General features: G+C 71.1%; 44 protein-coding genes (2 of these 44 only partly in view). 20 read left to right on the top strand and 24 right to left on the bottom strand.

Annotated features, from left to right (window positions below; genetic code table 11):
* Window positions 1-260, bottom strand: the beginning of a protein-coding gene (locus AC1XX3_RS11880; protein WP_483321355.1) for an alpha/beta fold hydrolase. The gene continues 592 nt to the left of window position 1, outside the view; only the first 260 of its 852 coding nucleotides appear in the window; the start codon lies at window positions 258-260; the stop codon falls past the left edge of the window.
* Window positions 261-294: 34 nt separating this feature from the next.
* Here AC1XX3_RS11880 and AC1XX3_RS11885 point away from each other — a divergent pair, with 34 nt between their 5' ends.
* The gene (locus AC1XX3_RS11885) at window positions 295-1,110 is read left to right on the top strand and encodes a ParA family protein (protein WP_483321356.1); all 816 of its coding nucleotides are present in this window, start codon (window positions 295-297) and stop codon (window positions 1,108-1,110) included.
* A gap of 127 nt (window positions 1,111-1,237) precedes the next feature.
* Here AC1XX3_RS11885 and AC1XX3_RS11890 read toward each other — a convergent pair whose 3' ends face one another.
* The gene (locus AC1XX3_RS11890; RefSeq protein ID WP_483322092.1) at window positions 1,238-2,788 is read right to left on the bottom strand and encodes a DEAD/DEAH box helicase; all 1,551 of its coding nucleotides are present in this window, start codon (window positions 2,786-2,788) and stop codon (window positions 1,238-1,240) included.
* Window positions 2,789-3,068: 280 nt separating this feature from the next.
* Between AC1XX3_RS11890 and AC1XX3_RS11895 the strand changes: the two genes are divergently transcribed.
* Window positions 3,069-3,782 (top strand): ferritin-like fold-containing protein, encoded by a 714-nt coding sequence (locus AC1XX3_RS11895; protein WP_483321357.1) that lies wholly within the window; start codon window positions 3,069-3,071, stop codon window positions 3,780-3,782.
* Window positions 3,783-3,842: 60 nt separating this feature from the next.
* Here AC1XX3_RS11895 and AC1XX3_RS11900 read toward each other — a convergent pair whose 3' ends face one another.
* From AC1XX3_RS11900 to AC1XX3_RS11910, 3 genes are all read right to left on the bottom strand, one after another.
* Window positions 3,843-4,067 carry a DUF3107 domain-containing protein gene (locus tag AC1XX3_RS11900; RefSeq protein ID WP_483321358.1) on the bottom strand — a complete coding sequence of 75 codons (225 nt, stop codon included), beginning with the start codon at window positions 4,065-4,067 and terminating at the stop codon, window positions 3,843-3,845.
* Window positions 4,068-4,223: 156 nt separating this feature from the next.
* Window positions 4,224-5,030, bottom strand: a complete 807-nt coding sequence (locus AC1XX3_RS11905) for an FHA domain-containing protein (protein ID WP_483321359.1) — start codon at window positions 5,028-5,030, stop codon at window positions 4,224-4,226.
* A 41-nt stretch (window positions 5,031-5,071) separates the two neighbouring features.
* Window positions 5,072-6,352, bottom strand: a complete 1,281-nt coding sequence (locus AC1XX3_RS11910) for a vWA domain-containing protein (protein ID WP_483321360.1) — start codon at window positions 6,350-6,352, stop codon at window positions 5,072-5,074.
* Window positions 6,353-6,527: 175 nt separating this feature from the next.
* Here AC1XX3_RS11910 and AC1XX3_RS11915 point away from each other — a divergent pair, with 175 nt between their 5' ends.
* The 5 genes from AC1XX3_RS11915 to AC1XX3_RS11935 all read left to right on the top strand — a co-directional run bounded on the left by AC1XX3_RS11915 (window position 6,528) and on the right by AC1XX3_RS11935 (window position 11,196).
* The gene (locus tag AC1XX3_RS11915) at window positions 6,528-7,067 is read left to right on the top strand and encodes a GyrI-like domain-containing protein (RefSeq protein WP_483321361.1); all 540 of its coding nucleotides are present in this window, start codon (window positions 6,528-6,530) and stop codon (window positions 7,065-7,067) included.
* A gap of 103 nt (window positions 7,068-7,170) precedes the next feature.
* Window positions 7,171-7,470 (top strand): metal-sensitive transcriptional regulator, encoded by a 300-nt coding sequence (locus tag AC1XX3_RS11920; protein WP_483321362.1) that lies wholly within the window; start codon window positions 7,171-7,173, stop codon window positions 7,468-7,470.
* 52 nt (window positions 7,471-7,522) lie between these two features.
* Window positions 7,523-7,735, top strand: coding sequence for a heavy-metal-associated domain-containing protein (locus AC1XX3_RS11925; RefSeq protein WP_483321363.1), 213 nt, complete (start codon window positions 7,523-7,525; stop codon window positions 7,733-7,735).
* 68 nt (window positions 7,736-7,803) lie between these two features.
* Window positions 7,804-8,814: a hypothetical protein gene (locus AC1XX3_RS11930; protein WP_483321364.1), complete on the top strand. Its 1,011-nt coding sequence runs from the start codon at window positions 7,804-7,806 to the stop codon at window positions 8,812-8,814.
* A gap of 99 nt (window positions 8,815-8,913) precedes the next feature.
* The gene (locus tag AC1XX3_RS11935) at window positions 8,914-11,196 is read left to right on the top strand and encodes a heavy metal translocating P-type ATPase (protein ID WP_483321365.1); all 2,283 of its coding nucleotides are present in this window, start codon (window positions 8,914-8,916) and stop codon (window positions 11,194-11,196) included.
* 35 nt (window positions 11,197-11,231) lie between these two features.
* On the opposite strand, the gene AC1XX3_RS11940 is transcribed toward AC1XX3_RS11935, so the two are convergent.
* The 12 genes from AC1XX3_RS11940 to AC1XX3_RS11995 form a co-directional block, all read right to left on the bottom strand.
* Window positions 11,232-11,639 (bottom strand): hypothetical protein, encoded by a 408-nt coding sequence (locus AC1XX3_RS11940; protein ID WP_483321366.1) that lies wholly within the window; start codon window positions 11,637-11,639, stop codon window positions 11,232-11,234.
* Window positions 11,640-11,685: 46 nt separating this feature from the next.
* Window positions 11,686-12,123, bottom strand: a complete 438-nt coding sequence (locus tag AC1XX3_RS11945) for a hypothetical protein (protein WP_483321367.1) — start codon at window positions 12,121-12,123, stop codon at window positions 11,686-11,688.
* An 86-nt stretch (window positions 12,124-12,209) separates the two neighbouring features.
* The gene (gene metH, locus AC1XX3_RS11950) at window positions 12,210-16,031 is read right to left on the bottom strand and encodes a methionine synthase (protein ID WP_483321368.1); all 3,822 of its coding nucleotides are present in this window, start codon (window positions 16,029-16,031) and stop codon (window positions 12,210-12,212) included.
* 128 nt (window positions 16,032-16,159) lie between these two features.
* Window positions 16,160-17,254 (bottom strand): PP2C family protein-serine/threonine phosphatase, encoded by a 1,095-nt coding sequence (locus AC1XX3_RS11955; RefSeq protein WP_483321369.1) that lies wholly within the window; start codon window positions 17,252-17,254, stop codon window positions 16,160-16,162.
* Window positions 17,251-19,704 (bottom strand): serine/threonine-protein kinase, encoded by a 2,454-nt coding sequence (locus AC1XX3_RS11960; RefSeq protein ID WP_483321370.1) that lies wholly within the window; start codon window positions 19,702-19,704, stop codon window positions 17,251-17,253. The genes AC1XX3_RS11955 and AC1XX3_RS11960 overlap by 4 nt, the downstream gene beginning before the upstream one ends.
* The gene (locus AC1XX3_RS11965) at window positions 19,701-20,909 is read right to left on the bottom strand and encodes a hypothetical protein (RefSeq protein ID WP_483321371.1); all 1,209 of its coding nucleotides are present in this window, start codon (window positions 20,907-20,909) and stop codon (window positions 19,701-19,703) included. Before AC1XX3_RS11965 ends, AC1XX3_RS11960 begins: the two co-directional genes overlap by 4 nt.
* Window positions 20,910-20,935: 26 nt before the next feature.
* The gene (locus tag AC1XX3_RS11970; protein ID WP_483321372.1) at window positions 20,936-21,913 is read right to left on the bottom strand and encodes a glutamate ABC transporter substrate-binding protein; all 978 of its coding nucleotides are present in this window, start codon (window positions 21,911-21,913) and stop codon (window positions 20,936-20,938) included.
* Entirely contained in the window at window positions 21,910-23,235 is a 1,326-nt protein-coding gene (locus AC1XX3_RS11975; RefSeq protein ID WP_483321373.1) for a hypothetical protein, read from the bottom strand. The genes AC1XX3_RS11970 and AC1XX3_RS11975 overlap by 4 nt, the downstream gene beginning before the upstream one ends.
* Complete coding sequence (locus AC1XX3_RS11980) at window positions 23,232-24,971, bottom strand: AAA family ATPase (RefSeq protein WP_483321374.1); 1,740 nt, start codon at window positions 24,969-24,971, stop codon at window positions 23,232-23,234. The genes AC1XX3_RS11975 and AC1XX3_RS11980 overlap by 4 nt, the downstream gene beginning before the upstream one ends.
* Complete coding sequence (locus AC1XX3_RS11985) at window positions 24,968-25,534, bottom strand: hypothetical protein (protein WP_483321375.1); 567 nt, start codon at window positions 25,532-25,534, stop codon at window positions 24,968-24,970. The genes AC1XX3_RS11980 and AC1XX3_RS11985 overlap by 4 nt, the downstream gene beginning before the upstream one ends.
* A 75-nt stretch (window positions 25,535-25,609) precedes the next feature.
* Window positions 25,610-26,860, bottom strand: a complete 1,251-nt coding sequence (locus AC1XX3_RS11990; protein WP_483321376.1) for a toxic anion resistance protein — start codon at window positions 26,858-26,860, stop codon at window positions 25,610-25,612.
* A 211-nt stretch (window positions 26,861-27,071) separates the two neighbouring features.
* Entirely contained in the window at window positions 27,072-27,707 is a 636-nt protein-coding gene (locus AC1XX3_RS11995) for a TetR/AcrR family transcriptional regulator (protein ID WP_483321377.1), read from the bottom strand.
* Window positions 27,708-27,893: 186 nt separating this feature from the next.
* Here AC1XX3_RS11995 and AC1XX3_RS12000 point away from each other — a divergent pair, with 186 nt between their 5' ends.
* Both AC1XX3_RS12000 and AC1XX3_RS12005 read left to right on the top strand, forming a co-directional pair.
* Window positions 27,894-28,301 (top strand): YciI family protein, encoded by a 408-nt coding sequence (locus AC1XX3_RS12000; protein ID WP_483321378.1) that lies wholly within the window; start codon window positions 27,894-27,896, stop codon window positions 28,299-28,301.
* Between the two features lie 6 nt (window positions 28,302-28,307).
* Window positions 28,308-29,486: an RNA polymerase sigma factor gene (locus AC1XX3_RS12005; protein ID WP_483321379.1), complete on the top strand. Its 1,179-nt coding sequence runs from the start codon at window positions 28,308-28,310 to the stop codon at window positions 29,484-29,486.
* Between the two features lie 21 nt (window positions 29,487-29,507).
* Here AC1XX3_RS12005 and rox read toward each other — a convergent pair whose 3' ends face one another.
* A complete protein-coding gene (gene rox, locus AC1XX3_RS12010; RefSeq protein ID WP_483321380.1) occupies window positions 29,508-30,935 on the bottom strand; it encodes a rifampin monooxygenase in 1,428 nt (475 codons plus the stop codon).
* A 225-nt stretch (window positions 30,936-31,160) separates the two neighbouring features.
* Between rox and AC1XX3_RS12015 the strand changes: the two genes are divergently transcribed.
* Window positions 31,161-32,087: an aminoglycoside phosphotransferase family protein gene (locus tag AC1XX3_RS12015; RefSeq protein WP_483321381.1), complete on the top strand. Its 927-nt coding sequence runs from the start codon at window positions 31,161-31,163 to the stop codon at window positions 32,085-32,087.
* A 103-nt stretch (window positions 32,088-32,190) separates the two neighbouring features.
* Window positions 32,191-33,363 carry an adenylyltransferase/sulfurtransferase MoeZ gene (gene moeZ / locus AC1XX3_RS12020; protein ID WP_483321382.1) on the top strand — a complete coding sequence of 391 codons (1,173 nt, stop codon included), beginning with the start codon at window positions 32,191-32,193 and terminating at the stop codon, window positions 33,361-33,363.
* A gap of 78 nt (window positions 33,364-33,441) precedes the next feature.
* Here the strand turns inward: moeZ and AC1XX3_RS12025 are convergent, their stop codons facing one another.
* From AC1XX3_RS12025 to AC1XX3_RS12035, 3 genes are all read right to left on the bottom strand, one after another.
* Complete coding sequence (locus AC1XX3_RS12025) at window positions 33,442-33,645, bottom strand: cold-shock protein (protein WP_483321383.1); 204 nt, start codon at window positions 33,643-33,645, stop codon at window positions 33,442-33,444.
* 158 nt (window positions 33,646-33,803) lie between these two features.
* Entirely contained in the window at window positions 33,804-34,139 is a 336-nt protein-coding gene (locus AC1XX3_RS12030) for an MGMT family protein (RefSeq protein WP_483321384.1), read from the bottom strand.
* Between the two features lie 6 nt (window positions 34,140-34,145).
* The gene (locus tag AC1XX3_RS12035) at window positions 34,146-34,640 is read right to left on the bottom strand and encodes a DUF427 domain-containing protein (RefSeq protein ID WP_483322093.1); all 495 of its coding nucleotides are present in this window, start codon (window positions 34,638-34,640) and stop codon (window positions 34,146-34,148) included.
* Window positions 34,641-34,677: 37 nt separating this feature from the next.
* Between AC1XX3_RS12035 and AC1XX3_RS12040 the strand changes: the two genes are divergently transcribed.
* From AC1XX3_RS12040 to nudC, 9 genes are all read left to right on the top strand, one after another.
* On the top strand, window positions 34,678-35,418 hold the full coding sequence (locus AC1XX3_RS12040; protein WP_483321385.1) for a pirin family protein: 741 nt from the start codon (window positions 34,678-34,680) through the stop codon (window positions 35,416-35,418).
* Window positions 35,415-36,644: a phosphoserine phosphatase SerB gene (gene serB / locus AC1XX3_RS12045; RefSeq protein ID WP_483321386.1), complete on the top strand. Its 1,230-nt coding sequence runs from the start codon at window positions 35,415-35,417 to the stop codon at window positions 36,642-36,644. Before AC1XX3_RS12040 ends, serB begins: the two co-directional genes overlap by 4 nt.
* A gap of 90 nt (window positions 36,645-36,734) precedes the next feature.
* A complete protein-coding gene (locus AC1XX3_RS12050; protein WP_483321387.1) occupies window positions 36,735-37,565 on the top strand; it encodes a hypothetical protein in 831 nt (276 codons plus the stop codon).
* Window positions 37,566-37,659: 94 nt separating this feature from the next.
* Complete coding sequence (locus tag AC1XX3_RS12055; RefSeq protein ID WP_483321388.1) at window positions 37,660-38,451, top strand: carbon-nitrogen hydrolase family protein; 792 nt, start codon at window positions 37,660-37,662, stop codon at window positions 38,449-38,451.
* Between the two features lie 26 nt (window positions 38,452-38,477).
* Window positions 38,478-40,418, top strand: coding sequence for an outer membrane protein assembly factor BamB family protein (locus AC1XX3_RS12060; protein ID WP_483321389.1), 1,941 nt, complete (start codon window positions 38,478-38,480; stop codon window positions 40,416-40,418).
* Between the two features lie 21 nt (window positions 40,419-40,439).
* Window positions 40,440-42,335, top strand: a complete 1,896-nt coding sequence (locus tag AC1XX3_RS12065) for a hypothetical protein (RefSeq protein ID WP_483321390.1) — start codon at window positions 40,440-40,442, stop codon at window positions 42,333-42,335.
* A gap of 172 nt (window positions 42,336-42,507) precedes the next feature.
* Complete coding sequence (locus AC1XX3_RS12070; RefSeq protein WP_483321391.1) at window positions 42,508-45,738, top strand: ATP-dependent helicase; 3,231 nt, start codon at window positions 42,508-42,510, stop codon at window positions 45,736-45,738.
* Window positions 45,735-49,043 carry a UvrD-helicase domain-containing protein gene (locus tag AC1XX3_RS12075; RefSeq protein ID WP_483321392.1) on the top strand — a complete coding sequence of 1,103 codons (3,309 nt, stop codon included), beginning with the start codon at window positions 45,735-45,737 and terminating at the stop codon, window positions 49,041-49,043. The genes AC1XX3_RS12070 and AC1XX3_RS12075 overlap by 4 nt, the downstream gene beginning before the upstream one ends.
* A gap of 94 nt (window positions 49,044-49,137) precedes the next feature.
* On the top strand, window positions 49,138-50,004 hold the full coding sequence (gene nudC, locus AC1XX3_RS12080; RefSeq protein ID WP_483321393.1) for an NAD(+) diphosphatase: 867 nt from the start codon (window positions 49,138-49,140) through the stop codon (window positions 50,002-50,004).
* Window positions 50,005-50,102: 98 nt separating this feature from the next.
* On the opposite strand, the gene recD is transcribed toward nudC, so the two are convergent.
* The 3 genes in view from recD to recC are tightly spaced (each overlapping or abutting the next) and all read right to left on the bottom strand, a layout consistent with a single transcriptional unit that may run on beyond the window.
* Entirely contained in the window at window positions 50,103-51,977 is a 1,875-nt protein-coding gene (gene recD / locus AC1XX3_RS12085) for an exodeoxyribonuclease V subunit alpha (protein ID WP_483321394.1), read from the bottom strand.
* A complete protein-coding gene (locus tag AC1XX3_RS12090) occupies window positions 51,974-55,426 on the bottom strand; it encodes a UvrD-helicase domain-containing protein (protein WP_483321395.1) in 3,453 nt (1,150 codons plus the stop codon). The genes recD and AC1XX3_RS12090 overlap by 4 nt, the downstream gene beginning before the upstream one ends.
* A protein-coding gene (recC, locus tag AC1XX3_RS12095) for an exodeoxyribonuclease V subunit gamma (protein ID WP_483321396.1) crosses the window boundary here: on the bottom strand, window positions 55,423-57,671 show its 3' portion. The gene runs 1,189 nt beyond the window's last position; the window shows 2,249 of its 3,438 coding nt (coding positions 1,190-3,438); its start codon lies beyond the right edge, outside the window — the gene reads right to left on this strand; it ends in the stop codon at window positions 55,423-55,425. The genes AC1XX3_RS12090 and recC overlap by 4 nt, the downstream gene beginning before the upstream one ends.

Raw genomic sequence — 57,671 nt, forward strand, 5'->3', positions numbered from 1 at the left:
AGTGAGAACGGACCCGTCGCCTTGCTCTCGAACTGACCGCGCTGGTCGTGGGCGTAGGCGGAGTAACCGGCGTGGGCGAAGAGCGGCAGCACCGGCGCAAAGTCCTCCTTGCTGCCGGTGTAGCCATGCACCAGCAGCACACTGCCCCTCGGCTCGGACGCCTCGACCCGGTCGAGCGCCAACGTGACATCGCGGCTGGGCAGGGTGAGCTGGTCGGAGATGATCTCGGCGGGACGGCTGGAGGGACGGGTGGCAACCATGCCGCTCACTCTACGTCCGGCAGAATGGTCACCGATGACTCCCTCCGCGCAGAACCTCGCCGACCGACCCACCCCGAAGGTGCGCCCGGCCAAGGCCCGGGTTATCGCCGTCGCCAACCAGAAGGGTGGCGTCGCCAAGACCACCAGCGTCGCGTCCCTCGGTGCGGCCCTGGCCGAACTCGGGAAGCGGGTGCTCGTGGTGGACCTGGATCCCCAGGCCTGCCTGACGTTCTCCCTCGGCTACGACCCCGAGGGCGTCGAGGCGTCGGTCCACCAGGTGCTGCTCGGCCAGGTGGCCGCGGCCGACATCGTGATCGAGACCGGCGAGGACGTCGACCTGCTGCCGGCCACCATCGAGCTCGCCACGGCGGAGCAGCTGCTGCTCACGCGGACCGGACGCGAGCAGGTGCTCAAGAACGCGCTGGCGCCGCTGCTGAAGCGTTACGACGTGGTGCTGTTGGACTGCCCGCCGTCGCTGGGCATCCTGACCACGGTGGCGCTCACGGCGGCCACCGGGGTGTTGATCCCGCTGCAGTGCGAGACCCTGAGCCACCGCGGCGTCGGGCAGCTGCTCGACACCATCCACGATGTGAAGCGGGTGACCAACCGGCGGCTGGCCGTGCTCGGGGTGCTGCCCACGCTGTTCGACGCCCGCACCACGCACTCCCGACTGGTGCTGGAGCGGATCGGCGAGGACTACGGCATCGCGGTGCTCGAGCCGCCGATCCCCAAGTCGGTCCGGTTCGCCGAGGCGCCGGCCGCCGGGATGTCGATCCTCAGCACAGCCCGCTCCTCAAAAGGCGCGATCGCCTACCGCGCCGTGGCGCAGCAGCTCATCGACCCGGCCTGACCGCGGCGCAGCAGCCCGGTCGTCCCTGGTCGTCCTGGGATCGGCGTCCGCACGTCCCCGCGCACGCACGCACGCACAAAGCCTGCCGTCCCGGAGGGAACGACAGGCTTCGTGGACGTGCAACAGCTCAGTCGGTGGCGGCTGCGGCCGGGGTCGCTGCGTCGGAGGAACGACGGCGGCGACGGCGGGTGCGCGGCGCCGACCCTTCGGTCACACCCGCGTCGGAGCCCGGTGCGGTGATCGGCTGCTCCGGGTCGGACTGGACCGTCTGGGCCGTCACCTCGGCACCCTCCACCGGGGCTCCGTTGTGGGTCCGGCGACGGCTCCGCTGGCGCTTGGGGCGCTCTGCTGCTGTCGAGCTGTCACGCTCGGCGGGCCGATCGGCAGCTCGCTCGCTCCGGTCACCGCCGCGGTCGCGATCAGCGCCCCGGCTCTGGTCACCGCCGCGGCCACGGGACTCCCGCGGCGGACGGTCCTCGGCCGGCTTGGCCGGGACGAGCCGGCCCTTGGTGCCCGGCTCGATACCCAGGTCGTGATAGAGGTGCTCTGAGGTGGAGTAGGTCTCCTGCGGCTCGGGGAACGGCAGCCCGAGGGTGTTGTTGATCACCTTCCACCGGGTACGGTCGGCCCAGTCCACGAAGGTGATGGCCACGCCCGAGGCGCCGGCCCGCCCGGTACGACCGATCCGGTGCACGTAGGTCTTGTCGTCGTCGGGGCACTCGTAGTTGATCACGTGGGTGACGCCCTCGACGTCGATGCCACGGGCGGCCACGTCGGTGGCCACCAGCACGTCGATGCCGCCGCTGCGGAACTTGGTCAGCGCCTTCTCCCGGGCGATCTGGGACAGGTCGCCGTGGATCGAGGTGGCGGCGAAGCCCCGCTCGGCCAGGTCGTCCGACACCCGCTGCGCCGAGCGCTTGGTGCGGCAGAAGATCATCGCCCGGTTGCGGTTCTCGGCCTGCAGGATGCGGGCCACCACCTCCGGCTTGTCCAGGTCGTGCGCCTGATAGACGAACTGCGCAGTGGCCGGCACCGTGGTCGTCTCCTGCGCGGACTCGGCCCGGATGTTGACCGGGTGGCGCAGGTGACGACGGGCCAGCGACACGATCGCGCTGGGCATGGTGGCCGAGAACAGCATCGTCTGGCGCAGCTCGGGGGTCTTGGCCAGGATCCGCTCGACGTCGGGCAGGAAGCCCAGGTCCAGCATCTCGTCGGCCTCGTCCAGCACCAGCACCTTGATGTGGCTCAGGTCCAGCGAGCGGCGGTCAGCCAGGTCGAGGAGACGGCCGGGCGTACCGACCACGACCTCCACGCCCTCGACGAGGGCGTCCAGCTGGCCGTCGTAACCGACGCCGCCGTAGACGGTGAGGACGCGCGCACCACGGTCCTTGGCCGCCGTGGCGATGTCTTTGCTCACCTGGCTGGCCAGCTCGCGGGTCGGGCAGACCACCAGGGCCTGGGGGGCGCCGGGCTTGGACTGCAGCTCGAAGTCGCGCTCACCGGGGACGACGATCCGCTGCAGCAGCGCCACGCCGAAGGCCAGGGTCTTGCCGGTTCCGGTGCGGGCCTGGCCGATCATGTCGGTCCCGACCAGGGCGATCGGGATCGCCATCGACTGGATCGGGAACGGGTGCACGATGCCCACAGCGGCCAGCGACTCGACGATCGAGGGCAGCACGCCGAGATCGGCGAAGGTCTGCTGCGCGATCGGCTCGGGGGTGTCGGGGGTGGAGAGGTCGACGGGCTCGATGACCGTCGGGTCGGTCGTCGGCGCCGCCGCGTCCGTGATGTCGTTACTCAGGGTCTCGCCTTTTCGTGTCGGAGAAGTCGAGGGCACACCGGTCCAGCACATCGCGGTGGTTCTGCGGTGCCAGGAACGCCTGGGACGCACTCGACGGTACGTACTACACCCCATAGTCTACCGCGAACCACCTCGAGACGCCGTTAGGCTGCCAGTCATGACCGATGAGCCGCCTGTCGTGCCCGCCCAGGACCTCCCGGAGCGCCCCGGTGACCGGGAGTACCGCCAAGGCGCCATCGACCTGCTGGGGGTGCTCGCGTACGGCGAGCTGACCGCTTTCGAGCGGCTGGCCGAGGACGCCCGGATGGCGCCGACCCTGGCCGACAAGGTTCACATCGCGTCGATGGCGGCTCTGCAGATCGAGCACTTCGACCGGGTCAAGCAGCGGCTGGCTGCCTTGGACACCGATGTGATGGTGGCGATGGAGCCGTTCCACGGACCGTTCGACGCGTTCCACGAGCACACCGCCCCGAAGATCTGGCTGGAAGGGCTGCTCAAGGCGTACGTCGGCGACGGATTCGCGGCGGACTTCTATCGCGAGGTGGCGGCCTTCGTGGACCCCGATACCCGGGCGCTGGTGCACGAGGTGCTGTCGGATGAGGGCCACGCCGAGTTCGTGGTGGAGAAGGTGCGCAGTGCGATCCGGTCCGACACCAAGGTGGCGGGGCGGCTGGCGCTGTGGGGACGACGGCTGGTCGGTGAGGCGCTCAGTCAGGCCCAGCGGGTCGCTTCCGACCGCGACGCGCTCACCAGCCTGCTGGCCGGGACGGTGGACCGCCCGGGCATGGACCTGGCGGCGATCAGCCGGATGTTCTCGCGGTTGGTGGAGAACCACACCAAGCGCATGGCCACACTCGGGCTCCAGGCCTGAGGCTCCGGCGGCCACGGGTGCGACCCGCGACCGCCGGAGGGCAGCTCAGCTGCCGCCGAATCAGATGCCGCCGAAGCCGACGGCCCGGCTGTTCTCCTCGCCGATGTCGAGGTAACCGATCGCGGTGGCCGGGATCATCACCTGACGGCCCTTCGTGTCGGTGAGCGTGAGCAGACCGTCGGCCGCCAGCGCACCGCTGAACGCCTCAGCCACGTCGGACGCCGCCTGGTTGGTCTCGACGACGATCTCGCGGGCGACGTTTCGGATGCCGACCTTGATCTCCACTGTTCCTCCTGATGGTGCTCCCCGGCGAGCTGCCGGAGTTCTGGCTCAACGGTGCCATACCGCCTCGGAGCAGCGGGTGCCTGTTCGCCGTCGGCGGAGCAGAAAGCGAGCCGGGAGCGTCGCGGCTGCGGCCGCTGCCCGGCGGTGGGATCGAGCTCAGCCCTGACCGAGCTCCTCATCGGTGCCGCGGCGGACCACGATCCGGGTCCAGGCGCCGAGATAGATGCGGTCATCGGGCTGCAGCTCGTGCTTCAGCCCCACCGGGATCGGGTCGGTGGGCAGCGGTCCGCTGGCCGGGGCGACGAAGGTTCCGTTGGACGACTCGAGGTCCTCGACGAACCAGCGGCTGCCGTCGGTGCTCAACTGCGCCTGACGTCGGCTGATGCCGGTGTCTGACTCGCAGGCGATGTCGGGGTGGATGTTGCGGCTTCTGCTGGTGCGCCCGATCAGCAGCGACCGGCTCCGCAGCACGATCATGTCGGGCAGCCCGGCCGACGGCATCGGGTCGGGGCTCTCCTGCGCGGCGTACCAGTCGGGGTCGATCCAGATCTCGGCCACCCAGCCGGTGGCTGCGCCCGGTGCCGCGGCGGACCCAGGCGCGGTGGCGGACTCGACGCCGCTGCCGGCCGGGGCGACGAAGGTGGGTGCGTCGCCCCCGTCGGAGCCGGCGGCAGCCGGTGCGGCCGAGGGTGGCGTGGCGACGCCCTCCGGTGGGGTCAGCGGCCGCGGCATGGTGCCGGTGGTGAAGTCGTAGCCGCAGGCCTCGCAGAACAGCGCTTCGGCGGTGTTCTCGGTCGAGCAGTTCGGGCACGGCAGCGCGCCCGGACCGGCGGCGGCGACCGGGGCGGGCACCGGCACCTCGGCCGGCTGTCCCGGCTGTGGGCCGGCGTCGATCGGCATGCCGCAGACGTCGCAGTAGTCGTCGGCGGTGGAGGAGTGCCCGGCCGGGCAGGTCGAGGTCATGGTGTCTCCAGTGCTGGGTCGGCGGTGCTGGCGAGCACGGGTCAGCCCTTGATCCGGGTGGTCTTGGTCGAGGCGGTGTCGAGTGCCATCTCGTCGGCCTTGTCGACCGCCCGCTTGAGTCGAACCGTACCGGTCTCGACGTTGTCGATGTCGACCACCTTGCGCAGCCGGGTGGTCGCCTCGGCGTTGCCGGTCTGGGCAGCGAGCTGAACGGCCCGGCCGAGCTTGGTCGTCGCGGTGGCCTCATCCCCGGACGCCTTGGCCGCCAGACCCTCCTGAATGGCGTCGGCGAGCTCGGTCTGTCCGGTGTAGTGGGCGACCTCCGGGTTGATCCGGGTGGTGAGGGCGTCGTCGGCGGACCACTTCGCCTTGACCAGGCCCTGGGCCACCACCTCATCGCCGACGGCGAGCTGGACCCGCGCAGCCAGCTGCTCCTGCCCGAGTGCCTTGGCCGCCAGCCGGATCCCGACGTGGTAGTCCCGCGACTCGTCGCCCCACGAGCCGGTCGGGTACGCCCCGGTCAGCGGGTTGACCGCCGTCCGGCGGCTGCTGAGGTCCTCCACCGTGGGCGCCACCTGCCGGACGAAGAGCACCTGGGCGCCCTGGGGGGCCCACACCCGCAGCTGGGCATCCGCCACGCCGCGGCCCATCGCCTGCTGCATGAGCTCGGCGAACACCTGGGCCATCGCGTCCGGGCTGGGGATGATGTCAACGGTGCCGAGCAGGACCTGGGCGATCCGGCGTACCTCGGCCACCTGCCAGTCGACGCCGACGCCACGGCAGTCGCACTGGAAGCGGCCGGTGACGCCCGCGATGGCGGCGCTCAGCTGTTCCGGGCGCTCGTTGTGGTTCTCGCCGTCGGTCAGCAAGATGGCGTGCCGCTGGGTCAGCAGCGGGATCGAGTCGAAGAGCCGGCCGGCCAAGGTCAGCCAGGTGCCCATCGCGGTGCCACCGTCGGACCGGAACTGGCTGATCGCCTGCTGTGCGGCGAACCGGCTGCGGTCGTCCATCTTGATCATGCCGGCGCCGGACTGTACCGGCGGGTAGGCGAGGTAGGCCTGGTGGTTACCCGCGACGATGGCGAACCAGGTCCCGTCGAGCACCTGGTCCACGGCGGCGGCCGCCGCGATCTTGGCCGCCTCCAGCTTGGCCCGGCCCATCGAGCCTGAGGTGTCGACGATGATGATCTCGCCCGCCTCGCCGCCGCCACTGCGGCCCGCCTCGCCGGCCCCGGTGCAGGAGAGGGTGACGATCGCGTTGACGTCGGTCCCGCCGTCGGGCAGGAACTCGTTCTGGTAAACCGCTGCGCTGAACTCGGCCATGATCAACTTCCTTCGTGCCTGATGGTCTGGTGCCGCGCGCGTCCGCGCCGGTGCCGTACGCCCCGCGTCGGCGGAACTCAGTATGCCGCGCCGCCGGTCGACGCGCTCCGACGGTGCAGGCGCAGAACCACGCGGCAGCCGATGAGTTTGCCGCCGCGGACAGGTCAGACTGAGCATGACCAGCTATCCCGACGTCAGTGTCGAATCGCGCGATGCGCAGCCCTACGTGGGGGTGACGGCCACGGTGCGGGCGGATCACTTCGCCCCCGTCGTCGACCAGATCCCCGAGATCCTCGGCTGGTTGGCAGCCCAGGGCCTGACGCCGGTCGGTGCGCCCTTCGTCCGGTATCTGGTTGGCGACCCGAGCGACGCTGAGCTGGTGGTCCAGGCGGGGGTGGGCGTGGCACTCGATCCAGCGCACGATTCCGGTGGCGCGCGGTCATCGGCGGCCGCCCCACGATGGGACTTCGACCTGCTCCCGGGCGGTCGGTATGTCGTCACCACCTTCACCGGATCTCCGGACCGGCTGGACGACGTCACCGAGGATCTGATCCGGCGGGCCGGCGAGCTGGGGATGGGCCCCGATCGGCAGCGCCCGGACGGCGGCGCGGGCTGGGGTTGTCGGCTGGAGTTCTTCGAGACCAACCCGCTGGAGGTGGCCAGCCCCGACGAGTGGCGGACGACGTTGGCGATCCGCTTGGCAGCGCAGGACTGATCGGGCACTTGAGCGCCGATCCCTCCGCGGGTAGAGTGGCTGTCAGGTACCCCCAGTGGGTATCTGATCGATGGGTTCATCGCCGCTGGAGGAGACGATCTTGATGACTGAGCACGCAGGACCGCACGGCTACATCAGCAACAAGGACGACTATCTCAAGCGACTGCGTCGGATCGAGGGTCAGGCCCGTGGACTGCAGCGGATGGTCGAGGAGGAGCAGTACTGCATCGACATCCTCACCCAGGTGTCGGCGATGACGAAGGCGTTGCAGTCGGTCTCGCTCGCCCTGCTGGACGAGCACCTCAGCCACTGCGTGGTCGGAGCGGTCGCCACCGGCGGGCCCGAGGCGGACGTGAAGCTGAAGGAAGCCTCCGACGCGATCGCGCGGCTCGTCCGGTCTTGACCCGTAGCGTCGAGCGGTCAGCTCGACGTCCCACCCCCCGAAAGGTTCTCCCATGAGCTCCAGTGCCACCTACACCGTCACCGGCATGACCTGCGAGCACTGCGTGCGCGCAGTCACCGAAGAGGTCACCAAGATCCCCGGTGTCACCGAGGTCTCGGTCGACCTCACCAGCGGAGCCGTCCAGGTCACCAGCGACGCTCCCGTCGACGACAGCGCCGTCTCCGAGGCCGTCGAAGAGGCCGGCTACGAGCTGGCCGGTCGATAGCTCCGAAGCGCCCTGCGTGATCGTCACGACCGTGGCGGACAGCGCGGGCTAGCCAGGAGGAAGCAGCCATGAAGACCTCGATCAAAGTCACTGGGTTCGTGCTCGGCCTGGTCGCTGTGTTCGCCGCGGCCACCGGGATCGGCAGGCTGGTCCGACCCATCGGCGATGACCTATCGGCGACCGGCTCATCGGCGCCTGGGCCATCGGCCACCGGCCCGCACCAAGGCGCGGAGCACACGCCGGCCCCGGCACCCGTCGCCGCAGCGCTGCCAGGAGGGCTGATGGTCTCCCAGGACGGCTACACCCTGGATCTCACTCGCCGGCAGGTCTCCCGCGGCGCGGCCGTCGACGTCGGGTTCCGTGTCCTCGGGCCGGACGGCGAGCCGGTGACCGACTACACCCCCGAGCATGGCAAGGACCTGCATCTGATCGCGGTCCGCCGTGACTTGACCGGTTATCAGCATCTGCATCCCCGGCTGGCCGCCGACGGCACCTGGAGTGTCCCGCTCAACCTGTCCCGCGGAGGGACGTACCGGGTCTTCGCCGACTTCACCCCGGCCGGCCGCGAGGACGGGCTCACGTTGGGCGCCGACCTGTTCGTGGCCGGCGAACTGACGCCGCGGCCGCTGCCGCCGGTCTCGTCGACGGCGACGGTGGACGGCTACACGGTGACCCTCGACGGCACGATGACCGCGGGGGAGGAGTCGGAGCTGACCTTGTCGGTGAGCAGGGACGAGAAGCCGGTCACCGACCTCCAGCCCTATCTCGAGGCGTACGGCCACCTGGTGGCGCTCCGCGACCGCGACCTGGCCTATCTGCACGTCCATCCGGCCGGCGGGCCGGCGGACCCGAAGACCGAGCCGGGTCCCGGCATCACGTTCTACGTCACCGCCCCCAGCGACGGCGCGTACCGACTCTTCCTCGACTTTCGCCACGGCGACCGCGTGCGGACCGCCGAGTTCACCGTCATCGTGGGCGGCGCTCAGCAGGGCACCCCGGCGGGCACTCCCGATCCGGCTGACCCGTCCGGGTCCACACCAGGCCATGAGGACGACCCCGGCCACGGTCACGGTGGTTGACCGCGGACCACACCCACCAGCGGACGCCCAGGAGCCGACGCCGACAGATCGACGCCGGCGGATCCCAGCAGACTGATCGATCACAGACAAGGACCAGCGATGAGCACCCCCAGCAGCAGCCCTCCCACCGAGCTGGTGGCTGTCGGGAACCAGCAGATCGAGCTGGAGGTGGGCGGCATGACCTGCGCCTCCTGCGCCGCCCGGATCGAGAAGCGGCTCAACAAGCTCGACGGCGTGACCGCCAGCGTGAACTACGCCACCGAGAAGGCCCGGGTGTCCTACCCCGAGTCAGTCAGCACCGACGAGCTGGTGGCCACGGTGGAGAAGGCCGGCTACACCGCCACGGTGCCGCCACCGCCGACTGCGGGCGGCGAGGACGGGGATCACCGTGGAGTCGCGGTCGACCCCACTGAGGCCCTGCGGCGGCGGCTGATCGTGTCAGCGGTGCTGACGGTCCCCGTGATCGCGATGGCGATGATCCCTGCGCTGCAGTTCACCTACTGGCAGTGGCTGTCGCTGACCCTGGCGGCACCCGTGGTGGCCTGGGGTGCCTGGCCGTTCCACCGGGCGGCCTGGACCAACCTGCGGCACGGTTCGACCACCATGGACACCCTGGTCTCGCTCGGCACCCTGGCCGCTCTGGGATGGTCGCTGTACGCCCTGTTCCTCGGCACCGCCGGCACCCCCGGCATGCGACACCCCTTCGAGTGGACGCTGAGCCGCGGTGACGGCGCCGGCAACATCTACCTCGAGGCCGCCACCGGGGTCACCACCTTCCTGTTGGCCGGACGCTACGTCGAGGCCCGGTCCAAGCGGCAGGCCGGAGCCGCGCTCCGCGCCCTGCTGGAGCTCGGCGCCAAGGAGGTGTCGGTGCTGCGCGATGGCCGGGAGGAGCGCATTCCCACCAGCCAGCTCGCGGTGGGGATGCGGTTCGTGGTCCGCCCCGGCGAGAAGATCGCCACCGACGGCACCGTGGTCGACGGCTCGTCGGCCGTCGACGCCTCGATGCTGACCGGGGAGTCCGTACCCGTGGAGGTGGGACCCGGCGACACCGTGGTGGGCGCCACCGTCAACGCGGGCGGGCGCATCGTCGTCACCGCCACCCGCGTCGGAGCCGACACCCAGCTCGCTCAGATGTCCCGCCTGGTGACCGAGGCCCAGAACGGGAAGGCCCAGGTCCAGCGACTGGCCGACCGCATCTCCGCGATCTTCGTACCGATCGTGCTGGCCCTGGCCGTGGCCACCCTCGGGTTCTGGCTCGGCAGCGGCGCCGGGCCGGCGGCGGCGTTCACCGCCGCGGTCGCGGTGCTGATCATCGCCTGCCCGTGCGCGCTCGGGCTGGCCACGCCGACCGCCTTGATGGTGGGTACCGGCCGCGGCGCCCAGCTGGGGATCCTGATCAAGGGCCCGGAGGTGCTGGAGTCCACCCGCCGGGTGGACACCGTGGTCCTGGACAAGACGGGCACCATCACGACCGGTCGGATGACCCTGCTCGACGTGGCCGCAGCCGACGATGAGAGCGCCGAGGAGGTGCTGCGGCTCGCGGGAGCGCTCGAGGACGCCTCCGAGCACCCGATCGCCCAGGCCATCGCCGTCGGGGCGCGCCGGCGGGTCGCCACCCTGCCTCCGGTGACCGAGTTCACCAATGTCTCCGGCCGAGGAGTCCGCGGCGTCGTCGAGGGCCACACGGTGCTGGTGGGGCGGCGATCGCTGCTGACCGAGGACGGCTGGCCGCTTCCCGACGAGATCGACACCACCCTGCGAGCCGCCGAGGCCGAGGGCCAGACGGCCGTCGCGGTGGGCTGGGACGGTCGGGCCCGCGGCGTGCTGGTGGTGGCCGATGCGGTCAAGGACACGTCGTTGGCCGCGATCGACGAGCTGCGCCGCCTCGGCCTCACGCCGGTGCTGCTGACCGGCGATAACGCCGTCGTGGCCCGGGCGGTGGCCGCCCAGGTCGGCATCGACCAGGTGATCGCCGAGGTGCTGCCGGCCGACAAGGTCGCCGCCGTACGCCGGTTGCAGGACGACGGCAAGGTGGTGGCCATGGTGGGGGATGGCGTGAACGACGCCGCCGCGCTGGCCCAGGCCGATCTCGGCCTGGCGATGGGCACCGGCACCGATGTCGCCATCGAGGCCAGTGACCTGACGCTGGTCAGCGGTGACCTACGGGTGGCCGCTGACGCGATCCGGCTGGCCCGGCGCACCCTGGGCACCATTCGCGGCAACCTGTTCTGGGCCTTCGCCTACAACGTCGCGGCCATCCCGCTCGCCGCCGCGGGCTTGCTCAACCCGATGCTGGCCGGGGCGGCCATGGCCTTCTCCTCGGTCTTCGTGGTCACCAACAGCCTGCGGCTGCGGAGGTTCCGCAGCAGCATCGCCTGAGTGCGCTCGGTCGCGGTGACAGCGGTCTGCGCGGGTCAGCCGCGGACCCGAGCCGTACCGCAGCTGAACGGCCGCCCGGTCGAGCCGTTCTGGCGGCAGGCGACGATCTTGACCGTGGCGGACTCGCGGGCGATGTTCTGGTAAGCGGACTTGTGCGTGCCGTTCCCCGTCCCGACATAGACCCGCGGGAGAGCTCGGAAGCTGCCGTTGGCTTGCTGGATCTCGATCCACCCGACCACCCCGACGCCGTCCTTGTCATCGTCGTAGACGCTGTACACATTGATCGCGTCGTCGAAGTTGGTGTGCCCGGCGATGTCACCGGTGTCTGAGGTGACGGCACGGCCACTCTGTGCCTGAGCCGGCGTCGCGCTGATCGTGAGGCAGCAGCAGACGGCGAGCGCGAGGGCGAGCATCGAGGCTGGTCGTCGGCGTACCGATGTCATCGGATCTCCCTAGGGCGAGATGGTGGCACCTGTGGCGCCGGAAGGTTCAGGTCGTGGTGCTGTCGGTGCCCGCGCCGTTGGAATACTGGCTCAGCTTCCGGCACGGGCTGACGTTGCCATTGCACCGTCCGGCGAACTTGATGTAGATCTTGTGGCCCTCAGCGAAGCTCTTGTTGCACTCGAGCAGCGCCTGCTCGCCCTGGGTGTTGACGCACAGCCCGGTCCGGTTGAGCGACGGCACCGACCAGAACGCCGCCACCCGCATCCCGTCCCTCTTCCGGTCCAAGATGTAGATCTCGTCACCCCCGTCCTCGTAGACGGCATAGCCGTACGAGTTCCCCGAGTAGGCGTTCTCGTAGGCCCACAGGTCGCCGCGGCTCGCGATCTGATACTCGTAGGTATCCGCGGCTGCGGGGGCCGCCACGAGGACAAGCCCCGCAACGGCGGCGACGACGGACGTGACGATGCGACGAGACCAGTTCATCGGAAGACTCCTACGTCAGGGTGTCTTCGTTCTAGCAGAGGTCTGCCCGGTTGACTAGAGGCCGGACCACCCCAACCACCAGAACCTCAGTCCTCCGGGGAGTAGCCGAGATTCGGGCCGAGCCACTTCTCGGCCTCCCGCAGGGTCCAGCCCTTGCGCTGCGCGTAGTCCTCGACCTGGTCCTGACCCAGCCGGCCGACGACGAAGTACTGCGACGCGGGGTGTGAGAAGTACCAGCCGGACACGGCCGCGCCCGGCCACATGGCCATCGACTCGGTCAGGGTGATTCCTGTGTTCCGCTCGACATCGAGCAGCTGCCAGAGCAGCTCCTTCTCGGTGTGGTCGGGGCAGGCCGGATAGCCCGGGGCCGGCCGGATGCCCACGTACCGCTCGGCCAGCAGGTCGTCGGCGTGCAGGTGCTCATCCGGTGCGTAGCCCCACAGGTCCAGGCGGACCCGTTCGTGCATCCGCTCGGCGAACGCCTCGGCCAGCCGGTCGGCCAGCGACTCCAACAAGATGGCGCTGTAGTCGTCGAGCTGGGCGCGGAAGTCGGCGAGCTTCTCGGCCACCCCGTGCCCGGCGGTGACGGCGAACGCACCGACGTGGTCACGCAGGCCCGTCTCCTTCGGTGCGACGAAGTCCGACAGGGCTCGGTTGGGGATGCCGTCGCGGTGCTGTCCCTGCTGACGCAAGGTATGCAAGGTGGTGGCCACCGCCGAGCGGGTCTCGTCGGTGTAGACCTCCAGGTCGTCGCCGACCGCGTTGGCCGGGAAGAGACCGACCACACCGTTGGCCCGCAACCAACGTTCGTCGACCAGCCGGTCGAGCATGGCCTGGGCGTCGGCGTACAACCGGCTGGCTGCCTCGCCCGTGGCCGGGTTGTTGAGGATGTCGGGGAACCGCCCCTTCATCTCCCAGGCGTTGAAGAACGGACCCCAGTCGATGTAGTCACGCAGCTCGGCCAGTGGATAGTCGGCGAAGGTGCGGACGAACTGCGTGTCTGTGCGGCTGGGATTGCCGGACTGCCGCTGCAGCAGCGCCTTCTCCTGCTGGGCCACCAGGTGTGGCACCGGCGGGCGATAGCTGGACCAGTCGACCGGGGTGGGGTTGGCCCGAGCCGCATCAATACCGAGCAGCGGTCGTTCGGTGCCCTTGGCGGCGTGCCGACGGCGCAGCGAGTCGAAGTCGGCGGTGACGTTGGCCAGCAGCTGGGGCCGCTGGTCGTCCGACAGCAGCTGGGAGACCACCGGGACCGACCGAGATGCGTCCTTCACCCAGATCACCGGCCCGTGGTATTTCTGGTCAACCTTCACCGCGGTGTGCGCCCGCGACGTGGTGGCCCCGCCGATCATCAGCGGGATATCGAAGCCCTGACGCTCCATCTCGGCGGCGAAGTTGACCATCTCGTCCAGCGACGGAGTGATCAGTCCGGACAGTCCGATCACATCGGCCTTCTCCGCCTTGGCGGCATCGAGGATCTTCTGGGCCGGCACCATGACGCCGAGGTCCACCACGTCGTAGTTGTTGCACTGCAGCACCACCCCGACGATGTTCTTGCCGATGTCGTGGACGTCACCCTTGACCGTGGCCATGATGATCTTGCCCTTGGCCTTGGCCGGCAGGTCCGAGGCGTCCTTCTCCGCCTCGATGAAGGGGATCAGGTACGCAACCGCCCGCTTCATCACCCGGGCGCTCTTGACCACCTGGGGCAGGAACATCTTGCCGGCGCCGAACAGGTCGCCGACCACGTTCATGCCCTCCATCAGCGGACCCTCGATCACCTCGATCGGCTTGCCGCCGCGGGCGGCGATCTCGGCTCGGAGCTCCTCGGTGTCAGCTTCGGCGTGCTCGTCGATGCCCTTGACCAGCGCGTAGGTGATCCGCTCACCGACGGGCAGCGAGCGCCATTCCTCGGCCACCGCCTCCTGCCGGGTGTCGCCGGTGTTGAACCGGTCGGCCACCTCGAGCAGCCGCTCGGTCGAGTCGGGCCGGCGGTTGAGGATGACGTCGGTGATCCGCTCGCGCAGGTCGGGATCGACCTGGTCGTAGACCACCAGAGCGCCGGCGTTGACGATGCCCATGTCCATCCCGGCCTGGATCGCGTGGTAGAGGAAGACCGCATGGATCGCTTCGCGCACAGCGTTGTTGCCACGGAAGGAGAACGACACGTTGGACACGCCGCCGGAGACCAGCGCGCCGGGCAGGTTCGCCTTGATCCACCGGGTGGCCTCGATGAAGTCCACGCCGTAGTTGGCATGCTCCTCGATGCCGGTGGCCACCGCGAACACGTTCGGGTCGAAGATGATGTCCTCGGCCGGGAAGCCGACCTCGTTCACGAGGATGTCGTACGCCCGCCGGCAGATCTGCTTGCGGCGCTCGAGAGTGTCGGCCTGGCCGTCCTCGTCGAAGGCCATCACCACCACGGCCGCGCCGTACTTGCGGCACAGTCGGGCGCGCTCGATGAACGGCTCGACCCCTTCTTTCATGGAGATCGAGTTGACCACCGGCTTGCCTTGTACGCACTTCAGGCCCGCCTCGATCACTCCCCACTTGGAGGAGTCGATCATGACCGGGACGCGGGAGATGTCAGGCTCGGAGGCGACCAGCTTGACGAAGCGGTCCATCGCGGCGACGCCGTCGATCATGCCTTCGTCCATGTTGATGTCGATCACCTGGGCGCCAGCCGCAACCTGCTGACGGGCGACGTTCAGCGCAGTCGGGTAGTCGCCTTCCTTGATCAACCGGCGGAACCGGGCCGACCCCGTGATGTTGGTCCGCTCGCCGACGTTGACGAACAGCGACTCGTCGGTGATCGTCAGCGGCTCCAGCCCGGACAGCCGCAGCGCCGGCGCGACCGGCTCCGGCCGACGCGGTGTCTTGCCGTCGACCGCCTTGGCGATGGCGGCGATGTGGTCAGGGGTGGTGCCGCAGCAGCCGCCGAGCACATTGACCAGGCCGGAGTCGGTGAACTCCTCGAGCACCGAGGCCATCTGGTCGGGGGTCTCGTCGTATTCGCCGAAGGCGTTCGGCAGACCGGCGTTCGGATAGCAGAAGACGTACGTCCCGGTGACGCGTGCCATCTCGGCGAGGTAGGGCCGGATCTCGGCCGCCCCGAGGGCACAGTTGAGTCCGATGGCCAAGGGCCGGGCGTGCCGGATGGAGTCCACGAACGCCTCGGTGACCTGACCCGACAGCGTCCGTCCGGAGGCGTCGGTGATGGTGCCGGAGATCATCACCGGCCAGCGGCGGCCGTGCTCCTCGAACAGCGTCTCGAGTGCGAAGATCGCCGCCTTGGCGTTCAGGGTGTCGAAGATCGTCTCGACCAGCAGCAGGTCGGCTCCACCGTCGACCAGACCGCGGGCCTGCTCCAGGTAGGCCTCGACCAGCTGGTCGAAGGTGACATTGCGCTCGCCGGGGTCGTTCACGTTGGGTGAGATGGATGCGGTCCGGTTGGTGGGACCGAGCGCGCCGGCCACGAACCGCGGACGTTCGGGGTCCTTGGCCGTCATCTCGTCGCAGGCCTGCCGGGCCAGGCGGGCCGAGGCGACGTTGAGCTCGTAGGCGAGGTCGCTCATGGCGTAGTCGGCCAACGAGATCCGCTGCGCGTTGAAGGTGTTGGTCTCGACCAGGTCGGAACCCGCCTGCAGGTATTCGCGGTGGATGCCGGCGATGATCTCCGGCTGGGTCAGGCTGAGCAGGTCGTTGTTGCCCTTGAGGTCACTGTCCCAGTCAGCGAACCGGCTGCCCCGGTAGGCCGCCTCATCCAGCTGATGCCGCTGGATCATCGTCCCCATCGCGCCGTCGAGGACCAGGATGCGCTCGGACATCAGCGCGGTCAGCGCATCGGTGGCATCGGGTCGTAGGTCGTGAACAGTGGTCACGGTGTCCCTCGGGTTCGGCACGGTCATGGCCATCCAGTATGGCTCACTGGCCCGCGGGGATCCGACTCATCCACTATCCGACGCGAGGCTCGCCCCAGCGGCGCGAGGGTGCGCGGCGCGCCAGCGCAAGTTCAGTGGCGCGCGAGCGCGTGTCCTCAGTGGCGCGCCAGCGCGACGGAGACGTTGTCCTTGCCGCCCTGGTCGTTCGCCCACTGCACCATCGCCCGGGCCAGCACCATGGGTTCGGCGCCGCCGTCGCTGAGCTGGGCGATCAGCACCCGCAGCTGGTCGGCTTCGGACGCGTAGTTCCACAGGCCGTCCGAGCAGACCAGCAGCCAGCCCGCGCTGGTGACCGTGACCGATCCGGTCCGAGGGCTGAAGTCGGGACTGTCCCGCCCCAGCCACTTGGTGATGGCGTGGGCCTGCGGGCCGTTCTCTGCCTCCTCGCGCGACACCCCGGCGGCGATGCGGACCTGGGCCACCGAGTCGTCGAGGCTGAGCTCGGTCGGCAGCTCGGGCTGGCCGGGGTCGGGGATCCAGTAGACGCGGGAGTCGCCCACGTTGCCGAAGACGATCAGGTCGCCTTCGAGCACCGCCGCGGCGAAGGTGCACGATGCTGCGTTGTCGCTGTCGAGTGCGGTGTTCTCGATCACCGCGGCGTTGGCCGCAGCGGCGGCGGACGTCATGGCCGCTGCGATGGCCCCGGCGCGGCTGGCGGGCGTACCCAGGCCGGCCGGGCGGTTGGCGGCCAGCACATCGCGGGCCGCCCGGGCACCGGCCAGGCTGGCCACGTCGGAGTCGAGCGAGCTGGAGACTCCGTCGCACACCACCAGCACGGCCCGCGAGCGAGGCTCCGGGTCGGCGGCGATGGCGGTGGCGTCCTCGTTGCGGTGGTGGCGGATGCCCCGGTCGCAGACGGCGGCCACCCACGCGGCGGGCTGCTCGGTGTAGTGGTCGCGGGGACTGGCCGCCTTGGTGCCGCAGGTCTCGCAGTAGCCGTCCGTGCCGACCACGCCGCCGCACTCCACGCAGGGACGCGGAATGGGCTCGGTCGACGCGCCCTGGGCGGACTCGGCCCTGATCGAACGAGACAGCGTGATCGGAGACTCCAGGCCGGCGTCGGCCGCGTCGTTCACCTCGACGGTGGGCTTGAGCTCGGTGCCGCAGGCCTCGCAGAAGCTCTCGTCCGGCGACACTTCGGCGCCGCAGGAGGGGCAGGTGAGCTGTTGGGTCGTCGGTGGAGTCGTCATCGCAGGGTCCACCTTCGCACGGCATTGGCCCGATCGACCAGCGCGTAGCGCCACTGCTCGTCCTCGGCCGCCGCGGCCAGGGTCCGATACGTCGCCTCCAACCCGTCCCGCAGCGACGGCTCGTCGGCCCGGTGGCCGCCGATCATCAGCTGCGGCTGCGGCCCGGACTCGGTCACCACGGCCAGCGCCCGCTCGAGGATCCGCGCGGTAAGCCCCGCCTGCTCGGTCGGTTCCAGGCGCACTCCGCTGAGACTGCTCATGGCGGCGGCCAGCGACGGCAGACCATCGCCGGACTCATACAGGTGCAGCGCCCGCTGCCGTCGAGACTCGGTGTAGCCGCGGCTGGTGGAGGGGACCAGGTCGAGGGCCGCAACGGCGCCGGCCACGTCACCACGGGCCGCCCGGATGCGAGCCATGCCGAACGCGGCCGGCGCGACGTAGTTGGCGTCGGTGCCGGCGCAGGTGCCGTAGAGCCCCTCGGCGATCGCACCCTCGCCACCGCGCTCGCATGCCAGCGCCAGGGCCAGCTTGGGTGCCAGCTCACCGGGCACCTGGCCGTAGACGGCGTTGAAGGACGACTGGGCGGAGGTGAAGTCGCCGCGCTGCAGCGCCGACAAGCCGGCCACCCACACCGCTCGCCACTCCCACGGGTCGGCCACGAGCATCTCGTCCACGGCCTGCTCGACCAGGTCGGCGCGGTGCAGCTCCAGACCGGCGCGAGCCCTGGCCAGTCGCACCTCCGCGGAGGAGCCGGGTGCCGTACGCAGCGCCTCCCACCGCTGGGCGGGGTCGTCGACGGCGATGTTGCTCAGCCAGGCATATTGCGGGTCGCTGGTGTCGGGCCGCAACGGCGGCAGCTCGTCCCAGTCGAGAGCGTCGCTGGTGATCGCGGGTGCCTCGAACAGCACCGAGGCCGCCGAGGTCAACGAGGTTCCGGGCCGGCCGGCGGCCACCACCTCGCGGAGCACACCGAGCAGCTGCACCCGCAGCTCGTCGATCGAGGCGAACCGGTCGGCCGGGTCGGGCGCGCACGCCTTGGCCAGCAACCGATAGAGCGAGTCGTGCTGCTGGAACAGCGGGGTGTCCTCGACTGGGGGGAGCTTGGACACGTAGGTGGTCTGATAGCCGCGGAACTCCATCATCAGCACCACCAGGGTGCGGCCGATGGTGTAGATGTCGGAGGCGATCGTGGTGCCCACCTGCGCCACCTCGGGCGCCTGATAGCCGACGGTGCCGTAGATGGCGGAGTCCTGGTCGTCGATCCGACGCACGCCGCCGAGGTCGATCAGCTTGACCGCATCGCCGACCTGGATCAGGTTGTCCGGCTTGAAGTCGCAGTAGGCCAGGCCAAGGTCGTGCAGATACTGGAAGGCGGGCAGCACCTCGAGGATGTACGCCAGGGCCTGGTCGACCGGCAACGGGTCGTACTGTCCGCCGGCCGCCTTCATCCGGTTCTTGAGGATCTGCTTCAGCGACGTGCCGCCGACGTACTCCATCACGATGTAGCCGGCCTCGTCGTGGGTGACGAAGTTGTAGATCTCGACGATCAGCGGGTGCTCCACCTGGGCCAGGAACTGCTGCTCGGCGATGGCCACGGCGAGGGCATCCTCGTCGCCGGAGTTGAGCAGGCCCTTGAGCACCACCCACCGGTTGGAGACGTTGCGGTCCCGCGCAAGGTAGATCCAGCCCAGACCACCGTGCGCCAGGCAGCCGGCGACCTCGTACTGGTTGGCGACCAGGTCGCCGGGGCGCAGCTTCGGCGTGAAAGAGAACCGGTTGCGGCACTTCGGGCAGAAGCCTTCGGTGCGTCCCGGCTGCCCGTCGCGGGAGCGGCCCACCGCGGCCCCACAGCTCGGACAGGTCCGCTTGTTCTCCGGCACCATCGGGTTCTTCATCAACGCCTGGGAGGCGTCCACCTCCGGCGCCGGCGGCACCCGGGTCAGCCCTGCGCCCAACCGTGCCGAGCGCAGTCGGGCGGAACCTGACTGGATCCGCTTGGTGATCTTCGACCCGGTGGCCGAGGCGCGGCGCGAGCCGAGTGCGGTCGAGTCGAGCCGGTTGGAGCCGCGGGTGATGGTGGAGCCCGCTCCGCCCACCTCGGCTTCCGGAGCGGGCGCGGCGGAGGCAGCCGCCCCCGAATCGAGGCCGTCGGCGTCGGGGGTCACTCCGCCGGCCGGTGGTGCACCACAGACATCGCAGTAACCGTCAACGATCCGTCCCGTGCACCCGGGCTGGCTGCAGACACCGGCGGGCCCGCTGTCGGCCGGTACGCCCGCCGGGGGAGCCACGGTGGGTACGCCCGCCGCCCGGTGCGCGACGGTGGCCTGGGTTCGTACCGATCCCGCCTGGGGCGCGGCCGGGGCATCGGCCGTGGCCCCGGGGGAGCCGCAGACGTCGCAGTAGCCGTCGACGATCTGCCCGGTGCAGCCGGGCTGGGTGCAGGTGGTCATGCGGACTCCGGTGTGCTGGTGGCAGGGGGGACGGGTCGGGTCGGTGGCCGGGGTGCGGTCAGCGCGAGGTTGAGATAGCTGGCATAGAGGTCGACCAGCTGCCGGGTGATCTGGAGCTGGGTGGGGCGGCGGTCGAGCGCCTCGCGGGCTGACGCGTGGGCACGGGCCAGATCTGGCTGGTCGGAGACCCCCAGCGCCGTGGCTTTGGCGTGGTACGCCTCCAGCAGCCCGGCCAGCTCGTCGCGCTGGTGCAGGGCCTTGGTGTACGCGTCCTGGGCGTGCGTCATGGCCCGGCCGACCTGCTGCAGGCGATGGACGTACGGCCCGAGCTGCGCGGCCGTGTTGGGCACCGGGCCCAGGGCCTCCACATCCGGTACCGCGTAGCGAGGCGCGGGTGCCACGGTCGCCACGCAGTGGTCGACCAATGTCTGCAACGCGGCCTCGCGGGTCTCCAGGTCGGCGCGCAGGGTTCGCGCCCGCTCCACCAGCGCGGACGCCTCGCGTCGGGTGGCAGCGCCGACGATGAGGTCCCGCTCGAACGTCGTGGCCTCGATCTCGAGCGGTCCGAGCAGTCCGCCGACGTCACCGCCGCGGCCTGCCTTGTCAGCGACCTGCTTCAGCCGCCGGCCGAGCTGGGACTGGGTGCCGGCGTGCTGTTGTTGACGCGCCCCGGCCGGCTCGAGGTTGACCTGGTCACGGATCCGCTCCAGCTGCGCCCGCAGCTGGCGGATCCGCTCGGCCGTCTCCAGCCCCGACGGGTCGAGGGCGAGTCGAACCCGCAGCTGTCCGACCAGGGCGTCGGACAACCGGCAGGCTTCTGGCAGCGACACCGACAAGCCCGACGATGGCACCGTCGCACTGGAGGAGAGCAGCGACGGGTCGATGGTGGCGTCCATCCGTCCCCAGATCAGCGACGAGATCCGCTCCCGCTCCACCAGTCCGACCCGGCCACCGTCCCAGGTCGCGGTCAGCAGGTCCCGGCGGTCGGCGACCGACTTCCACAGCGCCATCGACAGCAGAATGTCGTGGGTCAGTGCTGCCGTGTCGTCGGCGGACGGGAGGGTGGCGGCCAGCGCAGCCTGGTCGAGCTGGTCCAGCTCGCGGCGCCGTCCCTCGCACCACCGCCCGAGGGCGTCCAAATAGTGCTGCGCCGCGGCGGTGTCGACCGGCTGCCCGAGGCGGCCCGGTGCCGGGGGAGCAGTCACACTGCCAAGCTGGTCCGCCGCCACGGTCACGGCTTCCTGCCGTACACGGCCTTCGGCGGGGCCGGTGCGGATCCCAACGGCTCCCGCAGCCAGGAGTTGTAGATGGCGGTCCATCGCCCGTCGGTGCGCAGCTGCTCCAGCGCGGCGTTGAGGAACCGGACCAGGTCGACGTTGTCGGCGTTGACCCCGATCCCGTACGGCTCCGCGGTGAATGCCTTCTGGTCGGGCACCTCGGCGTACGGGTCCTGGGCGGCCAGACCGGCGAGCACGGTGTCGTCGCCCGTGATGGCGGCCACGGCACCCTGCTGGAACAGCGCGAGGCAGCCGGTGTGGCTGTCCGATCCGACGGCCACCGCCTTGGGGGCGAGCTTGACCAGGTTGGCGTAGCTCGAGGTGCCGTTGGGGGCACACACCCGCTGTCCGGCCAGGTCGGCCAGCGAGGTGGCCTTGGACCCGCGGCGGACGAGGATCTTCTGCCCGGAACGGTAGTACTCCGAGGTGAAGGCGATCTGACTCCAGCGATCACAGGTGATGGTCATGTTGCGGACCACGATGTCGACACTGCCGTCCTCGAGGACGGGGATCCGTTGCGCGGCGGTGATGACCCGCAGCTCGTAACGGTTCTCATCGCCGAAGATGGCCTTCGCCATCGCCTTCACCACGTCGATGTCGAACCCTTCGATCCGCCCCGTGAGCGGGTTGCGCGAGCCCAGCAGGAAGGTGTCGGCCGATACCCCGGCGATCAGCCGGCCGCGGTCCTGGATCTTGCGCATGGTGCTGCCGGCCGGCATGGCCCCGGGCTTGGGGACGTCACCGGACGGAGCGTAGGAGGCCAACGGGTTGGCGCAACGGGCCGGGGTTGACGTGGTCGCCGCGGTGGGCTGCGCGGCTGCCGGCGGAGCGGGCAGCTCGGTGGTGTCGTAGCTGAACAGCGAGCAGCCGGTGAGCACCGCCAGCAGCAGGGTCAGCGAGCCGAGCAGCACGCGGGGCCGGACGCGGTTCATCGATACTCCTTCAGTCGGGCGGCGAGGCCCGCGCGGGCCAACCAGGCAGCGGCCAGACCGGCCAGCAGGACCAGCACGGCGCCGACCCACAGGCCCGCCCGCGGGGCGCGCAGGCCAGCATCCACGGCGTCGGCGGCGGCGGTCAGCTCGCTGCCGACCGCGGCATCGAAGACCCCGAAGGCTGCGTTGGCCGAGGTCTTGCCGGTGCCGGTGGCCAGTTGGACCGCCTGGTCCCAGTTGCCGCTGTCGTCCAGCTTGCGGATCTGGGCGTGGGAGTTGGTATAGGCGGTCCAGGCCCGCCCGACCTCCGACCCACCGATGGCCGGCAGGCTGGCGGTCACTTCGGCCGCCGATGCGACCCAGGCCTTCTCGAACGCGGCTCCCGAGCCGCGCGCGATCAAGGTCAGGCTCTCGTTGGACTTGGCGTTGTAGCCCTGGGTGCGCGCTGTCGCCGCTGCGGTCACGGCCGCGAACGACTGGGTCCGCACGGAGTCCACCCGGGCGGTGACGCTGTGGAGAGCCAGCACCCCGACGATCAAGGTGAGAGCCACCACGCCGGTGGCGGCCAGCAGCCCGACGTTGATCCGACGCCGGAACCGCCGGGCCACCCAGGAGGAGGTCACCAGCAGCGCGGCCAGCGCGGCGACACCGACTGCGAGCAACGGCCACACCGGCTGGGTGCTCATCTCGTCGTCGGCCCGCTCGGTGTTGGCGGTGTTGAGGTTCTCCAGGATCGGCAGGGCGGTGGCGCGAAGCTCGGTGCTCGCGTTGCGCAGGTATTGCGCCCCGACCGGCAGGCCCTGCCGGTTGTTGGCCCGAGCCTGTTCGATCGTGGCCGCGTAGTTCAGCACGCTCTGGTTGAGCGCCGACAGCGCCACGGCGTCGGCCGGCTGGGCCTGGGCGGCCTCGGCGATCAGCGCGGCGGTGGTGGTCAGCGCGGCGTCGTACCGGGCCCGCTGGTCGGCCGGCTCCAGACCGCCGACCAAGAAGGCATTCGTGGCCGTGGCGTCGGCGCTCAGCAGGTTGGTCTGGATCTGCTGCACCCGGATCAGCTGGGCGGTGCTCGCCTCGGCGCGGTCCAGGGCGTACGCGGTCCGGGCGAAGATGAGCCCGCCGATCAGGCCGAACAGCGCCCCGGTGAGCACCATGGCGACAGTGAGCCGCCGCAGCATCCGCGGGGTGTCGAGGACGGGGGCGGGCGCCGCTGCCGGCAACTGCTGCGCGTCGGGCTGCGCCACCGTGGCGGTGGTGGAAGCGGGGCTCGGCACGGCGCCCGGTGGCGCCGCGGCGGGTGGCGCGGCCGCCTGGGTGGGCTGGCTCATGTCGGGGTCTCCTCGCTCGCATCGGTCTCGGTCTGCTCGCCGGCTTCAGCTGCGGGCGGTGCCTGAGCTGGTTTCTGGGGCTGAGCGGCCGCATCAGGCGCTCCACTGAGGTCGGGCTCCAGGTCCTCGGGAAGCAGCTCGCGGAGCTGAGCCAGGGTCGGTTCGCCGATGTCGCGCAGGCGCCAGGCATGCCGTCCGATGGCCGCCTCCAGCTCGTTGCGGGCGAACCGGCCGTTGCCGAACGACGGCCCCCGCACCGTGGCCGCGACCAGCGTGGCGAACCGGCGCCGGCAGTCCTCGGTGACGTCGTAGTCCGCGGCAGCTGCCAGCCCGGTGAAGATGTCGGTCAGCTCGGTGTCGCTGTAGTCGTCGAACTCGATGGTGGTGCGGAACCGGCTGGCCAGGCCGGGATTCTGCGCGACGAAGGCGACCATCGGATCCGGATAGCCGGCCACGATCAGCACCAGGTCGTCGCGCTTGTCCTCCATCTCCTTGACCAGCGTGTCGACGGCCTCGGATCCGTACTGGTCGCCGGCCAGGCTGTAGGCCTCGTCGATGAACAGCACGCCGCCGACCGCGGAGCTCACCACCTCCGCGGTCTTGATCGCCGTCTGGCCGAGATAGCCCGCCACCAGCTCGGAACGGTCGACCTCCACCAGCTGGCCTTTCGACAGCAGTCCCAGCGCCCGGTAGATGCCGCCGACCAGGCGGGCCACCGTGGTCTTGCCGGTGCCGGGGTTGCCGACGAAGATCAGGTGCCGGGTGATGGTGGCCGCCTTGAGGCCGGCCTTCTCCCGCAGCGCCTCGACCCGGAGCACCGCCACCTGGCGATGGATCTCGGCCTTCACCTCGGCCAGCCCGGTGAGCGCATCCAGCTCGGCCAGCAGCTCGTCCAGCGACTTCGGTTCGGGCTCCGGCTCGGCCGGAGCTGCCTTCGCGCCGGCCGGCGCGGCCGTGGTCGGGGACGCGGGTGGCGGAGTGGGCCCGCCCCCGGGCGGCTGAATGGGCTCGCCCTCAGGCGGCGGAACTCGGCCGGCCGCGAGGTTGTCGAGGTGGCGGACCGAGGCGGCGGCCTCCTCGGGGCTGAGGTCAAGACTTGACGAGGTCGGTCGCGATCTGGAACCAAGACCTGACAGGCCGAGCCTGGTCAGGTCGGCCAGATGGTCCTGGGTGAGCTGCAACATGGCCAGCAGCGGATTCGTCCCGGTGCCGGCTGCTTGGTCCGGGGCGGGCGGGGTCTGTCTGCTGCCGGGACCGCTGGCGGCGGGCGCTCCGCGGGCGGGACCGGTGCCGGGGGGACCCACGCTGCTGGCGGGGGGACTCATGCTGCCAGTGGCACGAAGCTGTGCCGCGGCGGCCATCGATGCGTTGCCGACCACGCGCATGGTCTCCTCGCCCAGGCCGCAGGCCGCGGCGGTGACCGTGACCAGGGCGGCGGCGTAGGTCCCGGCGTGCGGCGACCCCTCGGCGACCAGTCGGTCGAGCAGGGCGGTCGGGGCGGCGCGCCAGCGCCGGCCCCGCGAGGCGGCGTCGAAGAAGTCCTGGACCGACCCGCCGCCGGTCTGTTCCAGCCAGGCAGCCGGAGCTCCCGGAGCCGACTCGGCGATCGCCGCGGCCAGACAGGCCGCTTCGGTGCGAGCCGCGGCCGGCGGCAATCCGGCGGTCTCGGCGACCTCGGCGAGGCTAGCCAAAGCCTCGTCGAGGCGTCCGGTCGGTTTGGTGGTGGAACCGGTCACGGGAGATCCAGACTGCTGCGGGGCGGAGAGGGGCTGGCCGGGGGCGGTGTGCCGGGCACCTGCAGGTCGCCACCGTCGCTGGCGTGGCCGAACTTCTGCTGCAGGAACCGGCCGTGGGCGATGAGCGCGTCGGCGTCCACCCGCACCACCGCATCGAAGATCTTGTCCATGGTGGCGCTGAGCAGGTCGAGCTGGTCGATCAGCAGCAGCAGCGACGTCTTGCCGTTCTCCACCGGCCGGGAGTCGGCCCACTGCCGGGGCAGCCGCAGGTAGCCGCCGATCGCCTCCGGCAGGTAGTCCGTCGCGGTGGCCATCACCGAGTAGGCCGATGCGCTTCCCAACCCGAGGTTGCGCAGCCGCGGCATGGTCTGGCGCACGGTGTCGGCCACCCGGCGTACCCGTGACTGGACCGGTGCCGGAACGACCCCACCCGCGACCATCGCCTCGACCCGGTCGAGGGCGGCGAGGATGTCGGCCTCGGTCGGCGCCGCCGGGGCCGCCGGCAGCGGCTGTGCCGGCTCCGGTCGACCGCTCAACCGGGCGAACCAGTCCTTCAGACCCATGGCTTCTCCCGGTCAGGCAGCTGCGCCCGGTCTGGTCGCACTTCCGGCGCTCCGCCGGTCATCGGCGGCAGCGGGTCAGCGCAGACCACCGGGAGCGCCGCCGTCGAGGTCGAGGCTGCCGGAAGCCACCCGCTGGTCCTGCCGGGACACGCGCTGCAGATACTCCTGCGACTTGGTCACCTCGGACTCCAGCGTGCCGATGGTGGCCGCCATGCTGTCCAGGGCCTGGAGCTTGAAGCTGTCGATGGAATCCATGGTGGCGTAGATGTTGGCGAACGCGGCCTGCAGCTGCGGCAGTCCGATGGTCGACGACGCCGCCTGCTGCTGGATCTGCGCGGAGTTGTCACGCAGCATCTCCGAGGTGCGCTGGATCAGGTCGGAGGTGGTCGAGTTGAGGGCGGTGATCTGGTCCAGCACGAGCTTCTGGTTGCCCAGCGCCTGGGCGACGATGACCGCGGTCCGCAGCGCCGACACCGTCGTCGTGGCGGCGCGATCCACGCCCTTGATCAGCTCGATGTTGTTCTTGATGATGATGTCGATGGCCAGATAGCTCTGGATCGACACGGCGAGCTGGGTGAGCAGGTCCTGGTGCTTCTGGCGGACGTAGAACAGCACGTCCTGGCTGAGCGCCTTGGCCCGCTCCGGGTCGGAGAACTCGAGCTCGCTGATCGCCGCGGACAGCTTCGCGTCCAGCCGCTCGGCGACGTAGACATAGGAGTTCAGCCGGCCCATCGCCGCCCACAGGTTCTGCTTCTCCATGTTGAGCGAGACGTTGTCTTTGGTCAGCTCGTCCTGGCCGTTGCGCAGGCTGTGCAGGATTCCGTTGAGATGACTCTGGGCATCCTGGTATTTCCGGAAGTAGTCGACGATCTTGTCACCGAACGGGATGATGCCGAGCAGCTTGCGACTGCCGGTGGCCTGGCTCGGGTCGAGCTCCTCGACGGTACGCCGAAGCTCGAGCAGCGTGTTGCCGACCTTCGACCCCTGCGCGATGCCGCCTTCCTGCAGCGCCCGCACCGGGGTCTGCAGCAGCCGGTTCGAGGACTCAGCGGCCTTGCGGATGTCGGCGTCGCCCATGCTGCGTACGTTCTCGGTCTGGGTGGCGAACTCCGGTGAGCGCGGCTGCGCGCTGAGCAGAGCGGACATGAAGGTGTCGACCTTGCCGTCCAGGGTGGGCAGCGTGGCTGGATCGACCTGTGGGGCCATCGCCGGGGCTGCCGTGGTCGCCACCGGCTGCACGGGCGCGGGCGCGGTCAAGGTCAGGGCACTCGGCGCAGGCGGGGCCAACGGCGCCTGCGCTCCGGTGGGGGACATGGGCTCGGTCATCGCGAGGGCCTCTCTGACGGCGGGTGCTGCGTGGTCGGTCGTGGCCGCGGCGTATCCCGGAACCGGTTGCCCGGGTCTCACCGCTTGGTCGGGGTCAATCTACTCGGTCGACCGGATCACCACAGAGGCTCCACCCCCGTGGGAGTTGATCTTGTCGACCGATGACCACGGTCGTAGCCGAGGTGGGCTCGGCTCGCGCCGGAGCATCGACTCAGGCCGACTCCGACGCGGCCGCCTCGTGCTCGCTCCGGGGGAAGCCGCTGATGCCGCGCCAGGCCAGACCACTGACCAGCTGCTTGGCCTCCTCGACCCCGAGCCGGCCCTTGCCGCTGGAGACCCAGTAGCGGGCGCTGACCTGGGCGATGCCGACCAGGGAGATCGCCAGCAGCTTGGCCTGGTCCGCCGGCAGCGCGGTGTCTTCGGCGATGACCGCGGCGATCGCATCGGCGACCTCCTCGTTGACTCGCCAGAGCCGCTTCTGCACCGAACCGTCGCCGGTGAGATCGGACTCGAAGACGAAGCGGAACTCGTTGCTCGAGTGCGACACGAACTCATAGAAGGCGCCCACGGTGGCCACCACCCGGTCGGCGTTCACCTCGGTGGAGGCGAGGGCCTCTTCGACCACCTCGACCAGCCGATCACAGCTCAAGTCGAGCAGCGCGAGATAGAGGTCGAGCTTGGAGCCGAAATGCTGATAGAGCACCGGCTTGGAGACGCCGGCCGCGTCGGCGATGTCGTCCATGGCCGCCGCGTGGTAGCCCTTCGTCGTGAACACGTCGCTCGCCGCCTGCAGCAGCTGGGCTCGGCGCTGGTCGCGGGGCATGCGCGATACGCGCGAGATCACCATTCGGGTCATGCTACCGGGCGGTAACTCGGGTCGGCTGCGATCGACTGCCCGACTCCCGGTGGCCTGTCCGCCTCTGGTCCACCAGGGACGTGGAAAAAAGAATCCTCGCGATGTCGAGAATCAGGTGATGGCCTCGTCCCCGCTGTGAACACGGCCACAATGGCCGTACCGCATCAAGGAGAAGCGATGACCAAGTACCTGCTGCTCAAGCACTACCGAGGCAACCCGGCAGCCGTCAACGACGTACCGATGGACCAGTGGAGCCCCGACGAGGTCACGGCCCACCTGCAATACATGCAGGACTTCGCCAGCCGGCTCGAGCAGACCGGGGAGTACGTCGACGGTCAGGCCCTGTCACCGGAGGGCACCTTCGTCCGCTACGACGGCGAAGGGCGACCACCCATCACCGACGGCCCGTTCGCGGAGACCAAGGACCTGATCGCCGGCTGGATGGTGATCGACGTCGACACGTACGACCGGGCGCTGGAGCTGGCCGGCGAGCTGTCAGCCGCTCCGGGCGCGGGCGGGAAGCCGATCCACGAATGGCTCGAGCTGCGCCCGTTCCTGACCGCGCCGCCGACCATCACGGAGTGAAGAACGGTGGATGAGGTGCTGCTGCGGACCCTCATCCCCAGTGTGATCGCGATCCTCAGCCGCCGCGGAGCCAGCTTCGCCGCGGCTGAGGACGCCGTGCAGGACGCGCTGGTCGAGGCCGTACGGGCCTGGCCGAACGACCCGCCCCGAGACGCCAAAGGCTGGCTGGTCACCGTGGCCTGGCGAAAGTTCCTCGATGCGACCCGCGCCGAGGACGCCCGCCGCCATCGCGAGGCACGCGCCACCAGCGAGCCGGCCCCCGGGCCGAGCGAGCCGGTGGACGACACGCTGGGGCTCTACTTCTTGTGTGCGCACCCGTCCCTGACCCCGCCGTCGGCCGTCGCACTTACCCTGCGGGCGGTCGGCGGACTGACCACGCGGCAGATCGCGCAGGCCTATCTGGTGCCGGAGGCGACCATGGCCCAACGGATCAGTCGGGCCAAGCGGATCGTCTCTGGCGTCCGGTTCTCCGAGCCCGGTGACGTGGCCACGGTGCTGCGGGTGCTGTATCTGGTCTTCAACGAGGGCTACTCCGGCGACGTCGACCTGGCCGGGGAGGCGATCAGGCTCACCCGCCGGCTGGCGGCGCTGATCGACCACGAGGAGGTCGCCGGCCTGCTCGCGCTGATGCTGCTCCATCACGCCCGGCGTGCCGCGCGGACCGGCCCGGACGGCCGTCTGGTGCCGTTGGCCGATCAGGACCGGAGCTGTTGGGACACCGCCCTGATCGGCGAGGGGATCGACCTGCTCCAGACGGCACTCGGACGCGATCGGCTGGGGGAGTTCCAGGCCCAGGCCGCCATCGCCGCGCTCCATGCCGATGCCCGGACGACCGAGGAGACCGACTGGGTCCAGATCGTCGAGTGGTATGACGAGCTGGTGCGGCTCACCGGCAACCCGGTGGCGCGGCTCAACCGGGCGGTTGCGGTGGGCGAGGCGGACGGCCCTCGAGCCGGGCTGGCCGCGCTGGCCGGTCTGGACCCGGCACTGCCGCGCTATCCGGCCGTGATGGCGTACCTGCACGAGCGCGACGGCGATCAGGTGACCGCGGCCAGGCTCTACGCCGACGCCGCCCGGTCGGCGTCGAACCTTGCCGAACGCGACCACCTGACGCGTCAGGCGGCACGGCTCAATGCGTTACCGCGCGAGGCTTTACCGCGCAATGCGTTACTGCGCGATAGCTGAGACGGCGCCCGATTGCGGTGGTCAGGCGCTGGCTGCGCCGAACCACCGAGACAGCTGGCTGAGCAGACCCTGTTGGTCGTCGCCGACCCAGGCCACATGACCGTCGGGGCGCAGCAGGGCCGCAGGCATCTCGAGCTCCTGGCTGACGTCGTTCACGTGGTCGACCCGATCGCTCCAGCCCGCCACTGACAGCGCGCCGGTCTGGTCGAGGAGCAGACCGCGGCCGGTGTGCATGCGCTCATACAGCCGCCCCCGGCTCAGGGCCACGTCTCGGAGCCGACGGCCGACCAGCGGATGGTCCTGGCCGAAGTCGTAGCGGATCGCCAGCGCCATGATCTTCTCGGTCAGATATCTGTTCACCTCGTCGATGTCCATCAGCTCCGACATCAGCCGGCGCAGCGCCTGAGACCCCGGCTCCAGGGCCATCAGCGCGGTTTGGGCGCGGGTGAGGTCCAGCACGTCGGCGGCCACCGGGCGGCGTTCCGTTGCATAGCTGTCGAGCAGCCCGTCGGGCGCCCAGCCGTTGACCTCGGCGGCCAGCTTCCAGCCGAGGTTGACGGCGTCCTGAATGCCGAGGTTGAGTCCCTGCCCGCCCAGGGGCGGGTGGACATGCGCAGCGTCGCCGGCGATCAGCACTCGGCCGACCCGATAACGCTCGGCCAGCCGCGTCGCGTCGCCGAACCGGGACAACCAGCGGGGCGAGTGGACGCCGAAGTCGGTGCCGGCCGTCGCCCGCAGCTGCTCGCTGAAGTCCGCCAGCGTCGGTGGCACCGTACGGTCGGGGGCCACCCCGGCCGCCGGTACGACGATGCGGTAAAGCCCGCCGCCGATGGGCCCGACGCCGAACCTGAGCTGGGACTTGCGGACCTCGGCCATCACCGTCGCGACCACCTCGGGCGCTGCAGTCAGCTCCATCTCGCCCAACAGCGTCTCCACCCGGCTCGGCTCGCCGGGGAACGCGATACCGAGCTGCTTGCGCACGGTGCTGCGGCCGCCATCGCAGCCGACGAGATAGCGCGAACGCAGCCGGCTGCCGTCGTCCAGCTCGGCCGTCACGCCCCGGTCGTCCTGGCTGACCCCGACCAACGCGCAGCCGCGGCGGACCTCGACTCCGAGCTTGGCGGCGTGTTCGCTCAGCAGGCGGTCGGTCACCGGCTGCTGGATGCCGAGAACGAACGGGTAGCTGGTGTCGAGCCCGGCCGGTGACGGTTTCGTGATTCCGGCGAAGAAGCCGCCAACCGGGTACTGGGTACCGTGCGTCAGGAACTCATCCAACAGCCCGCGCTGGTCCATCACCTCGACGCTGCGCGCGTGCAGCCCGAGCGCACGGACCACCGTGGTCGGCTCCGTCTCCCGCTCGAGGACGAGCCCGCGGACGCCGTGCAGTTGCAGCTCGCTGGCCAGCATCATGCCGGTCGGTCCGCCGCCGGCGATGATCACGTCAATCATCGATGACCTCCGATTCCTTGGTTCCGACCGGAGAGTCTGGGGCACCACCGGGGCCTTGCCACAAGCCCCCACCTGCGCTATACGTTAGGTATGGCAAGGGGACGAACCCCTTGCCATTCGTTGTGTCTGCGCGGCTATCTGGCGGATCACGTGCGCCAGCGGCGCGCTCGATCGCCGGTCCGCACCGGTCAGCCGGCTCCGTTGGTCTGGCTAGGCTGGGTCGCGATGAGCGTCGTGATCCCCGAGCACTTCCTGCCCACGGCCGCGACCGACCCTGCCCAGAGCCGTTGGCTGGCGACGCTGCCGCGGCTGGTGGCCGACGTACTCGCCGAGTGGCAGCTCAGCGTCGACGGGGCGGTGCGAGCCGGCGGCTCGGCAGTCGTCGTCCCGGTACGCAACGCCGCCGGCCAGGCCGGTGCCCTGAAGGCTGGGTGGCCGCGGCCCGACGCGGCCCACGAGCACCTCGCGCTGCGTGCCTGGGCGGGGGCCGGTGCCGTCCAGCTGCTCCGCGCCGATCCGCGCCGTTCGGTGCTGCTGGCGGAGCGGGCCGAGACCGAGCTGGACCTGAACCGGATCGACGTGCTCGACGCGTGCGAGGTGGTCGGTGGGCTGTATCGGCTGCTGCACCGCCGGGCCGTGCCGCAGCTGACGACCCTGTCCAGCCTGGCCGCGCACTGGGCCGAGGACCTGCTGGCCGTCCGGGACGAGCGGCGGGCGCCGCGGCGCTATCTGGAACAGGCCGCCGGGCTGTGCCGGGAGCTGTCGGTCGACCCCGGCACCGATGGGCTGCTGATCCACACCGACCTGCACTACGACAACGTGCTGGCGCGGGTGGGCGACGGCGGCGTGGATGATCGCGGACAGTGGTTGGCCATCAGCCCGAAGCCGCTGTCCGGTGAGGGGGCGTACGAGGTGGCGCCGCTGTTGGACCACCGCTGGCGGGAGGCGATCGCGAGCGGCAACCCACGAACGGCGGTGCTGAACCGGCTGTATGCCGTGGTCGATGCCGCCGGGCTGGACGAGGACCGGGTCCGTGCCTGGGTGATCGTCCGGGAGATGGTCGCCATCGTGTCCTCGATCGCGCGGCCGGGACCGGTCGACGAGGACTGGGTGACCGCCGCCACCACGATTGTGAAGGCGGTCCAGTGGTGACGTCCGGATCGCGGAATAGCGATCGTCGGCCACGCGTTGCACGTCAAGATCGACGAACTTAGTCAGGGGCCGGTGTGCCTCTGGCGGAACCGCAGGAGGAACCGTGGCCTATCCGCCGCTCGTGAAACCAGCTGCAGAGCTGACGACCGAAGAGGTCCGTCGCTACAGCCGGCACCTGATCATTCCTGACGTCGGCATGGACGGGCAGAAGCGCCTCAAGAACGCGCGGGTGCTGGTGATCGGCGCCGGTGGACTGGGCAGCCCTGCGCTGCTCTACCTGGCCGCCGCCGGCGTGGGCACCCTGGGCATCGTCGAGTTCGACACCGTCGACGAGTCGAACCTGCAGCGCCAGATCATTCACGGCCAGTCCGACATCGGCCGGTCCAAGGCCGTCTCGGCCAAGGAGAGCGTCGCCGAGGTCAACCCGCTGGTGAACGTGGTCGTCCACGACACCCGGCTGGACAACGACAACGTGATGGACATCTTCGCCCAGTACGACCTGATCGTCGACGGCACCGACAACTTCGCCACCCGCTATCTGGTCAACGACGCCGCCGTGCTGTCGCACAAGCCGTACGTGTGGGGCTCGATCTTCCGGTTCGAGGGGCAGGTCAGCGTGTTCTGGGCCGACCAGGGTCCGCAGTACCGCGACCTCTATCCGGTGCCGCCGCCGCCCGGCATGGTGCCGTCGTGCGCCGAGGGCGGTGTGCTGGGGGTGCTGTGCGCCTCCATCGGTTCGATCATGGTGACCGAGGCGATCAAGCTGATCACCGGCATCGGCGACCCGCTGATCGGCCGGCTGATGGTCTACGACGCACTCGAGATGAGCTACAAGACGCTCAAGCTGCGCAAGGATCCCAACGGTGAGCCGATCACCGGGTTGATCGACTACGACAGCTTCTGCGGTGCCATCACCGAGGAGGCCGCGGATGCGGCTGCGGGCAACACGATCTCGGTCCAGCAGCTCCAGGGCTGGCTGGACGAGCGTGAGCAGGGTGCCAAGGACTTCGTCTTGATCGACGTCCGCGAGCCGGTGGAACGCGAGATCAACCAGATCCCCGGATCGATCCTGATCCCCAAGGGTGACTTCCAGACCGGTCAGGCACTCGGTCAGCTGCCGCAGGACAAGCAGGTGGTCCTCTACTGCAAGGCGGGGACCCGTTCCGCGGAGTGCCTGGCCATCGTGCACGGCGCCGGGTTGGCCGACGCGGTCCACGTGGGCGGCGGCGTCAGCTCGTGGGTGAGCCAGATCGACCCGAGCCAGCCGGCGTACTGAGCGGCCCGCTCGGCCAGACAACCGAAAGAACCCCTCGCACCGTCGGGTGCGAGGGGTTCTTCCGTGTCGTGGCACAGCTCAGATCGCGTGAACCTGGTCGGCCTGCGGACCCTTCGGGCCCTGGGTAGTTTCGAACTCGACGCGCTGACCCTCGTCGAGGGTCCGGAAACCCTGCGACTCAATCGCGCTGTAGTGGACGAATACGTCCGGGCCGCCGCCGTCCACGGCGATGAAGCCGTAGCCCTTTTCGGCATTGAACCACTTGACGGTTCCCTGCGCCATGAATCTCTCCTACCATCTGGCATCCAAGCCGCACCTCACGACTTCGAAAAGCTGTTGGACGCCAGACGAATACATCGACGCCCACGCAAAGGTTCTGGGGGCGTAGCACTTACCACGACACAGATCACTTGCAACAGCAACGCAAGGGTTGCACACAACTATGGCGCTTGGGAACCCCCGAATTGGTGGCCGTCGGCGGGTTCATTTCGTGGCCTCCAGCGGGCCTCGCGCATCAGCACACGGCCGTCGCGGACCGGCGTTTCCTCGGTCTCCAGCAGCCCCAGGGCGACCTGCTCGTGACCGCGCGCAGGCAGTCCGTCGCTGCGGACCACTCGCCACCAACACACGGCCGCGCCGTAGCGTGCCATCACCGCACCGACCTGGCGTGGACCGCCTCGTCCGACGGTTGCGGCGATGTCGCCGTAGCTGGCCACCTGACCGGGCGGAATCCGTTCCACCGTTGACAAGACGTCCTCCACGTACTGCTCATCCACGGCGTCCTACCAGCCCTCGCTGCCCGGGACTCCCTTGAAGGGACCGACCACCGCACTGGTGATCCAGCCGCCGTAGAAGCCACCGGGCTGGGCCTGGACCGGCTCGTCGTCCACGCGGACCTCATCCATCAGGGCGGGGTAGAGCGACACATGGTCGACCAGAGCGGTGAACGGCGCCGACGGGGAGGGATAGAACCACCCGGCGCGGGCCGCGGTGACGCCGTTTCCGATCACGTCCAGATATCGTGCGGCACCCTTCCACTCGCAGAACGACGACCCGTCGGCGTCGACCAGGCAGCCGGGAACGAAGGCGGCGCGGGGGAGATAGACCGTCGGCGGGTGGGACGTCTCGAGTACCTGCCAGCTCGAGCTGGTGCGGCAGACGGTCTCGCCGCCCAGCACCACTGTGACGACTGCCCGGCTGTGTCGCAGGGCCGGTGGGCGGGGGTAGTCCCACACCGACTCCTGGCCCGGTCCCACCGGCTCCGGAGGTGGACGCATGATCACCTGCCCAGCGTAGACCGGGGATACTGGGCCGGTGAGCGCACCGATCCTCCACCCGAGCCGGGCAGCCGACCGCTTCGTCACCGACACCGGATGGGCGCGGTCGCGCCACTGCTTCTCCTTCGGCGCCCACTACGACCCCGACAACATCGGCCACGGTCCGCTGGCCGTGCTGAACGACGAGCTGGTGACAGCCGGCGCCGGTTTCGATGATCACCCGCATGCCGACGCCGAGATCGTCACCTGGGTGCTGTCGGGATCACTGGTGCACTCCGACTCGGCCGGACACGTCGGCATCGTGCATCCCGGGTTGGCGCAGCGGATGAGCGCCGGATCCGGCATCGTCCACGCCGAGCGGAACGACGCATACCGGATCGACCCCGACCGGCCGGTCGAGCCCGTCCACTTCGTCCAGATGTGGGTACGCCCCGACGAGCCCGGCACCGCCCCCAGCTATGCGCAGCGCGAGGTCGACTCCGCAGCGCCGGCCCGGGACTGGGTCCCGTTGGCATCCGGCAGCCACCCCGACGCCGCGGTGACGATCGGCTCACGCGGTTCCACCCTCTGGGTCACCGTCCTCAGCCCCGGCCAGCACCGGAGGCTTCCGTCGGCCGAGCTCAGCCACGTCTACGTCGCCCGCGGCACGGTGAGCGTGGAGCAGGTCGGGACCCTGGCCACGGGTGACTCGCTCCGGGTGACGGGCGAGGCCGAGCTGGGGGTCACCGGGGCCGGATCCGGTCCTGCCGAGATCCTGGTCTGGGGGATGGCGGCATGAGCTGGTCACCGACCGAGGCCTCACCTGCGGAGCAGCCGGGCCGCACAGTGGAGCCGGACTCCTCGCTGCTGATCCGGGTCTCCGGACGCGACCGGCCCCGGCTGACGCGTGACCTGTTGCGGATGCTCGGCGACGCCGGGGCGCAGCTGGAGGACATGGAACAGCTGGTCGTCCGCGAGCGGCTCACCCTGGACGTGCTGGTCCGGCTGACGGGCTCCGACGACCGGGTGCTCGGAGACATCCTCTACTGGGGTTTCACCGAGCAGCTGCAGATCGACTTCGAGCAGGTCGAGTCGAGGTCGCGCCGTGCCGGGCTGCGCCGACACGCCGTCACGGTACTGGGTCAGCCGCTCACGCCCGCCACGCTGGCCGCCGTCGCCGACGCCATCGCCGCTTCCGGTGGCAACATCGACCGGATCGTCCGACTGGCCACCGAGCCGGTGACCGCGTACGACCTGGTGGTGATCGCCGAGGACCCGACCGCCATGCGCACGGCACTGCTGGAGGTGTCGCAGCGACTCGGCATCGACATCGCCGTCCAGGTCAACGGCCTGGAGCGTCGCGCCAAGCGGTTGGTGGTGATGGACGTCGACTCGACCTTGATCCAGGACGAGGTGATCGAGCTGCTGGCCGACGAGGCCGGCTGCGCGGACGCTGTGGTGGCGATCACGGCCCGGGCGATGGCCGGCGAGCTCGACTTCGAGGCGTCGCTGCGGGAACGGGTCAGGTTGCTCAAAGGGCTGGACGACGCGGCGATCGAGCGTGCCCGAGCACGGATCCGGCTGACCCCGGGGGCACGGACGTTCGTTCGTACGCTGCAACGCCTGGGCTATGCCGTCGCTGTGGTGAGCGGCGGCTTCACCCAGTTCACCGACGCGCTGCGCAACGACCTCGGACTCGACCACGCGTACGCCAACACGCTGGCGAGCGTGGATGGGGTGCTGACCGGCGAGGTGATCGGTCCGGTGATCGACCGGGCCCGCAAGGCCGAGCTGTTGGCCGAGATCGCCGCCATCGAAGGGATCCCGCTGTCGCAGACGGTGGCTATCGGCGACGGTGCCAACGACCTCGACATGATCGCGGCCGCCGGCCTGGGCATCGCGTTCAACGCCAAGCCGATGGTCCGCCGGCAGGCAGACACCACGGTGTCGGTGCCCTATCTCGACGCGATCTTGTTCATGCTCGGTATCCGCGGCGACGACGTCGACCGGGAGGCAGAGGCCTGAGATCGCCCGGTTCTGTCCCGCGGCCCGCCGGAAGGGAGTAGAACTTCTCGCAGGAAGCCGATCGCCCGGGGGAGGGGGATCGTCATGATCATGAGATTCAACCCGCCGCCGAACTGGCCGCCGCCCGAGCCCGGCTGGTCGCCGGGTCCCGGCTGGCGACCCGATCCGGCCTGGGGACCGCCCCCGCACGGGTGGCCGCTGTGGTTGCCGGACGAGGCGGAGCCGGCGCGGCGCGGCCGGTCGCCGCTGGTGCTGCTCGTCGCCGCCTTCGCGATCTGCCTGGGTGCAGCCCTGGTCCTCAGCGCCATCGGTACCGCACTGGGGCTCGACCTGCTGGCCCAGTCCGGGTTCTCCGCGGTCGCTGCGACACAGCCGTTGCACAAGCGGCTGGTGCTGATGTTCGGCGGGACGGAGACCGCGGCCGACGTCGCCGTCACCGGCTTCGTCCATCCGTGGCTGCTGATGATCTTGTACGGATCCCTGGCGTTGTTCGCCGTGCTGCAACTGGGTGGTGCGATGGCCGGATTCTGGACGCAGGCGATGGGTGGGAACGAGCTGACCCTCCTGGTCGCGCTGAACACGGCACTGTGGCTGGTCCAGCCCGGGGCCCTGCTGGTCCTGGGCCTGTGGGCGGGAGTCCGCGCCGATCACTATCCGTGGCTGGTCCTGATCGCCACCGCGATGATCGGGCAGGCGCTCGGCCTGCTGTGTTCGGCGGTGCTGCTCGGACTCGACGACACCACGACAGCCCTGGGCGACCTGCTGACGCCGGTGGCCGTGCTGACGTCGCTGCTCGTCACCGCGGTGCTCGCGGTGGTGGTCGGTCTCCCGGCGGTCTGGCTCGGCCGACGCCATCGGGATTCGCAGGCGCTGGCCTGGCGGGCACGACACCCCGGCCGAGCGTCGATGCCGGCCGCCTGACGGCAGCGCAGCGTCCGGACCAGTCGGGCCGACCTGAGACGATGGGTGGACACCCTGTCGGGTGCGGCACCGGCGCAGGACGAAGGAGCGGCAGATGAGGATCGCACTGGCCCAGCTCATCAGTACCCCCGACCCGGCGGCCAACCTCGAGCAACTGCGCCTGCAGGTCGCCACGGCCGCCGCCGATGGTGCTCGGCTGGTGGTATTCCCCGAAGCGACGATGCGCTGCTTCGGCCGTTCCCTGGCCGAGGTCGCGGAGCCGCTCGACGGGCCGTGGGCCACCCAGGTCCGGGCGGTGGCCGAGCAGCACCAGGTGGTGATCGCGGTGGGGATGTTCACCCCGGCCGGCGACGGTCGGGTCCGCAACACCGTGTTGGTGGTCGGACCGGGGGTGGACGCGCACTACGACAAGATCCATCTGTTCGATGCCTTCGGCTTCCGCGAGTCCGAGACGGTGGCGCCCGGCTCCGAGCCCGTGGTCGTCCGGCTCGACGGCCTCGCTGTGGGGTTCGCGACCTGTTACGACGTGCGGTTCCCGGGTCTGTTCACCACCCTGGCCGAGCGTGGCGCCGAGTTGGTCTGCGTCTGCGCCTCCTGGGGTGCCGGGCCGGGAAAAGTGGACCAGTGGCGGCTGCTGAACCGGGCACGGGCGCTGGACGCCACCGTCTACGTCGCTGCCTGCGGCCAGGGTGATCCGGCCACGATCGGCATCGAGCAGGGCACCAACGCGCCGACCGGGGTGGGCTACAGCGCGGTGGTCGCTCCCGACGGGACGGTCGTGGCCGCGTTGAACGACGAGCCGGGGCTGCTGGTGGTCGAGGTGGACCCGGCTGAGGTCACCGCCGTACGTTCGGTCATCCCGGTGCTCGACAACCGCCGCTTCTGAGCCGCCGCCTTTGACAAGATGAACCCATGGCGCAGAACGGCACGGACCAGCCGGACGAGCACACCTGGTCACCGTTCCCGGTGCAGGACTGGTCGCAGCTGCCGTACGACCCGATGTCGTCGTCGGCTGCCTCGGCACCGCGACCCGACGGCGCCGGCCCCAGCGGGGGCGCAGGCGGCCCCGGCGAGGTCGACCCGGGCTGGGCGCCGCCGGTGGAGCCGCGGGGTCGCCGGCTGCGGCCGCTGCTGGTCATCTCACTGTGCTGCGTGCTGCTGGCCACCGCGTTCTTCGTCCTCGACCGCCGCGCCGGAGCCGGCGTCAGCGCCGCCCAGACGTATCTGCCCGGCGACGGTGCGGTGGCATACCAGCGCCGCACCATGACACCGGACGGCGTGGCGGTCGACACCGTGACCGAGTCGGCCCGGCTCGGTGGGTTCGCCGGTCTGGCCAGCCTGGACCACACCTTGTATGCCGAGGCGCTGGCGACGACCGGCGAGGACGGGCTGCGCAGCCAGTTCTGGCGGACCACCACCACCGATATCGCCCAGGTGACGTCCAGCTTCCAGCACGTCCGGCTCTACCGGGTGGATCAAGCCGTGGAGCTGCTGGTCGACTCAAGTGTGGCCGGCGGGTATGCGTACCGGCCCGCCATGCTGGTGTTGCCGGCCGATGTCGCCGCCGGTCAGACCTGGTCGTCCAGCGGCAGCGCCGGCGCCACCTTGGACTATGCGGCCACGTTCACCGCCGCGGTGGCGGATCCCGGTTGTCTGGCGGTGTCCGGCTCGGTCGTCTATCGGGCGAAGACGGGCCAGGTCGGGCAGACCGTCGAGCTGTCGCGGACCTGGTGCGCCGGGCGCGGCATGGTGGCCGAGACGGCGCGGACCGGCAACGCCACCCAGACGATGGAGCCGCTGGCCGCACCCACCGCGCCATCGGAGGTGCGTACGGTCGCCGAGGCCGAGCCCTGGACGGACCCCACCCGCTGGCGGGCGCGGAGCTTCGACGCCCTCTCCATCGACCCGGTGTTCGGTCAGGGCCCGATGCAGGCCCAGCCCAGCGGCGTCCCGCCGGTGGTGGCGGCCTCCGGCCTGGTGTTCCGTGTCACCGCGGAGGGCCAGGACCTGGTCGCCTTCACGCCCAAGACGCTCACCGAGTGGACCTCGGTGTGGCGGATGCATCCCGGCGGCACGGTGCTGGCGATGGCGACCTTCGGTGACGTGGTGGTCGTCTCCACCAGCCAGCGTCAGGTGGTCGGCTATTCCGATGCCGGCGTCCGGCTGTGGCAGCACGATCTCACTGAGGCCGTCTTCACCGCTGCGGCCCGGGTCGACGCCGCCACGGTGGTCGTGGTCGACGCCGCGGGTACGGTCCAGGCGCTCGACCTGGTCACCGGGCAGCTGCGCTGGCACTCCCAGGTCGGTGCCGACGTGGGACTGGCGCCGGTGGTGGGGGACCGGAGCGTGGTCGTCGTGGACCGCAGCGGGACGGTGACCGCCCTGGCCGCCGACACGGGGCAGCAGCGCTGGCAGCTGGAGGTGGCGGCGGAGACCGCGATGGTCGTCGGCCGCCAGCTGGTGGTCACCGGCGAGGACGACGTGGTCGGGATCGACCTCGCCGACGGGCGCCGGGTGTGGCGGCGCCCGGTCGACGGCACGGTCCACGCCACCGCGGCCTTCGAGGGTCAGGCGCTGGTGTCCACCCGGACGGGCACGATGTTCGTCGATGCGGCCGGGCGGGTGAGCGGCACCCAGCCGGCCTGGTCGGCGATCACCGTGTCCGGCCGGTGGCTGGTCGGCTGGGGTGACACCGAAGCTGTGGTGCTGGACGCCGACCGGCAGCGGGTGACCTCGTTCGCCGTCCCGGCCCAGACTGTGGCCACCTCCCGCACGCCGCTGGCGTACGCCCGCGGGGTGTGGCTGTTCGCCTCCACCGGGTGGCGGCTGGATGCCTGGACCGATGAGCCCTGAGACCGATGAGGCCTGAGACCCATGAGCCCTGAGACAACAGACCCGCCCGGTCAGGGGTCACACCGTCTGGCGACTGCCACTGGGGCCGAGCCGGCGGTCGGCGCCCTTGCTGTCCGCTCGCGCGCCGTCACCTTCGCCCGAACCGTGCTGGACGGCGTGCTGGTCGAGCCGATCCGGCGTGGCCGGTTGCGGGACGACGGCAGCTGGCCGTACGGGCTGCGAGCTGTCGTGGCGGTCGCCTGCGTTCTGTTCGTGACCGGGGTCGGCGTCGTGCTGGCGTCCGGGCCACTGCGGAACCAGACCGAGCTCCGCGTGCCGCAGACGCTGTCCGCGTCGGTGCCCGCCGGGACCGTCTGGCTGGTCTTGTTCCTGCTGGTGTTCTGCCTGGCGCTGTTCCAGACCGCGGCCCTGCACGCGCCATGGTGGCTCCGGCTGCTGTCGTTCCTGATCAGCGCCTTGGTGATGGGGATCTGGGGGATGCGCACCTTGGCGCTGGGCGGGCTGGTGAGCAACGTCGTCGTGGTGGCACTGATCATCGCGCTGGGGGTGCTCGCGGTCCGACGACGGCGCCGGGAGTTCGCCTGGTGGGAGTTCCCGGTGGTGCTGGGTCTGATCGGGGCCGCCGTCACCCTCGGTCTGCGCGCCATGGCGACCACGACCCAGTCCTTCGGCTATGACCTGTCACCGGTGTTGCTGCAGCAGACCATGACGCTGCTCGGCTTCGTCGTCCTGCCGGCGGCGGTGGCGGCCGGCGTCGCCGTCGCCCAGGTGAGCGTGTCGGCGACCCTAGTCGCCACCCGGCAGGCCCAGCGGCTGGTGACCCGGCGGTGGAGCTTCGTCGTCTTGGCGGTGGTGGTGCTCGGCCGACTGGTCCAGACCGGCTGGCAGCTGGCCCACCTCGACCCGGTCAGCCAGAACCTGGCGACCTTCGTGCACGCGGGCGTCCTGGTCATCGTCCTGGCGGTCGTGCTGGCCGCCGTGCTGCGGACGGCCGACCCGGCCGCGGTCGAGGTCACCGCGCTGCCCGAGCAGGCGAGCCGGATCGCGATCCCGGTCGGCGTCGCCCTGGTCGGGCTCGCGCTGCCGCTTCTGGTGTTGGTCTACGGCAGCCAGATCCTGCTCAGCCTCAACCCGACCGGGCCGTTGGCAGGAGTGACCGGCGACCCGGCGGTGATCACCGAGGTCGGCACCGACCTGGTGCGCGTGGTGCTCGGGGTGCTGCTGCTGGTGCTCGGCTGGCGTACGGCCCGTGGCGGAGCCACCCGGTCAGCCCGTGGCGCAGCCACCCGGTCAGCCCGTGGCGGAGCCACCCGGCCTGCGCGCGGAGCCACCCGGTTCGACGCCGCAGCCACCTCGTCTGCGCTGGTGCTGGTCGCTACCGGGGTGATACTGCTCTCGCTCACCGCCCGGATGCTGACCGGTCGCCGGTGGGCGCTGAACACCGACCCGGACATCGTGAACCTGATCGCGACCGTCGGGCTGCTCGGTCTCGTCGCCGGCTATCTCCTGCGGCGCCGGCTCACCGGCCAACGGGCCATCGCGCTGAGCGGCGCGCTGGTGCTCTCGGCGCTGGTGGCGTACCGCGATCTCATCTCCGACCCGCTCGGCGCGCTGCTCGGCTTCAGCGGCGCAGCCCTGATCCTGTTCGGCGTGGTGTGGGACTTCCTGACCGGCGCCGAGTGGGGCAACGGGGACAGCCGGCTCTTCCCGCGCAGCACCCGGGCGCTGCTGGTGTTGGCCTATTCGCTGCTCACGCTGACGATGCTGGCCTTCGTCAGTCTCACCCGGGACCCGGACACCACCGTGGATCTGGCCGCATTCGCCGAGCTGGGTGATCTGGTCCTCGGCACCGCGTTGCTGGCCGCGGCGCTCGCCGCCGTCCTGCGCAGCGTGTTCGCCGACCGGCCGGTCCGCTGAGGGGGCGCCGGCTGCGGGATGGCGGTGCGGGCTCGCCGGCGCGCTGGCCTGTGTCGGTGCCGTCTGGTGCAATGTTGTGCGTCACCCGGTGCGAGAGCTCGCCTCGGGTGAGGGCCGCCGTCGGCCGGAACCGCCATCCAGACCTCAGCAGAGAGCCACGCGAAACCCCCTGATGTATCAGCTGATCCGCCCGCCCCACGTCCGCGCTGACGCCCCCGTTCTCGACGAGTTCCAGCAGTCGGTGGTCGACCACGCCGGGGGACCGTTGCTGGTTCTCGCCGGCCCGGGCACGGGCAAGACGACCACGCTGGTGGAGTCCGTGGTCGACCGGATCGAGCGACGCGGCGAGCGGGCCGAGTCGATCCTCGTCCTGACCTTCTCCCGGAAGGCGGCGGCCGAGCTGCGGACCCGGATCACGGCCCGGTTGGGTCGGTCGGTGGTCACGCCGATGGCGATGACCTTCCACGCCTTCTGTTACGCCCTGGTGCGGCGGTTCTCCGAGGTGGAGCCGTACGCCACGCCGATCCGGCTGTTGACCGCTCCGGAGCAGGAGTTCCGGGTCCGCGAGACCTTGGAGGGGAGCACGGAGACCCGTCGGGCCGACTGGCCGTCGTCGCTCGACCACGCCTTCCCGACCCGGGCATTCGCCGGCGAGGTACGCGCGGTGCTGGCCAAGGCACGTCAGCTGGGGATGGATCCCGAAGACCTGGTCGACGCCGGCGAGGCGGCCGGGCGGCCGGAGTGGGTCAGCGTGGGGCAGTTCTTCGACGAATATCTTGACGTGCTCGACGCCGAGCAGGTGATGGACTACGCCGAGCTGGTGCACCGGTGCCGCATCCTGCTCACCGACCCGGCCGTCACGGCCACACTGCGCCGCGAGATCGGCTGCGTCTTCGTCGACGAATATCAAGACACCGACCCGTCCCAGGTGCGGCTGCTCTCGGCCATCGCCGGTGACGGCCGGGACGTGATCGTGGTCGGCGACCCCGATCAGTCGATCTACGGCTTCCGCGGCGCCGAGGCCCGCGGCATCCTCGACTTCCCCGACGTCTTCCGGCGTGCTGACGGCCGGCGGGCGCCGGTGATCGCCCTGGGCCAGACCCGGCGGTTCGGGCTCAACCTGCTCACCGCCAGCCGTAACCTGGCCAACCGGCTGGGGGTGCCGCGGTCGCTGCCGCCGGAGGTCTTCGCCCGCTTCCGGCAGCCAACCGTCGCCCCGGGCATCGGCAAGGGCAAGGTCGAGGTCTACACCTGCAGCAGCGAGGGCGCCGAGGCCGAGCACATCGCGGAGATGCTGCGCAGCGCTCACCTCCGCGACGGGCTCCCGTGGTCGCAGATGGCTGTGCTGGTCCGTTCCGGTCGTCGAACCATCCCCGGGCTCAGCCGAGCCCTGATCGCCGCGGGCGTCCCGGTGGAGGTGGCCGGCGACGAGATCCCGCTGTCGGCCGAGCTCGCGGTCCGGCCGCTGCTCGGGGCCGTCCAGGCGGCCAGCCGCGGCCGGGTCGTTCACAGCGACGGGGCCCAGGCGTTGTTGATGTCGCCGCTGGGTGGTCTGGACAGCATGGCCATCCGGCGCCTCGGCCGGGCGCTGCGCCAGCAGGAGCGAGAAGAGCTGGCCGGCGCCGGGTTGCCGCGGCAGTCGGCCGAGCTGGTGGCCAGCGCGTTGCGCTATCCCGAGCTGCTGGACGAGGTCCGCGACACCCCGGAGGTGGGTGCCGCGCGGCGGCTGGCCACGCTGCTCCGCGACGCGGAGACGATGATCAGCGACGGCCGGACCGCGGAGGAGGTGCTGTGGCTGCTCTGGTCGTCCAGCCCGTGGCCGGCGCGGCTGCGCCATGACGCCGCCCTCGGTGGTGATCTGGGTCGCCGCGCCAACCGGGACCTGGACGCGGTCTGCGCCCTGTTCGACGTGGCGGCACGCTCGGAGGAGGTGTCCGGCCTTCGCGGGGTCAGCGGCTTCCTGGCCGAGGTGGAGTCGCAGCAGATCCCGGCCGACACGCTGCGCGAAGGTGACGTGCGTGGGTCTGCCGTCCGGGTGCTGACGGCGCATCGGTCCAAAGGGCTGGAGTGGGAGCTGGTCGTGGTGGCCGGGGTGCAGGAGGGTGGCTGGCCGGACGTACGCCGGCGTGGGTCGCTGCTCGAGGCAGATCGGCTGGGCCGCCGCGGCCTGGCCGAGATCGTCCCCACCGCGAACCGGATCGCGGAGGAGCGGCGGCTGTTCTACGTGGCCTGCACCCGGGCCAGGTCACGGCTGGTGGTGACGGCCGTGTCCGGCACCGAGGGTGAGGGCGACCAGCCGTCCCGGTTCCTGACCGAGCTCGGGGTGCCGGTGCGTTCCTTGCCGGGACGGCCCCGGCGGCCGCTGTCGTTGGCCGCGCTGGTCGGTGAGCTGCGTAGCGTCAGTGTCGACCCCGAGGCACCGCCCGGGCTGCGGGAGCAGGCCGCGGTGCGGCTGGCCCGGCTCGCTGACGCGGTGGACGACGGCGGCCGGGCCTTGGTGCCCGCTGCCGACCCGGTCCGCTGGTGGGGGCTGCGGGAGCTGAGCGTTGCGCCGGTGCCGGTGGTCGGCACCGACCAGCCGGTGCGGCTGTCCGGCAGCCAGCTCGCCGGTGTGCTGGCCTGCCCACGGCAGTGGTTCTTGTCCCGCAAAGCCAACGCCGAGACGGCCCGCAGCTCCGCGGCCAGCTTCGGGTCCGTGGTGCACGTCCTGGCCGAGCACGGGTCACGGGCCGAGGTGGACCCCAACCAGCTGTCCGACCACCTCGAGCAGGTCTGGGACCAGCTGGCGTTCGACGCCAACTGGCTGTCGGCGGTCGAGCGGGTCGAAGCCGAGGCGGCGCTGGAGCGGTTCGCCGCCTGGCAGGAGGTCCGTACCGACCGGGAGCTGCTCGGCACCGAGGTGTCGTTCCGGACCGAGGTCGACCTCGGCTCGGAGCGGGTGTATCTGACCGGTACGGCCGACCGGGTGGAGCGCGACCAGGACGGCCGGATCCGGATCATCGACTTCAAGACCTCCCGGACCGCGCCCGCGGCCGCCGATGTGGCGGTGCAGGACCAGCTCGGGGTCTATCAGCTCGCGGTCCAGGCCGGCGCCTTCGCCGACGTCACCGGCCCCGATGCCCGCACCGGCGGCGCCGAGCTGGTGTATCTGCGGCTGCCGGAGGGACCCGGGCCCTACCCGCGGGTGTTCCACCAGGCCTCGCTGGAGGACGTACCGTTTCCGGTCGCCCCGGAGCGTGAGCCGGTCGCCGGTCAGCCGACCTGGGTGCACCAACGACTGGCCCAGGCGGCCGAGGTGATCCGGACCGAGCAGTTCGTGGCCACCATCGGCAGCCAGTGCCGCTATTGCCCGTTCCGGGCGAGCTGTCCTGCGCAGGGCAGCGGAAAGCAGGTGGTGGAATGAGCATCACGACGCTGCATCCCCCGGCGCCCACCCGTCGGCTGCACACCGTGGACGACCTGGTCGAGTCGCTGGGCATCGGCTTCTCCGACCAGCAGCTGGCCGCGATCACCGCACCACTGGAACCGGGAGTGATCATCGCCGGGGCCGGCTCCGGCAAGACCACCGTGATGGCGGCCCGGGTGGTCTGGCTTGTCGGTACCGGTGCCGTCCGGCCAGAAGAGGTGCTCGGGCTCACCTTCACCCGCAAGGCGGCGGCCGAGCTGTCGGCTCGGGTGCGCACCGCGCTGGTCAAGGCGGGCGTGGTCAGCGACCGTGGCATCGACGAGTCCGGCGAGCAGCTGATCATGACCTACGACGCCTTCGCCGCCAGGCTGGTGTCCGAGCACGGCCTCAGGCTCGGCTATGAGGCGGACCCCACCATGATCAGCGGCGCTACCCGCTACCGGTTGGCCTCGCGGGTGGTCAAGGCCGCGGCCGGGCCGTTCGAGCACATCTCCCGGCTGCGGCCGGGCACCGTCACCGAGCGGGTGCTCAAGCTGGACTCCGACCTCAGCAGCCACCTGATCGACCCCACCGAGCTCGGGGGGCACGCCCGCGACTACCTGGTGGCGCTGCAGTCGGCGCCGGTGAACAACCGCGGCAACGTCTACGTCGACGTCAAGAGGGCGATCGTGGCAGCGCAGGAGCGGCTGGAGCTGGCCAGTCTGGTGCAGGACTACCAGCGGCTCAAGCAGCGGCTCGGGCTGGTGGAGTTCGCCGACCAGATGGCCATCGCCGCCCGGCTGGCCCACGAGGTGCCCGAGGTGTCGACGGCTCTGCGCTCGACCTTCGCGGTGGTGCTGCTGGACGAATACCAGGACACGTCTGCGGCCCAGGCGAAGATGCTGCGAGGGCTGTTCTCCGGTCGGACCCCGTCCGAGGGTCTGGGACACCCGGTCACCGCGGTCGGTGACCCGTTCCAGGCCATCTACGGTTGGCGCGGCGCTGCGGCCAGCAACATCTTGCAGTTCGCGGAGGAGTTTCGGACCGAGCGGGGTCAGCGCAGCCGGCAGTTCCCGCTGACCGTCAACCGGCGCAGCGGCCAGACGATTCTCGACGTGGCCAACCAGCTCAGCCGGCCGCTGCGGGCCGAGACCGTGTCCGGTGCCGATGACAGCGAAGGCCTCGGGATGCTGCAGGCGCCGCCCGAGGCCGGCCCGGGTCAGGTGCGGGCTGCCACGTTCAGCACCTGGGACGACGAGGTCGGCTGGATCGCGGAGCAGATCCTCGCCGCCCGGACCGAGCAGCGGGTGTCGTCCTGGGCCGATATCGCCGTGCTGACCCGGCGCAACGCCGACATCGCCACGTTGTATGCCGAGCTCACCTCGCGCGACATCCCGGTCGAGATCGTCGGACTCGGCGGGCTGCTGAGCCTGCCCGAGGTGATGGACGTGACCGCGGTGCTGCGGCTGGTCGACGACGTCACCGCCAATCCCGACCTGGTCCGGCTGCTCAGCGGACCACGGTGGCGGGTGGGTCCCCGTGACCTGGCGCTGCTGGGCCAGCGCGCCCGTGAGCTGGCCCACGAGGGTGGGGCCCGCCCCACGTCGCAGGACGGCCTGCTGTTGGACGCGCTCGAACAGGCGGTGGCCGACGTCGACCCGACCGAGGTCGTCTGCCTGCTGGACGCGCTGGAGAGTCCGGGCGAGGCCGGCTACTCCGCCGAGGCGCAGGACCGGTTCGCCCGGCTCGCCGCCGAACTGGCGTACCTGCGTCGGCACGGGGACGAGCCGCTGCTGGACCTGACCCGCCGGGTCATCGTCACCCTCGGCCTCGATGTCGAGCTGATGGCCACCCCGGAGTTCGCCCGGAGCTCACGCCGGGACCAGATGGGGGCCTTCCTCGACGCCGTCAGCGACTACGTCGACGTCGACGGCGATGCCTCCTTGTCCGGCTTGCTGGCCTACCTGCAGGCTGAGATCGAGCAGGGTAACGGACTCGACCAGGCCGTCCCGTCGGACCGGGAAGCGGTCAAGCTGCTGACGGTGCACAAGGCCAAAGGGCTGGAGTGGGAGATCGTCTTCCTGCCGGCGCTGATGAAGGGGATCTTCCCCAGTGATCGGGTGACCGACAACTGGGTCACCAACGCCGCAGTGCTGCCGGCCGAGCTGCGCGGCGACGCCGGCTCGATCCCGCAGCTGGAGGACGCCACCAACGCCGCGATGACCCAATACAAGGCGAAGCTGCGCGACCAGCAGCTGCTGGCCGAGGACCGGCTGGCCTACGTCGCGGTCACCCGCGCCCGCCAGCTGCTGGTGGCGAGCGGGCACTGGTGGCGCAGTGACCTGGTCAAGCCGCGAGTTCCGGCCACGTATCTGACTGCGGTGCTGGCCGAGGCCCGGCGCCAGGACCAGGTGCTGGTCGAGGCACCGCCGGCCGGTGAGGGGAACCCGCTGGTCAGTGAGGCCGTGCCGCAGCCGTGGCCGCGGCCGCTGGACCCGGACGCCCTCACCCGTCGGCAGCTGGCGGCGGCTGCGGTCGAGCAGGCCCGCGAGCGGTACGCCCGGACCGGTACGCACGACCTGCACGCCGGAGAGGGCGAGCAGCTGCTGCTGGACAGCGAGGAGGTGGTGGCGGCCTGGGACGCCGACATCGACCGGCTGCTGGCCGAGCTGATCGCCTCCCGGTCGGTGGACCGGACCGTCGCCCTGCCGGACACCATGACAGCCTCCGCGGTGCTGCGGCTGCACGCCGATCCCGACGCGTACGCGGCCGAGCTGGCCCGGCCGATGCCCCGTCCGCCGTCCCCGGCGGCACGCTTCGGCACCCGGTTCCACCAGTGGGTGGAGCGGCACTTCGCCGGTGGTCTGTCGACCGCCGGGATCGGACAGCAGCCGCTGATCGATCCCGACGACCTGCCGGACCGGGCCGACGCCGGCGCGGGGGACGAGGCCGACCTGCGCGAGCTGTGCGCGCAGTTCGCCGCCGGCCAGTTCGGCACCACCGTCCCGTACGCGCTGGAGTCGCCGTTCACGCTGCTGCTCGCCGGCCGACTCGTCCGCGGCCGGATCGACGCGGTGTACGAGCTGCCACCCGGCGAGCCGTACCGGTTCCGGGTGGTCGACTGGAAGACGAGTCGGCACCGGGCGGCCGATCCGCTGCAGCTGGCGATCTATCGGCTGGCGTGGGCGGAGGTGTCCGGAGTGGCGGTCGAGGAGGTGGACGCCGCGTTCTACTACGTCCGCAGCGACGAGCTGGTCCGCCCCGAAGGGCTGCTGGACCGGTCCGCGGTGGAAGCGCTGCTGACCGAGGTGCCCACGCCATGACGTTCCCCGGGTGGGTGTACGCCCAGCCGGTCGGCGGCTGTGTCGGTGCGGCGGCCGTGTCGGTGCAGCGTGGCGCGGCCACTAGGCTGAGCCGGTGATCAACTGGGACATGCCGAGCGAGCTCGACCGAGTCGACCAGCACCGGCGGTCCACCGACTGGGTGGCCGGGCTGTGGCGGGCCGAGGACGCAAAGCTGCTCAAGCTGGACGCCACGTCACGCTTCACCACCAGCGTCGACGGCAGCAAGCTGCGGATGACCAAGCCGTTCGTGGAGTTCGACTCCCAGCGCCACCTGCTGCTGGGACTGGTCGACGGCAGCCCGGTCTTCGCCGTCGAGGCGTTGACGGAGGGTCCGGTGCACGACCTGCGCGAGGTCGGTCACCTGCTCACCGACGTCCAGCGCGACATCGCCACGGCTGCTGCGGCGCTGACCCACTGGCATCGCGGTGAGCGGTTCTGCCCCCGCTGCGGGTCGGCCACCGTGGTCATCAACGGCGGCTTCGCCCGTCACTGCCCGGTGTGTGACCGCGAGCTGTTCCCCCGCAGCGATCCTGCGGTGATCGTCGCGGTGCTGGACGCGGACGACCGGATCCTGCTCGGCCACCAGGCGACCTGGGGCACCAACCGAGTGTCGGTGCTGGCCGGGTTCGTCGAGGCGGGGGAGTCGCTGGAGCGGGCGATCCATCGCGAGATCGCCGAGGAAGTCGACGTCACGCTGTCAGCGGTGCGCTACTTCGGCAGCCAGCCGTGGCCGTTCCCGCGGTCGTTGATGCTGGGCTATGCGGCGCGCGCCGCATCCACCGACTTCAGCGTCGACGGCGAGGAGATCGAGTTCGCGGCCTGGTTCACCCGCGACGAGGTCCGCAGCAAGGTGGCGTCGGGGGACCTGCTGTTGCCGGGGGCGAGCTCGATCGCCTCCCGCCTGGTCGAGGCCTGGCTGGACGGCACGCTCGAGGTCTGAGCCGACTCGCCCGAGCGCTCAGCCTGGCCGAGCGGCAGCCGGGGTCTGCTCACGGCCGCGACAGGGCTCCTCGGGTCTGGCCCTGCCGCAGCCTGCCGTCAGCTGAGCCGTCGGCTCAGCCCGCTGGCTCGGTTGGCCGGGCGGGCCACCGCCCGCCGCACCGCCTCCTCGGTCCCGAACACCTGCACCCGCTCGGTCGCCCGGGTGACCGCGGTGTAGAGCAGCTCTCGGGTCAGCAGCGCAGACTCGGGCGGCGGCACGATGAACGAGACGCAGCGGAACTGGCTCCCCTGGGCCCGGTGCACCGTCATCGCGTGCACGGTCTGCACCGCGTCCAGTCGGGCCGGCGCCAGCAGGGTCGGTTCGCCGCCCCGGGCGAACGCCGCGCGCGGGCCACGGTCGGTGTCGACCACGACGCCGGTGTCACCGTTGTACAGGCCCAGGTCATAGTCGTTGGCGGTGACCAGCAGCGGCCGGCCGGCGTACCACTCGCCGTCCTCGGCGTAGCCGGGTATGGCCTCGGTCAGCCAGCGCTCGGTCTCCTGGCTCCACCGGGTCACCCCGTACGGTCCGCGGCGGTGCGCGCAGAGCAGGCGATGCTGGTCGAGCGCGGCCAACGCGCCGGCCACGTTCCCGGCCACCGCCTGGTCGCGGATGCTCCGGCCGGCCTGCTGGACCTGGTCCAGCAGCGGCAGCAGTGCCTGCGGTGTGGCGGACTCGAGGTCGGTCTCGACGAACCGCAGGTCGTCGGCGCCGGAGCGCAGGATCGCGATGGCGGCGTCGGCGTCACTGGCCCGCACCGCGCGGGCCAGCTCACCGATGGCGCCGCCGTAGCGCCAGGTATGGGTCAGCTGCACCACGCCGTGCACCGGCGCCGACGAGTCGGCCGGCGCGGCGATCCCGAGCGTGGCCAGTCCGGCCAGCAGCGCCGGCGCGGGTTGCCCGGGGGCGGAGGCGATGTCGGCCAGAACCGCACCAGCCTCCACCGATGACAGCTGGTCCGGGTCACCGACCAGCACCAGCCGGGCGCTGGGCCGGACGGCCTCCAGCAGCCGCGCCATCAGCGTCAGTGAGACCATCGACATCTCGTCCACCACGATGACGTCGTAGGGCAGGTGGTTGCGGCGATTGTGCCGGAACCGGCCGCGCTGGTTCGGCTGCCAGCCGAGCAGGCGGTGCAGGGTGGCGGCGCGCAGCTCGCCGAGCCGCTCCCGGTCCTCGGCCGGCAGCGCGGCCGCGGCCGAACGGACAGCCTCCTCCAGCCGTGCGGCCGCCTTGCCGGTGGGTGCGGCCAGGGCGACCCGGACACGCGCCTGCGGCTGGTCGTGCAGCAGGGCCAGCAACCGGGCCACCGTGGTGGTCTTGCCGGTGCCGGGACCGCCGGCCATCACCGTCACCCAGCTCAGGGCGCTCACCGCTGCGGCGAGGCGCTGCCGGTCGGGTTCGTCCGCGGCCAACCCGACGGAGCTGAACAACCGCGGCAGTGCCGCGGCGAGCCGGTCCAGGTCGACCGCCGGCGGTGCGGCGGCCAGCCGGGTGGTCAGCTGCTCGCGGACCACTTCCTCCTGCTGCCAATATCGCTCCAGGTACAGCAGCCCGCCGGCCAGCCGCAGCGGCCGGTCCTGCGCGGGGTCGTCCGCGTCGGCGACCAGCCGGCTGCCGCTGCACGCGGCCAGCCACGATGTCGGCTCGGGCCAGGGCAGGGCGGAGACGTCCAGCTGCTGCTCCGACTCGTCGAAGACGGTGGTGTGCACCGTGGCCAGGTCGATGCAGACCGAGCCCAGCCGGAGTGCGCGGACGGCCAGGGCCAGGGCCAGGGCCACCTGCTCGTCGGTCTCCCCAGCCATCCGGCTGATGGCCGTCGCGGCGTGCACGTCCGCCGGGCCGAGGACCTGGGCCTGATTGAAGGCCCGCAGCAGACCGGTGGCGGAGTGGACCAGGGTGGCGTCGTTCGGGTCGAGGACCTCCGTCATGCCCGGCCCCCGTCCAGCAGGTCCGACAGGTCGGTGACCAGGGCCGCCGGCGGGCGCCAGCTGAACACCCCGCAGGGCACGCCGTCCACCGCCGGCGTGTCCTCGCCGGCCATGCCACGGACGAACAGATACAGCGAGCCACCGAGATGACGCTCGGGGTGATAGCCGGGCTGGCGCCAGCGCAGCATCCGGTGCACGGCGACTGAGTAGAGCAGCGCCTGCAGCGGGTAGTGGGCGTGCATCATCGCCTCGGCCAGCAGCGGCGGGGTGTAGGAGGCGAGGGTCAGCGGGGTGCCGTCGAACTCGCCCAGCCAGTTCGTCTTGTAGTCGACCACCAGGTAGCGCCAGTCGCCGGCGTCGTCGGGCACCCGCAACACGGCATCGATGCTGCCGGTGAGATAGCCGCGCAGTGACTCCTCGGCCAGGGCGGGATGGGAGAGCAGATCGGCGTAGTCGACCAGCGGGTCGCCGGCCGTCAGGTGCCGGCGCAGCAGCGGCGCGACCTGACCGAGCGTGGCGTGCGCCCCGGCCGACGCCAGGTCGCCGCCGGAGAGGCCGAACTCGAAGTCCAGCTCCGCCAGTCGGTCGCGCCGGGGGATGTCGACCAGTCGGCGGTGCCCGGCCAGCGGTCCGAGCGGGGTTCGAAACGCCGGCAGCAGACCCGCGGCCAGGGCCTCGGCGGTCATCGTCGAGGTCGCGGCGCGGGACAGCTGCTCCGCCGCGGCCCGGCGTAACGCGGTCTCCAGCTCCGGGTCCTGGGGGTCGACGCCCTCGAAGATGGCGTGCACGGCGGTGCCGAACTCGGTGCCGCTGGGCAGGTCGGCCATCGGCGACACGGCGGCCAGCGCCGGGTCGGTCGAGGCGGCGGTCCGCACGCCGCCCGGCAGCTGCGACTCGTCGTCCTCCTTCACCGGTTCGGCCTCGCTGCTCACGCCGGCGCTGGACAGGTCGACACCGTGCACCGCGGCGGTGAGGGCCGAATACGAGGTACGGCGCCAGGCCAGGTCGAGCTCCCGGCGAAACGTCCGGGCCGCGAGACCGGTCGGGGGCCGGTGCTCGGGCTGCCAGGGGGTCGGCTGGCGGTTCTCGACCCGCTCCAGCGCGAACGCACTGCCCAGGTGGCTGCTGCTGAACGGGTCCTCGGTGACCGGATAGCGCGCCTCGGGCTCGACGCCGGGAATCCGCGGTCCGTGCAGCAGCCGGTGCAGGGCCGAGCACTCGGTGTTGCGCGACGGCGCCCACCACGCCACCAACTGGGTCTGGGCGCGGGTCAGCGCGACATACAACAGCCGCAGGTCCTCGCCGGCCTCCTCGCGCTGCCACTGCCGCCAGCGCTCCAGGCGTCCGTCGCCGGAGGTGCCGCCGACGTCCAGCACGCAGGGGCCCAGCGGCCGGTCAGCGGCGGCCGGCTCGTGCAGCCGGAGCGTACGTCCCTCGTCGGTGCCGCCGACGTGGCGGTCCCACGCCTCCGGCAGATAGACGATCGGGAACTCCAGCCCTTTGCTGCGGTGGACGGTGAGGATCTGCACCGACGCGGCGTCGGTCTCGAGCCGGCGCGACCCCTCCGGCAGCGCCGAGCTCCGCGCCTGGGTGATCTGGTCGCGGAGCCAGTCCACCAGCGCTCCGGTGCCCAGCTGGCCGGCGACCATGGTGGCATGCAGGCTCTGACCGATGTGGCGCAGATCGGTCAGCCGGCGGTCACCGCCCACCTCCGTCAGCAACCGTCGCGCCAGTCCGGTGTCGGCGGTGATGCTCTCCAGCAGGGCGGCGACGCCTTGCTGGGCGAGCACCCGGCTCCACCAGCGGATCTGCTGCGACAGATCCGACAGGGCGTCCTCGTCCGCCTCGGCCAGCTGGCGGAAGGTCCAGCCCAGGAAGCAGGTCAGGCTGGCGTCGCGGACCAGCGGCTGGCGCGGCTGCTCGAGAGCCCGCAGCAGAGTCAGCCACTCGGTCGCGACGCCGGTGGCGTACACGCTGGAGGCGCCGAGCAGGACGGCCGGTACCCCGGCCTGGGTGAGGGCGTCGCGCAGCGCCTCACCGCGGTCGTTGCGCCGCACCAGCACCGCGATATCGGACGGCTGGACACGGCGGCGACCGGTCGGCGTGTCCAGCTGCATCCCGCTGGCCAGCACGGCGGTGACGTCGGCGACCAGGTCGGCGGCGATCCGGTCCCGCAGCGGGCCGACCCGGGGGAGCGTCTCCGCCGTCGGGTCGTGCCCGATGATCCGCAGCCGGATCGGGGCGGTACTCACCGCCGGCCCGTCCGAGGTGGCCGACGGGTGCAGCCGGCGCTCCTGGTGCGAGGCGGCGACCGGTCGGACGACGATCTGCTGCTCCCCCAGGGCGGCGCCGCCGAGCAGGGTCTGGATCCCCTCGACCAGGGCCACGTCGCTGCGCCAGTTGGTCGACAGCGTCTGCACGTCGGCCGCAGTCGCGACGGCATCGAGATAGCTGTACACGTCCGCGCCGCGGAAGGCGTAGATCGCCTGCTTGGGGTCGCCGATCAGGATCAAGGTGGCCCGGCCGTGGAAGGCGCGGCGAACGATGTCCCACTGCACCGGGTCGGTGTCTTGGAACTCGTCCACCAGCACGATCGAATAGCGCTGCCGCAGTCGCTCGGCAGCCGCCGCCCCGTGCGCTGGGTCGGCCAAAGCACTCTGCAGCCGGGTCAGCATGTCGTCGTAGGTGAACAGTCGGCCTGCCTCCTTGCGGTGGCGCACCTCGGCCCGCACCTCGGCGGCGAACGCGTACCGCTCGGCGGCGCTGCCCAGCCGGCGACCGTCCGGAGTGCCGGGAACCGGCCCCGGGTCGGGCACCAGCGCGGTGTGACCGGCCTCGACCACCTGGGCGGCCACCAGCTGCGCCTCGTCGTACGTCAGCGGCGGCGGCACCGTGGCCAGGGCGTAGCGGCGCAGGTAGACGTCGCCCGCCACCTCACGGGTCAGGTCGCCGAGGTGCTCCACGAACACGGCATGCGGTTCACGGTCGCCGAGCACTCCCAGCCCGTCCAGCATCGACAGGCAGAACTCGTGGGTGGTGGCGATGGTGGCGGCGTCGAAGTCGGCCAGAGCACGGGCCACCCGGGTGTGGCGGAGCTCCAGCTCCGCGATCGGGGCGTCGCAGAGCAGCCGCTCGACATCGTCGGTGGTGGCCCGGTCGAGGGCCCGCCCGGACCGGGCGACGGTCAAGGCACGCTCGACGCGGGCCAGCCGCTCCCGCACCCGCATCCGCAGCTCGTTGGTGGCCATCCGGCCGAAGGTGACCAGCATCAGCGAGGACAGCTCGACGTGCCCTTCGGCCAGATAGCGGGCGGCCAGGGCCGCGATCGTGTACGTCTTGCCGGTCCCGGCGCTGGCCTCCAGCACGACGGTGCCGGTGGGCAGCGCGCCGCAGACGTCGAACGCCGTTGCCGACTCGGTCCCCTCGAGCGGCGGTGAGGTGGTGGTCACAGGTCCTCCGACATGAGCAGCGGGTGCCAGATCCGGCGGGCCAAAGTGCCGAACCGACTCGGCTCGGCCAACGAACCACGTTCTTCGCTCGGCCGCGACGGATACGCCTGGAGCAGCTGCTGCAGCGTCACCCGGGGGCCGAAGAAGCGCTCATACGCCGAGTCGCGGTCCTCGGCCCACAGCCGCTCCAGCTTCTCCAGGAAGATGTCGATGTTCTTGCCGTCACGGCGCAGCCGGGCGTACTCCGCCGCGGTCTTGGCCGCGAACGGTACCGGCTCGCCCAGGCCGGCGCGGTAGAGCTCGACCACGTCGGCCAAGACGGTGCGGGCGAACCCCGGGTCCACCGGTCCGAGCACTGACCGCCCACCGTGGCCGACGGTCACCGCTCGCCACGGAGTCTGCGGGCGGGCGGCGGTCAGGGCCAGCAGCCGGAGCCAGGACTGCAGTCGGTGTTTCGGCCCCAGCCGCGAGTAGTGCACGGTCACCAGGTCGCTGCCGAAGACCGAGGTCAGGGTGCCGGTCACGATGAGCGGGTCGAGGGCGACCAGGACGTCCTCGTTGCTGGGCTCGCCGACCTGGTAGACCGCCGCGGCGGCGCTGAGCTGCGCGACCTTGTCGACGATCGGGTCCAGGGTCCGGGCCCCGAAGGCTCTCGGCGGCAACAGCCCTCGCCGCCACTCGGCAGCCACCAGCTGGTCGAGCGGGACCCCGGTCAGGTGCGAGCGCAGCAGCCGATCCCCGACCGACCACGCCTCCAGGGCATCCATCGTCACCGGCAGCTGGTCGCCCGGTGGCTCGTCCTCGGCCAGGACGTAGAGGCCGGCCTGAGCCCGCATCAGTGCCTTGACCGGATGGTTGAAGAACCTGACCAGGTCGTCGAGGTCGACATTGGTGCCGAGGTCCGGGTCGGGCAGCGCGCTGCCGTCGAAGGTCACCGCGGGTTCCGACCGCGGCGCGCCGGCCGCGCGGGCGCCGGCCAGCGCGGCGGTGTCGAAGCTGAAGGCGCGGTCGGTGTCGGGGGCGGAGCGGCTCGGGCCGGTCCCGGGCGTGAGAGCGCCGGCGGTGAAGTTGCGGGGGTCGAACGGCTGCAGCGGGTGCCGGACGGTGACCGCCTCGGTCACGGTGCGACCGGTGTCGGTGCGTGCTGTCAGGTCGAGGACGTCGCAGAGCTCGCCCAGCGGGACGGCGGGTGGCCGACGGGCCCCGGTCCGCGGGTCGGCGCCGGAGTGCACCACGACGAAGTGATCACCGGCGGCCAGGAGGGCGTCCAGCAGCAGCTGCCGGTCCTCGCTGCGGCCGTCCCGGTCACCGACCCAGGGAGTGGCGGCGACCAGATCGTCGCCGTCGGGGGCGGAGCCGCGGGGGAACACCCCGTCGTCGACGCCGAGCAGGCAGACCACCCGGTGCGGGATGGAGCGCATCGGCATCATCGTGCACATCGTCAGGGTGCCGGTGCGGAAGTTGGCTCGGCTGGCCCGGCCGCGGAACGTGTCCGACAACAGGGCCGCCAGCTCGGTCAGCGACAAGACGGCGTCGGTCTCGCCGTCGGCGTCGGCGGCGAACCCACCGGCGTTGTCGCCGATCGCCCCGAGGGCGGCGTACGCGTGCGAGGTCTGCCAGCTGTCCGCGACCGACACAGCAGTCAGCGACTCGATCACCTGCTTGCAAGCGTCGATCCAGGCCACCAGCGGGCGGTCGGCCTCGAGCAGCTGCACCAGCATCCGGATCCGATCGACGCATTCGGTGATCCTGCCCACCAGGTCGACGTCGGAGGAGTCCACGTCGTCCAGCGGCAGCGCGGTTCCGATGAACTGCGCGCCGTCCTCGTCCATGGCGATGCCCAGCAGCAACCGGTCCAGGCCCGCAGCCCAGGTGTTCTGCCCGAAGTCGCCCATCGCGAACCGGCGCCGGTGGTTCGCATCGAGGCCCCACCGGACCCCGGAGCGGGTGATGAGGTCGTGCGTGCGCAGCAGGTCGTCGTCGGAGAAGCCGAACTTGCGCGCCACCGGCGGCGTGGCCAGCAGGTCGAGCAGCCGGGACGCCTCCATCCGTGACTCGACCAGGCCGAGCACCCGGCTGAGGACCGACAGCAGCGGGTTGATCTGGCGCAGGGCACGGTCGGCCAGCCGGACCCGTAGCCGGTGGCCCGGATGCTCCACCTGATGTTCGGGTGTCTGCAAGCCGAACGACGCCGAGATCAGCGGCGCGTACGTCTCGATGTCGGGGCACATGACGATGATGTCGC

Source organism: Microlunatus sp. M237 (assembly GCF_056896895.1).

Coding starts and splice junctions, on each gene's coding strand:
- AC1XX3_RS12050 (WP_483321387.1), top strand. CDS start 36,735: ATGAGATTCAACCCGCCGCCGAACTGGCCGCCGCCCGAGCCCGGCTGG.
- AC1XX3_RS12060 (WP_483321389.1), top strand. CDS start 38,478: ATGGCGCAGAACGGCACGGACCAGCCGGACGAGCACACCTGGTCACCG.
- metH (WP_483321368.1), bottom strand. CDS start 16,031: ATGACCGTGCCGAACCCGAGGGACACCGTGACCACTGTTCACGACCTA.
- AC1XX3_RS12055 (WP_483321388.1), top strand. CDS start 37,660: ATGAGGATCGCACTGGCCCAGCTCATCAGTACCCCCGACCCGGCGGCC.
- recD (WP_483321394.1), bottom strand. CDS start 51,977: ATGACGGAGGTCCTCGACCCGAACGACGCCACCCTGGTCCACTCCGCC.
- AC1XX3_RS11990 (WP_483321376.1), bottom strand. CDS start 26,860: ATGACCGAGCCCATGTCCCCCACCGGAGCGCAGGCGCCGTTGGCCCCG.
- AC1XX3_RS11930 (WP_483321364.1), top strand. CDS start 7,804: ATGAAGACCTCGATCAAAGTCACTGGGTTCGTGCTCGGCCTGGTCGCT.
- AC1XX3_RS11995 (WP_483321377.1), bottom strand. CDS start 27,707: ATGGTGATCTCGCGCGTATCGCGCATGCCCCGCGACCAGCGCCGAGCC.
- AC1XX3_RS12000 (WP_483321378.1), top strand. CDS start 27,894: ATGACCAAGTACCTGCTGCTCAAGCACTACCGAGGCAACCCGGCAGCC.
- AC1XX3_RS11885 (WP_483321356.1), top strand. CDS start 295: ATGACTCCCTCCGCGCAGAACCTCGCCGACCGACCCACCCCGAAGGTG.
- AC1XX3_RS11975 (WP_483321373.1), bottom strand. CDS start 23,235: ATGAGCCAGCCCACCCAGGCGGCCGCGCCACCCGCCGCGGCGCCACCG.
- AC1XX3_RS11925 (WP_483321363.1), top strand. CDS start 7,523: ATGAGCTCCAGTGCCACCTACACCGTCACCGGCATGACCTGCGAGCAC.
- rox (WP_483321380.1), bottom strand. CDS start 30,935: ATGATTGACGTGATCATCGCCGGCGGCGGACCGACCGGCATGATGCTG.
- AC1XX3_RS11910 (WP_483321360.1), bottom strand. CDS start 6,352: ATGGCCGAGTTCAGCGCAGCGGTTTACCAGAACGAGTTCCTGCCCGAC.
- AC1XX3_RS11955 (WP_483321369.1), bottom strand. CDS start 17,254: ATGACGACTCCACCGACGACCCAACAGCTCACCTGCCCCTCCTGCGGC.
- AC1XX3_RS12015 (WP_483321381.1), top strand. CDS start 31,161: ATGAGCGTCGTGATCCCCGAGCACTTCCTGCCCACGGCCGCGACCGAC.
- AC1XX3_RS11940 (WP_483321366.1), bottom strand. CDS start 11,639: ATGACATCGGTACGCCGACGACCAGCCTCGATGCTCGCCCTCGCGCTC.
- AC1XX3_RS11905 (WP_483321359.1), bottom strand. CDS start 5,030: ATGACCTCGACCTGCCCGGCCGGGCACTCCTCCACCGCCGACGACTAC.
- AC1XX3_RS12065 (WP_483321390.1), top strand. CDS start 40,440: ATGAGCCCTGAGACAACAGACCCGCCCGGTCAGGGGTCACACCGTCTG.
- AC1XX3_RS12070 (WP_483321391.1), top strand. CDS start 42,508: ATGTATCAGCTGATCCGCCCGCCCCACGTCCGCGCTGACGCCCCCGTT.
- AC1XX3_RS11915 (WP_483321361.1), top strand. CDS start 6,528: ATGACCAGCTATCCCGACGTCAGTGTCGAATCGCGCGATGCGCAGCCC.
- AC1XX3_RS11970 (WP_483321372.1), bottom strand. CDS start 21,913: ATGAACCGCGTCCGGCCCCGCGTGCTGCTCGGCTCGCTGACCCTGCTG.
- AC1XX3_RS11935 (WP_483321365.1), top strand. CDS start 8,914: ATGAGCACCCCCAGCAGCAGCCCTCCCACCGAGCTGGTGGCTGTCGGG.
- AC1XX3_RS11960 (WP_483321370.1), bottom strand. CDS start 19,704: ATGACCACCTGCACCCAGCCCGGCTGCACCGGGCAGATCGTCGACGGC.
- AC1XX3_RS12035 (WP_483322093.1), bottom strand. CDS start 34,640: ATGCGTCCACCTCCGGAGCCGGTGGGACCGGGCCAGGAGTCGGTGTGG.
- AC1XX3_RS11945 (WP_483321367.1), bottom strand. CDS start 12,123: ATGAACTGGTCTCGTCGCATCGTCACGTCCGTCGTCGCCGCCGTTGCG.
- serB (WP_483321386.1), top strand. CDS start 35,415: ATGAGCTGGTCACCGACCGAGGCCTCACCTGCGGAGCAGCCGGGCCGC.
- AC1XX3_RS12025 (WP_483321383.1), bottom strand. CDS start 33,645: ATGGCGCAGGGAACCGTCAAGTGGTTCAATGCCGAAAAGGGCTACGGC.
- AC1XX3_RS12075 (WP_483321392.1), top strand. CDS start 45,735: ATGAGCATCACGACGCTGCATCCCCCGGCGCCCACCCGTCGGCTGCAC.
- AC1XX3_RS11920 (WP_483321362.1), top strand. CDS start 7,171: ATGACTGAGCACGCAGGACCGCACGGCTACATCAGCAACAAGGACGAC.
- AC1XX3_RS11985 (WP_483321375.1), bottom strand. CDS start 25,534: ATGGGTCTGAAGGACTGGTTCGCCCGGTTGAGCGGTCGACCGGAGCCG.
- AC1XX3_RS11895 (WP_483321357.1), top strand. CDS start 3,069: ATGACCGATGAGCCGCCTGTCGTGCCCGCCCAGGACCTCCCGGAGCGC.